This is a genomic window from Lentzea sp. NEAU-D7, from assembly GCF_026242055.1.
In the GTDB taxonomy this organism is placed as follows: domain Bacteria; phylum Actinomycetota; class Actinomycetes; order Mycobacteriales; family Pseudonocardiaceae; genus Lentzea.
In genome coordinates this window covers 1-55,941 of the sequence record NZ_JAPJDL010000014.1, presented here as the reverse complement: position 1 = coordinate 55,941, position 55,941 = coordinate 1, and the positions used below count along the sequence as shown (strand labels likewise).

The window sequence follows — 55,941 nt, the reverse complement described above, 5'->3', positions numbered from 1 at the left end:
CGTGACGCACGCGGACTTCGGCGGCCGCGCGCGCAACGGCTGGGACACCGTCGACAACGACGCGGTGGCGCAGGACGACAACGGCCACGGCACGCACGTCGCAGGCATCGCGGCGGGCACGACCCACGGCATCGCGAAGCAGGCGACGGTGTGGGGCGTGCGCGTGCTGAACGGTTCGGGGTCGGGCACGATCTCCGGCGTCATCGCGGGCGTCGACTGGGTGACGCGCAACGCCGTGAAACCCGCGGTGGCGAACATGTCGTTGGGCGGCAGCGCTTCCGCGGCGCTCGACACCGCGGTGAAGAAGTCCATCGACTCCGGGATCTCGTACACGGTCGCGGCGGGCGGCAGCAACACCGACCCCGGGAACTCGTCGCCGCAACGGGTCTCGGCCGCGATCTGCGTGGGCGCGCTGACGCAGAACGACACCAAGTCCTCGTCGTCGAACTACGGCCCCCTGGTGGACATCTGGGCGCCGGGGGTGAGCATTCCCTCTGCCTGGAACACCTCCGACACGGCGACCAACACGCTGAGCGGTTCCTCCATGGCCGCACCGCACGCGGCCGGTGTCGCGGCCCGGTTCCTGGAACGCAACCGCGCCGCCACACCCGCGCAGGTCGAGCGCGCGCTGGTTACCACGGGCACTCCGGGGACACCACCCGTCACTCGTATCCTCCACTGGCCGCCATCCCTGTGAAAGGTGAATTGTCCGGCAATACAAGCGCGTCTTAATCCGTAAGACACCCTTGGCAGGAACCGGATCTCTCCATAACGTCGAAAGCGCTTCGTTCCCCTGCAAAGAACGGAATGCACATCATGACGCGAAAGATCCGGTTCCTGGCCGGTGCCGGCGCGGCGACTCTCGCCATGTCGGTTCTGATGGTTCCCAACGCCTCCGCCGCCGAGGGCGAGGTGCTGTCGCTCAACGCTCCGGAGAAGATCGCCGGCAGCTTCATCGTGAAGCTGAAGGAAGGCAAGGCGAACGGGCACGCCCTCGCTTCCCGCTTCGGCGGCACCGTCGAGCGCGAGTACAAGACCTTCGGCGGCTTCAACGTGAAGCTGACCGAGAAGCAGGCCAAGCGCCTGGCCGCCGACCCGTCGGTGGACTTCGTGGAGGCCGACCAGGTCGTCCGCACGCAGGCGACGCAGACGAACCCGCCGTCGTGGGGTCTCGACCGCATCGACCAGCGCAACCTGCCGCTCAACAGCTCCTACAGCTACACCTCGACCGGTTCCGGCGTGACGGCCTACGTCATCGACACCGGTGTCCGCATCAGCCACTCGACGTTCGGCGGCCGCGCGACCAACGGCCGTGACTTCGTGGACAACGACGCCGTCGCGCAGGACGGCAACGGCCACGGCACGCACGTCGCCGGCACCATCGCGGGCGCGCAGTACGGCGTCGCGAAGGCCGCGAGGATCGTCGCCGTCCGCGTGCTCGACAACAACGGCTCCGGCACCCTCGCGGGCGTCGCGGCCGGCATCGACTGGGTGGGCGCCAACGCCGTCAAGCCGGCCGTCGCCAACCTGTCGCTGGGCGGCGGCGCCAACGCCACGCTCGACACGGCCGTCCGCAACGCCGTCGCCAAGGGCGTCACGTTCGCCGTGGCCGCGGGCAACTCCAACGCCAACGCGTCCGGCTTCTCGCCGGCCCGCGTGACCGAGGCGATCACGGTCGGCTCCACCGACCGCACCGACGCCCGCTCGTCGTTCTCGAACTACGGCTCGGTGCTCGACATCTTCGCCCCCGGCCGCGACATCACGTCGTCCTGGCACACCTCCGACAGCGCCACCAGCACCATCTCGGGCACGTCGATGGCCACCCCGCACGTCGCGGGTGCCGCCGCCCGCTACCTCTCGACGAACTCGTCGGCCACGCCGGCCCAGGTCGCCTCGTACCTGATCGGGCAGTCGACGCCGTCGAAGGTGACGAACCCGGGAACCGGTTCGCCGAACCGCCTGCTGTACCTCGCGCCGACCGCGTGAGCTAGCTCCTCCTGAGAAGGCCGCGACCCTCCCGGTCGCGGCCTTTTCCTATTGTTGGATCCATGGTGGAGGGTCTGAAGGGCATCGACTGGTACCGGTTGCGCGGTCACGACGGGTACGCCGACGACCTCCCCAGGTTGCTGCGGCAGGCGCGGACCTCCGTCGAACCGCACGAGGAACTGGTGCGGCACCTGAGCGGCGACCCCTCCGAGGTCAGCGAGGCGACCGCGGCGGCGTGGCCGTTCCTGCTGGACCTGGTCGCCCACGACAACACCCCCAGCCGCGAATGGCTCCTCGAGAACCTCTGCGGCGCGATCGCCGTCGCCGGGGGCAGCGGGGCGGACGGTGTCCACCCGAGCTGGCCACCGGCGTGGGAGGCCTCGAAACCCGCCATGCTCGCCCTGCTCGACCACGGTTCCGCGGCGGTGCGGCGGGGCGTGCTGTTCCTGCTCGGCAAAGGCCGCGGGGACAGCGCGCCGGTGCTGCCCGCCCTGGCGCGGCGGTGGGACGAGGAGACTGATCCGGCCACGCGGCTGTGCCTCGTGCTCGTCGCGACGGAGTTCGCCGGGCGGGGTGACGAGGCCGCGGTCTCGTGGCTGCGGGAGCTGGACGTGCCGGACGGCGAACCGCAGGCGCTGCTGCTGGTGTCCGCGGCGACCAGGCCGGACGCCGACGTGATCCTGCGCGGGCTGACCGGCGACCTGGAGCTGTTCCTCGCCACCGGGTCGTTCGAGATGGGCTACGACGAGGTGCTGGAGCACGTGCTCTGGCTGGTGGGGCCCAAGGACTTCGAGGGCATGGACCTCGTGCTGGCGCTGGTGGACGTGCTGCCGTGGCGGACCGAGGCGCTCGACTACCTGCGCCGGCTCTTCGAACGCGACACCACCGACGTCGGTCTCGTCGTGCCGTTCGTGCCGGTGTGGGCGGCCGACCCGGACGTCCGGCTGCGGGCCTTCGCCGTCTGGCTGGTCGGTGTCGCGCGGGCCCGGCAGTACGTCGGCCTCGTCGAAGCGGCGGTGCACGACCACGCCGTGACCTCGATCGGCGAGCGGGTCTCGACGCTCGCCGCCTCGGTGCTGCTGGAGCTGCGATGAGACCTGTGCTGCACGGGTTGGACGACGTCGCGTGGCACGAGATCGACCACGCCTACGGTCCCGCGCTGGACACCCCGGGCCATGTCAGGGCGTTGCTGTCCGAGGATCCCGAGGTGGTCGCGCAGGCCGTCACGGACCTGGACCGGACCGTGCGCGAGGAAGGCGGCTTCGTGTGTCCCGCGGCCACCGCGGTGCTGCCGTTCCTCGTCGAGGTGATGCCGTCGCTCGCGCCGGAACAGCGGGCGCGGTTGCGGGACATGATCGAACTGATCGCGGACGACGGCGAGAACGCCGAGCAGGTCGACCCCGGCTGGCGCGCCGCGTGGGCGAAGGCGCGGCCCGCCATCCGCCCTGCCTGAAAATCCGTCGGTGGCTCCGGCTAGCCTTGACGGCAAAGCTGACTTCGTCTACAAGGAGCCACCACCGTGTTGCGCACGCACGAGGCCGGGTCACTCCGGGCCGAGCACGCCGGGCAGTCCGTCACCCTCACCGGGTGGGTCGCCCGCCGGCGGGATCACGGCGGTGTCATCTTCATCGACCTCCGCGACGCCAGCGGTGTCGCCCAGGTCGTGTTCCGCGAGGGCGAGATGGCCGAGCGCGCGCACCGGCTGCGCAGCGAGTACGTCATCAAGGTCACCGGCGAGGTGAGCAAGCGCCCCGAGGGCAGCGAGAACCCCGAGCTGGCCACCGGCGCCATCGAGGTCTACGTGAGCGACCTCGAGGTCCTCAACGAGGCCGCGCCGCTGCCGTTCCAGGTCGAGAGCGACGTGGAGCCCGGCGAGGAGGCCCGTCTCAAGCACCGCTACCTGGACCTGCGCCGCTCCGGTCCCGCGCAGGCGATCCGGCTGCGCAGCGAGGTCAGCCGCATCGCCCGCGAGGTGCTGCACGGCGAGAAGTTCGTCGAGATCGAGACGCCGACCCTGACCCGCTCCACCCCCGAGGGCGCGCGCGACTTCCTGGTGCCGGCGCGGCTGCGTCCCGGCAGCTGGTACGCGCTGCCGCAGTCGCCGCAGCTGTTCAAGCAGCTGCTCATGGTCGGTGGCCTGGAGCGCTACTACCAGATCGCGCGCTGCTACCGCGACGAGGACTTCCGCGCCGACCGCCAGCCGGAGTTCACCCAGCTCGACATCGAGATGAGCTTCGTCGAGCAGGACGACGTCATCGGCCTGACCGAGAAGCTGCTCGCCGCGATCTGGAAGGAGACCAAGGGCGTCGACATCCCGGTGCCGTTCCGCCGCATCTCCTACGCCGACGCGATGGCGAAGTACGGCTCCGACAAGCCGGACCTGCGCTTCGAGCTCGAGCTCACCGACCTGACCGAGTACTTCAAGGACACGACGTTCCGCGTGTTCCAGGCGCCGTACGTCGGTGCCGTCGTCATGCCCGGTGGCGCCTCGCAGCCGCGCCGCACGCTCGACGCGTGGCAGGAGTTCGCCAAGCAGCGCGGCCACAAGGGTCTCGCGTACGTGCTGGTCCAGGAGGACGGCACGCTGGGCGGCCCGGTCGCGAAGAACCTCACCGACACCGAGCGCGAGGGTCTCGCGAAGGCCGTCGGCGCCAACGCGGGCGACTGCATCTTCTTCGGCGCGGGCGACCCGCGTGACGCGCGTGCCCTGCTGGGCGCGGCCCGCGTCGAGATCGCGCACCGCGTCGGCCTGATCGACGAGAACGCCTGGGCGTTCGGCTGGGTCGTCGACTTCCCGATGTTCGAGTCGGTCGACAAGCTCGAGGCCGGTGACGTCGCGGTCGGCGGCAGCAACTGGACGGCTCTGCACCACGCGTTCACCTCGCCGACCCCGGAGTGGATCGACAACTTCGAGTCCGACCCGGGCAACGCGCTGGCCTACGCCTACGACGTGATCCTCAACGGCAACGAGCTCGGCGGTGGCTCGATCCGCATCCACCGCGCGGACGTGCAGCAGCGCGCGTTCAACGTCATGGGCATCGGTGCCGAGGAGGCGCAGGAGAAGTTCGGCTTCCTGCTCGACGCGTTCAAGTTCGGCGCCCCGCCCCACGGCGGCATCGCGCTCGGCTGGGACCGCCTCTGCATGCTGCTCGCGGGTGCCGACTCGATCCGCGAGGTCATCGCGTTCCCGAAGTCGGGCGGCGGCTACGACCCGCTGACGGCTGCTCCGGCGCCCATCACGGCGCTGCAGCGCAAGGAGGCCGGTGTGGACGCCAAGCCCCAGGACAAGGGCGCGGAGAAGGCGGCCGACAAGGCCGAGCCGAAGGCCTGACGATCTTTTCCCGCGGGGAGGCAACCTGGCGGTTGCCTCCCCGCGTCCCAGAACATGAGACCGGTTCGCCCGATCGAGCACCTACTTGATCGGTATTGAGGAGTGCGGGCCGATCCAGCCGCTTGATCGGTCCGCGGTGGGCAACGGAAGGTGTTTCCACACGTCCACACCTCGGAGGGGTGTCCGGGAACTGCGTGAGCCGTTACCAACGAGTGGTGGTGGTCGCAGCCTGGCCCGATTAGCGTCGGTCCGGCTCACGGACATGGGGAGTAGGGTCGGAGGGGATGAGCGTGGAGATCACCGCGGGCCCTCCTGACACGACTTCACCTGAGATCGCGGACGCTGTCGTGGCGGCTGAGCGGGTACTGACCAAGCGACTGGGCGCACAGGTGCGCCTCGCTGACCCCGAGGCTCTCGGGGGTACCGGTCGTTCCGTCGTCATTCGCGTGAGAGTCGCCTCCTCGCCGTTCTCGATGCCCCGCACGCTGGTCGTGAAGCGCTATCCCGCCGGTGCCGGCGACCGGGACCCGTGGGCGCACGAGGCCGTCAGCCACCAGCTGCTCACGGCGCTGCCGGCCGAGGAGCGCGCCACACCGGAGCTCTTCGCCCACGACGCGGCGTCGCGTCTCGTCGTGCTGGAAGACCTGGGCCGCGCGCCGAGGCTGTCCGAGAAGCTGCAAGCCACCGACGCGCGCGCCGCCGAACGCGGCCTGCTGTCGTGGGCGCACGCCATGGGCCGCCTGCACGCCACGACGGCGGGCAGGGACGCCGACTTCGACGCGTTGATGCGCCGCGCCGGAGCGCAGTGCTGCCAGGACCCGATCGCGGTCGACGTGCACGCGGCGATCGCGGGCTTACCGGCGCTGCTGGAGTCCACTGTGGGCGTGGGCACGTCCACGCAGGCCATCGAGTACGCCGCCGGCGCCGCACGGGCGTTCAGCACCTCGCGGCGGCGCGCGTTCAGCCCGTCGACGTCGTGCCCGGACAACCACCTGGTCACCTCGCGCGGTGTCCGGTTCGTCGACTTCGAGGGCGGCTGCGTCCGCGACATCGTGTTCGACGCCGCCGCGCTGCGCGTGCCGTTCCCGTCCTGCTGGTGCGGGTGGGGCCTGCCGCCGGGGATGTCCGAGGCCATGGTCGCCGCCTGGCGCGCGGAGGTCGGGTCGGTGTGGCCCGAGATGGACGACGACGCGGTGCTCTTACCGCGGCTGCTGGAGGCCCAGCTGCTGTGGGTGTGGCTCGCGACGTGGCGGGCGCTTTCGAAGCCCATGCCCATCGTTGTCAACGCTCCGCCGCGCAGCGTCGTGCTGACGGGCCGGTGGGTCCGGTTGCGGTCCGACGCGCTGCTGCTGGGCGAGAAGACCGTCGCGTCGCACGCCGACGCGGTGATCGGCGCACTGGCCGACCGCTACGGCCCTGAGGTGCTCGAACTCCCGCTTTACCCTGCATTTCGCTGAACCGTTCCCGCGCGGTCATTCGCGGATCACCGGGCCCGCTGATGCTGTTCCGCGTGCTGGTGTTACTCGGTGACTCGACAGCGGTCGGGATCGGCGACCTCGTGCCCGGCGGCTGGCGCGGCTTCGGCCCGATCCTCTCCTCCGCCTGCGCGGACAACGGCTATCGCAACTACGCCGTCTCCGGCGCGCGGCTGGCGGACGTCAGGCGCACCCAGCTGCCCCAGGCGTTGCGGGACAGGCCCAGTGCCGCCGTGGTCATCGCCGGTGTCAACGACACGCTGAGGTCGGACTTCTCCGTGCGGCGGATGCACGAGGACCTCGACCACATCTGCCGCGAGCTGACCGCGGCCGGCGTCTCCGTCGTCACCGTGCGGTTCCACGACCAGGGCCGCGTGTTCAAGCTGCCCGGCAAGCTCCGGCGGGTCCTGAAGGACCGCATCGACGAGTACAACCGCGTGGTCGACGTGGTGGTGGCGCGGCACGGCGTGCGGTGCGTCGACCTGCACACCATGCCCGGCGCCTACGAGCTGGAGACGTGGGCGGTCGACCGCCTGCACCCGTCCGAACTGGGGCACCGGATGCTGGCGCGGGCGTTCGCGGCCGAGCTGCGCGCGCTGGGGCACCAGGTCGGCGAGGTCAGCCTGGAGTGCTCCGGCGGGCGCGAGCTGACGGTGTGGCACCACGTGGCGTGGCTGGCGCTCAAAGGGGTCCCGTGGCTGTTCCGGCGCGGTGCCGACCTGGTTCCGCTGCTGTGGAACGACGACACGCCGATCGAGGCGTGGCCGGTGCCGGGCGAGGTGGTCCCCGCCGACACCGGCCGCCTCTGACGGTCAGCCCAGGTCGTAGAGCGTCTGGCCACCGGCCGTGATGGGCTCGAAGTTGGCCGCGACCCACTCGCCGATGTCGCTGCCGCCACCGCCGGGACCGCCGCCCCGGCCGCCCTCGACGTAGTAGCGCACCTTGCCGGCCGCGACGAGCGCCTTGAACTCGTCGAGCGTGGGCGCGGGGTCGCCGCCGTTCCAGCCGCCGATCGCGATCACCGGCCGTCCGGACGCGAGCTGGAGCGACGCCGCGCTCTGGGCGCCGGTCGTCGCGGCCGCCCACTCGGTGCCGGTGGCCTTGAGCAGCTGCACGACCTCCGTGGACGACGTGCCCTGCCGCATGCCACCGCCCTGCTGGGAACGCGGGCCCGACAACGGGATCGAGCCGCTGTGCGTGACCGACGCGGTCGCCACGGCGTAACCGGAGGTGCCGAGCAGCGCCGCCACGACCAGGACGCCCACCAGCCCGCGCCGGTCCAGGCCGAACACCAGCGCCACCACGGCGAGCGCGGTGACGGCCAGCAGGACCCAGCGCAGCCACGGCGTCCAGTCCGGCGTGCGGTCGAGCAGGATGAAGCCCCACACCCCGGTCGCCGCGACCATCGCCGTCAGCGCCATCCGCGCCGGGAAGTGCCCGCGGCCGCGCCACAGCTCGCTTCCCGCGATACCGGTGACCGCCGCGATCGCCGGGGCGAGCGCCACCGTGTAGTAGGGGTGCGTGATGCCGCTCATGAAGCTGAACACCACGCCGCTCACGAGCACCCAGCCACCCCACACCACCAGCGCCGCACGGGTGCGGTCGGTGCGCGGCGCGCGGCGCAGGAACCACAGCCCGGCGCCGAGTCCGATCAGCGCGGCGGGCAGCAGCCAGGAGATCTCCGGGCCCATGCTGGCGCCGAACAACCGTCCGATGCCCGTGTCACCGCCGAAGCCGATGTTGCCGTTGCCGCCCATCCCACCGCCGCCGGGCCCTCCGCCGGAGTTGCCGAAGATGCGGCCGAGACCGTTGTAGCCGATCGCGAGTTCCCACAGCGAGTCGTTGGTGGAGCCGCCGATGTACGGGCGGCTGTCCGCGGGCCACAGCTCCACCAGAGCGATGAACCACCCGGCCGACACGACGACCGCGACACCGGCGCCGAGCAGGTGCAGCAGCCGCTTGAGCGGTGAGACCGGTGCCGCGACCAGGTAGGCCAGCGCCAGCGCGGGCAGCACCAGGAACGCCTGCAGCATCTTGGTGAGGAACGCGAACCCGATCGCCGAGCCCGCGAGCGCCAGCCACAGCGGGCTCGCCTTCTCCAGCGCCCGCACCGTGCAGTACGCGGCCGCGACCATCAGCAGCACCAGCAGCGCGTCCGGCAGGTTGAACCGGAACATGAGCGTGGCGACCGGGGTGAGCGCGAAGGCCGCTCCGGCGAACAGTGCCGCCGCAGGGCCGGACGTGCGCTTCACCGTCGCGTACAGCAGTCCGACCGCCGCGACGCCTTCGAGCGCCTGCGGGGCGAGCACGGTCCAGCTGGAGAAGCCGAAGACCTTGGCGAACAGGCCGCTCACCCACAGGAACGCGGGCGGCTTGTCGACCGTGATCGTGTTGCCCGGGTCGAGCGACCCGAACAGCAGCGCCTTCCAGCTCTGCGACGCCGCCTGCGTCGCCGCGGCGTAGAACTCGTTGCCGTAGCCGGAAGCGGTGAGGTTCCACAGGTACAGCACGGCCGTCGCCGCGAGCAGACCGAGGAAGGCGACGCGGTGCGACCTCTTCGCATCCCGGCGCTGTTCTGGCTTCGGTGCTGCGACGGGCGCGGGGGTGAGCGTGGCGGTCATGCCTCGACCCTTTCCGGTGCGGTGACCGGCAGGGCCGGCGATGAACGGCGCAACCGCGCGATGCCGCGCAGGTCGGCCAGGGCGGTGGCGAGGATGTCGACGCTGGAGTGCGGGTCGTCGACCCAGTCGACGGGGACCTCGTGGACGCGCAGGCCCGCGCGTTCGGCGAGCACGAGCAGTTCGGTGTCGAAGAACCAGCCGGTGTCCTCGACGTGGGGGAGCAGCCGGTGCGCGGCGCGGGCGTGGATCGCCTTGAACCCGCACTGCGCGTCGGTGACGTGCGTGCCGAGGCTGACGTGCAGCAACGCGTTGTAGCAGCGGGAGATCACCTCCCGCTTGACGCCGCGCACGACGCGGGCGCCGTGCGCGAGCCTGCTGCCGATGGCGAGGTCGGAGTGCCCGGACAGCAGCGGCGCGACGAGCGGTGCCAGCGCGCGCAGGTCGGTCGAGAGGTCGACGTCCATGTACGCCAGCACTTCCGCGTCCGACACCGACCAGACCTCCTTGAGCGCGCCGCCGCGGCCCTTGGACGGCAGGCGGACGCCGCGCACCCCGGCGTGCTCGCCCATCAGCTCCTCCGCGATCTCCCACGTGCGGTCGGTGCTCGCGTTGTCCGCGATGGTGACGCGGAAGTCGTGCGGGAACAGCTTCGGCAGGTCGGTGAGCAGCCGGTCGACGCACCTCGGAAGGTCGCGTTCCTCGTTGTGGACCGGGATCACCACGTCGACAGTGGTCATGAAGCGTCCAGTTCGTAGAGGGTGGCACCGGCGACGGTGGTCGCGGTGTAGTTCTCGGCGACCCACGCGGCGATGTCGTGGGCGGCGTCGCTGCCGGTCTCGCCCCGCATCATCCGGCCGGCCTCGACGTAGTAGTGGATCTGTCCACTTCGGACCATCTCCTGGAACTCCGCCAGGGTCGGCGCGGGATCGGTGCCGTTGAAGCCGCCGAGCGCCATGACCGGCTGCCCGCTCGCGAGCTGGAGCCCGGCCGCGTTGTTGGAGCCGATGGTCGCGGCGGCCCACCGGTAGGTGCCCGCGTCGTCCCGCAGGAGTGTCACGACCTCGGCATCCGGCGCCGTGGCGTCGAGCAGCCCGCCCGTGCCGCCCATCCGGCCGTTCGTCGGGCCCGCGACGGGCAGCGCGCCGGTGTGAGGCGTGGTGGCGGTGGCGAAGGAGTACGTGGTGGGGCCGAGCAACGCGGCGATGAGCGCGACGGGGATGGCCCAGCGCATCGACAGCACGAGGCCGACCGCCGCGATCAGTCCCGTCATCAGGACCAGCACCGCGACGGGCGTGGAGAACTCGTTGACCAGCGCGTAGCACTGCAGCGCGCTCAGCGCGACGGAGCCCGAGAGCACCGCTGCCGCAACGGGTTCGCCGCGGCGTTCCCACAGTTCGGTGGCCGCGATGCCGACGACGGCGGCGATCGCGGGTGCCAGTGCCACGGTGTAGTAGGAGTGGATGATCCCGTTCATGAAGCTGAACACCCCGGCGGTGACGACGAGCCAGCCGCCCCACAGAGCGAGAGCGGTGCGGGCGCGGCCCCTCGTCAGCCACAGCCCGGCGACCAGCAGCACCACGGCGGCCGGCAGGAGCCACGCGATCTGACTGCCCATCTCCGCGCCCAGCAGGCGGCTCCACCCCGCGGAACCCCAGCCGCGCCCGCCGCCCACGCTGCCGACCTCGTCACCGGTGAGGCGCCCGAAACCGTTGTAGCCCAGCGTCAGTTCGAGGACGCTGTTCGTCTGCGAGCCGCCGATGTAGGGCCGGTCCGGGGTGAGCTCGACGGCGGCGATCCACCAGCCGCCCGCGACAATCATCGCTCCCAGCGCGCCGGACAGGTGCAGGACCTTCCTTCCCGCCGGCGCCGGTGCGGCGATCAGGTACACCAGCGCGAACGCGGGCAGCACCAGGAACGCCTGCATCATCTTGGTGAGGAAGCCGAACCCGATCGCCACGCCGGCGAGCGCGAGCCAGAACGGACTGGCGTTCTCCACGGCGCGGGTCACGCAGTAGGCGCCCGCGATGAGCAGCAGCACCAGCAAGGCGTCCGGGTTGTTGAAGCGGAACATCAGCACCGCGACCGGGGTCAGCGCGAGCACGGCGCCGGAGATCAGCGCGGCGGCGGGGGAGAACCAGCGGCGCACCGTCGCGTGCAGCAGCCAGACGCTGCCCACGCCCATCAGCGCCTGCGGCACCAGGATGCTCCACGCGTTGACGCCGAACAGCCGCGCGGACAGGCCCATCACCCACAGCGAGGCGGGCGTCTTGTCGACGGTGATCGCGTTCGAGGCGTCCGACGAGCCGAAGAACCACGCCTTCCAGCTCGTCGCACCGGCCTGCGCGGCGGCGGAGTAGTAGGCGTTGGCCCAGCCCGAGTCCCCGAGCCGCCACAGGTACAGCGCGCCGGTCGCGATCAGCAGGACCGCCAGCGCCAGGCGTTCTCGTCTCATGGGGACGAGGGTCGCGGCCTAGCCTGGGTCGGTCGTGTGCTCCCGCTGTGAACGAGCTGTGTCCGGAGACGTTTTCAGGGAGACCGTGAACGTCGTGTGGCCCGGCTTGCTCGCGACCGACACCTCGCCGTCGTGCGCGCCGACCACCGCGGCCACGATCGACAGCCCCAGGCCGGTGCTGCCCGCCGCCCGCGAGCGCGAGGAGTCGCCGCGCGCGAACCGTTCGAAGACCTCCAGGCCCTCGGGGACGCCCGGACCGTCGTCGGTGACGCTCAGGTCGACGCGTCCGTCGTGGACGGACAGCCCGGTCGTGACGGTGGTGCCCGGCGGGGTGTGCGCGCGGGCGTTGGACAGCAGGTTGCCGAGCACCTGGTGCAGCCGTTGCACGTCACCGGGAACCGTGACCGGCTGCTGCGGCAGCGCCAGCTTCCAGCTGTGGTCCGGGCCCGCGATGCGGGCGTCACCGACGACGTCGAGCACCAGCCGCGACAGGTCGACGTCCTTGCTCTCCAACGGGCGGCCCGCGTCGAGCCTGGCGAGCAGCAGGAGGTCCTCGACCAGCGACGTCATCCGCAGCGCCTCGGACTCGACCCGGCTCATCGCGTGCGTGACCTCGGGCGGCAGGTCCGCGCCGGTCCTGCGGGTCAGCTCGGCGTAGCCCCTGATCGCGGCCAGCGGCGTGCGCAGCTCGTGGGAGGCGTCGGCGACGAACTGCCGGACCCTGGTCTCGCTGTCGTGCCGGGCTTTCAGGGCCTGGTCGACGTGGCCGAGCATCGTGTTCAGCGCGAGGCCGACCTTGCCGACCTCGGTGGCCGGATCGGTGTCCTCCTCCGGCACGCGTTCGGCCAGCGCGACCTCGCCCTCGTGCAGCGGGAGCTCGGAGACGCGCGTGGCGGTCTCGGCGACCCGGTCGAGCGGCACCAGCGCGCGCCGCACGACCACCCTGCCCGCCAGCGCGACCGCCGCCGCTCCCGCGAGGATGAGCCCGGCGAGGATCCAGACCATCTGCCACACGATGTCCGTGACGGGCTGCAGCGACAGGCCCTTGATGTCCCTGCGGTCGGTGACGACGCGGAACTCGCCCGCCTCGCCCAGGTCCACGGTGTGCGGGGTCGACGGCGCGGCCGCGAGCACCCTGATCTCGTCGTCGGTGAGCAGGCGCGGCGCCTGCCAGCCGGGCAGTTCGATCGTGCCGCGGATGCTGCCGTCGGGGAAGATCCGCGCGTTGATGCCGGGGGGACCGTAGGACGAACCGGGCGGTGCGGGCCGCAGCGTCGTGACCTCGCGGTCGAGGTTGCTCATCAGGAACGAGTGCAGCGCGAGCACCGAGATCCCGCCGATCACCAGGGACAGCGCGGTGAGCAGGACGATCTGGCCCGAGACGAGCTTCGCCCGCAGCGTCCTAGGACGCAGGTTTGAGGACATAGCCGGCGCCTCGCATCGTGTGGATCATCGGGGTGCGCCCGGCGTCGATCTTCTTGCGCAGGTACGAGATGTAGAGCTCGACGATGTTGGCCTGGCCGCCGAAGTCGTAGCTCCACACCCGGTCCAGGATCTGGGCCTTGCTCAGCACGCGCTTCGGGTTGCGCATCAGGTAGCGCAGCAGCTCGAACTCCGTCGCGGTCAGGTCGATCGAGGTGCCGGCGCGTTCGACCTCGCGGGTCTCCTCGTTCAGCGACAGGTCGCCGACGACCAGCCGCGTGCCCGCGTCCGCGTCGGTCACGCCGGTGCGCCGCAGCAGTGCGCGCAGCCGCAGCACGACCTCCTCCAGCGAGAACGGCTTGGTGACGTAGTCGTCGCCGCCTGCGGTGAGCCCGGCGATGCGGTCCTCCACCGCGTCCTTCGCCGTCAGGAACAGCACCGGCAGGATCGGCGCCTCCGCGCGCATCCGGCGCAGCACCTCGAAGCCGTCGAAGTCGGGCAGCATCACGTCGAGCACCACCACGTCCGGGCGGAATTCGCGCGCGGTCCGCACCGCCGTCGTGCCGTCGAGCGCCGTGCGCACGTCCCACTTCTCCATGCGCAGCGCCATCGACATCAGCTCGGCCAGAGTGGACTCGTCGTCGACGACGAGCACCCGGACGGGCTGTCCGTCCGGCCTGCGGAGTTCGGTCTTCACGGCGCGCATGGCTCCCATCGTGAACGCCGATCCTGTGTACCAGCTGTGAGCGATGCGCACAGCTCAGGCCTACTGCGCTCACAGGTTCGGCACAGCCGGCACCGGCACCGTGGCTCCCATGACCGAACAACAGTCCCCGGAGTGGGGCGCACCCCAGCCGGCCGAACCCGCCGGGCCCTCCGCCGGGCGCCCGGCGTGGACCGCGAAGAAGACGGTGGCGGCCGTGGCCATCGCCGTCGCGATCGCCGGTGCCGGTGGCGTCGCGATCTACGCCGCCAGCGGCACGAACCAGCAGACCGGCGCCGGGGGCATGGGACCCGGCGGCATGGCCGGCGGACCGCCGGACGGCATGCGCGGCGGCTTCAGCCTCGGGACCGGCACCACGACGCACGGCGAGTTCCAGACCGGTGAGGTCACCGCGATCAGCGACTCGTCCGTCGAGGTGAAGTCCACCGACGGCTACACGAAGACGTACGTGATCGACGCCGACACCGTGGCCGAAGGTGTCGAGAAGGGGGACACCGTGACGGTGATCGCCACCACAGCGGACGGCAAGTCCGTCGCCGCCAGCGTCGTCGAGCCTGGTCAGCGCGGCCAGCGGAACGGGCAGGCCCCTCCCACGAGGTGATTTGGGGTCAAGTGTGAGCGGTTATGGTCGGGTGATCAGCCCGACCACAACCGGAGGTGAGCGGCGTGCGCACGTTCACACTGACTGTGATGGGGTCGACGGACCTGCACGGCAACCTGTTCAACTGGGACTACTACCTCAACCGCGAGTTCGACGACTTCGCGCACAACGACGTCGGGCTCGCGAAGATCTCGACCCTGGTGAACGACGTGCGTGCGGCCGTGGGGCGGCATCGCACGTTGCTGCTCGACGCCGGCGACACCATCCAGGGCACGCCGCTCGCGTACTACTACGCGAAGGTCGAGCCGATCACGCGCGGCGCGCACACGCACCCGATGGCCGCCGCGATGAACGCCATCGGCTACACCGCCGCCGCGCTGGGCAACCACGAGTTCAACTACGGGCTGCCCGTGCTGCGGACCTTCGAGCGCCAGCTGGAGTTCCCGCTGCTCGCGGCCAACGCGCTGGACGTGGCCACCGGCCTGCCCGCGTTCCAGCCGTACGTGGTGAAGACGCTGTGGCGGACGGGCGGCCCGCCGTTGCGGGTCGGCATCCTCGGGCTGACGAACCCCGGCATCGCCGTGTGGGACCGCGCCCACGTCGACGGGGTGCTGACGTTCCCGGGGCTGGTCGAGCAGGCGTTGCACTGGGTGCCGGAGATCCGGCGCAAGTCCGACCTCGTGATCGTGGTGGCGCACTCCGGGGCCGACCTGTCGTCGTCGCTGGGCGACCAGGTGCCGTTCCCGGAGAACTGCTCCGAACTGCTGGCCGAGACCGTGCCGGGCATCGACGCGATCCTCGTCGGCCACGCGCACGTGGAGATCCCCTCGCGGTTCGTGACGAACAAGGTGACCGGGCGGCCGGTGCTGCTCACCGAGCCGTTGTTCTCGGGCAAGCGGCTGTCGGTGATGGAGTTCGACCTGCGCCACGAGGAGCACTGGGAACTGGTGGCGTCGCGGTCGTCCGTGCTGTCGTCGGCCTCGGTCGAGGAGGACCCGCGGATCGTGCGGCTGCTGCGGCACGACCACGAGCGTGTCGTGTCGTACGTCAACGCGAGGGTCGGGACCTGCGCCTCGGCGATGTCGGCCGCGCGGTCGCGGTTCGAGGACACGCCCGCGCTGCGGTTCATCAACCACGTGCAGGCGCTGGAGGTCGCGAAGTCCACCTCGCTGCCCGTGCTGTCGCTGTGCGCGCCCTACAACCGGGCGGCGGCGATCCCGGCGGGAGAGGTGTCCATCCGCGACGTCGCCGGGCTCTACATCTTCGACAACACGCTGGTGGGCGTGCGGATGACCGGCGGACAGGTGCGCGACCTGCTGGAGGAGTCGGCGCGGTACTTCCGGCAGGTCTCCTCGCCCGGACCGTTCTCCGCCGCCGAGATCTCGAACGACGTGCCCGACTACAACTTCGACATCGCCTACGGGCTGGCCGCGCCGCTGACCTACGACATCGACATCGCGCGGCCGGCCGGCTCGCGGATCCTGGGACTGGCCTACGGCGGGGAGCCGGTCACGGACTCGTGCGAGTTCGCGGTCGCCGTGAACAACTACCGGCAGGCGGGCGGCGGCGACTTCCCGCACATCGCCTCGGCGCCCGTGCTGCACAACCAGCAGCAGGAGATCAGGCAGCTGCTGATCGACTGGGTCAAGGCGGCGGGCGTGCTGGACCCCGCCTCGTTCGCCGGCGCGGACTGGCGGCTGGTAGCCGGCGGCGAGCCCGTCGTGGTGTCCACGAACGAGTGAATTAGCGCGCGATGTCCTGGGGGTTCCGCCCGAGGCGGTGGCACCCGAATGGCCGGATGGGATAGTCCAAGCGCGTGCAGTTGCCGCAACGCGTTGTCGTCGGTGCAGTGGTCGTGCCGGCCGTGCTCGCCTCGGTGGGGCTCGCGGCGCACCCCGCCCCCGCCGTGCCGCCGGGTCAGCTGGTCATCGCGGTGCGGGCGTCGGAGATCGTGCTGGCGGGCACCGCCGTCTCCGCGGGGGAACGGCAGGCGGTCGTGGACGCCGTGCGCGCGCAGACCGGTGCCCACCGGATCACCGACATGATCACCCCCGGTGCGGGCGCGCACGTGCCCGTCTCTGCGGCCGCGGCCGCGTCGCTGCTCGCGGCGGTGCTCGACCACGACGTCGCGGACTTCACCGGTGTCGTGCGCGTCGGACACCTGACCGCGTCGGCACGCGTCGCGGACCCGGAGCGCGCGGGCTCTCTGAGCGACGCCCTGCGCTCGGCCGCCCCCGGACTGCGCGTCGACGAGGACTTCACGACTACGGGCTAGGAGCTGTTGGGTGTTCGGGTTCTTCTTCCAGATGTTCCTGCTGTGCGCGGGAGCGTTCCTCGCCGGCGTCCTGCTGACCTGGCTGACCATGCGCTCGCGCGAGTCCGCGGCCACCGAGGCCCAGCCCCTGTCGATCATGGAGGAGCCCGCCGCCACCGCGCCCGCGATCAAGGCGAACTCGCGCACGATGATGTTCCACACGCCCGAGTCGCCGTACTACAAGCGGATGAAGGGCGACGCGTTCTTCCACTCGCCGGAGGACGCCCGCCGGGCCGGCTACACGATGTGGACGCCGCGCCCGCGCGTGCCCGCGGGCGCCGCTCCGAGCGCCTAGTTCGCGCGCAGCCAGGCGTCGAGTTCGAGGTAGCCGGCGTCGGTCAGGCCGTGGCGCGGGTCGATCTCGAGCAGCAGCGCCTGGTGGTGGTGTCCGGCGACCCGGGCGCGGTCCTTGTCGCTGATCTCGTCGTCCACCCAGGCGAACGGCCTTGTGCCCGTCAGGGCGACCAGGCCGCGGGTCTTCCAGTGCAGGCCCCGGCGCGCGTCGGCGTCCTCGGTCTCCGGGTCGTCCGGCCAGGTGGCGACCGGCAGCGACGGCAGGCCGAGCAGGGGTGCGATGTGCGTGTTGGCCTCGTCCATCCAGGTCGTGGCCCAGACGAGTTCACACGGCAGGGCGGCGAGCCGCGGGCCGTGCATCGGGTCGAGCCTGGCCAGGCCCGGTGTGCCGGGCACGCCGTCGCCGAAGGGGAGCAGCGGGCCGTCGACGTCGAGGAAGAGGACCGGGAGCGTCACGGGGTGACCGCCCGGTGGTCGCGCCACACCGTGCGCAGGGCCTCCAGTTCGAAGCGCGGGAACGGCCGGCGCCACTCGCGCTCGTAGTCCGCCTCGCCCTGCCGCGCCACCGCGTCGAAACACCGGACGGTGACGCGGGCGAGCGTGCCGAGCCGCTGGCGGGTGGACCAGATCTCCACGCCCGGCCGCCGGTCGTCGGGATGTTCGGTGAGCCGGATGTCGGCGAAGTTCCCTTCACGGGTGAACCGCCAGCGGTGGACGGCGGGTTCCGCTTCGAACACGACGACGGCCTCGACGTCGCCGAGCAGCAGGTGCGCCACGGCGCCCAGGAAGTGCTCGGGGGCCGGGCTGACGTACGAGGCGAGGATCCTCGCCTCGGCCTCGCGGTCGGCCACCCGCACGTCGGCCCATCCCGCGCGGACGGTCCAGGTCATCGACAGGTCGGCCACGGCGGGCACGCTACGGCGCACCTCGTAGGCTTGGCCACGTGATTGCCGACGTGATCAAGCCCGGCCTCGAAGTGCTCTTCTGCGGCATCAACCCCGGCCTGGTGTCGGAGGCGACCGGGCACCACTTCGCACGGCCGGGAAACCGGTTCTGGCCCGCACTTCATTTGTCCGGTTTCACTCCGTCCCAGTTCGCGCCCGCCGAGCAGGAGAAGCTGCTCGAACTGGGGCTCGGCATCACGAACGTCGTCGCGCGGCCCAGCGCCAGGGCCGACGAATTAACAATTGACGAAATGCGGCAAGGTGCGATCGAGCTCTCGGAAAAGGTCGAGCGGTATTCACCGAAGGTTCTCGCGATACTCGGTGTGACCGTGTACCGGACGGCCTTCGGTCGCAAGAAGGCGCAGGTGGGAGCGCAGCAGGACACCGTGGGCGGTGCGCGGCTGTGGATCCTGCCCAATCCGAGCGGGCTGAACGCGCACTGGCAGTTACCGGCGTTGGCGCAGGAGTTCGGACGACTCAAAGCCAGCCTGTAGAAACAGAACAAAACTTCACATTCATGCCCACTGAAAGTGCGCTGGACGGAGTGGGTCCTGGTCTGGTTGCATCCAGATCTGCGTCCGTTCGAGTGCATTCACCCAGAAGTGGAACCCCGGAAAGCCAGGCTGCGTCAAAATTTGGCAATGCCGTGCAGAACTCGGTGAATCTTCAACACTGGTGGGGGCACAGTGGAGGTCAGGATTCTCGGGCCGGTCGAGCCGACGGTGCCGCCCAAGCCCGCGCAGATCCTAGCTGTCTTGGCCGTCGAGTGCGGGAAGATCGTGCCCGTCGAACGGCTCATCGACCTCATCTGGGGCGAGGAGCCGCCGCCGCAGGCGCGCAAGTCGCTGCAGGTGCACATCTCTAGCCTGCGCCGCGCCGGGCTGCCGGTCGAGCACCGCGCGGCCGGGTACGTGCTCAGCGCCGAGCCCGAGAGCGTCGACCTGCACGCGTTCCGCAAGCTCGTGAGCAGAGCGGCCGACGAGGCCGACCTCAAGGTGAAGGCGGACGTCCTCGGCCAGGCGCTGCAGCTCTGGCGCGGCACGCCCGTGGTGTTCGCGCAGATGCTCGACGTGCAACGGCTCGCGGCCGCCGAGGCGTGGGTCGACGCCGAACTGGCGCTCGGCCGGCACGCCGGGCTCATCGACCGGCTCGGGGCGTTCGTCGCCGAGTACCCGCTGGCCGAACGGCTGCGCGGGCAGCTCATGACCGCGCTCGCCCGCACCGGGCGCCGGGCCGACGCCATGCGGGTGTTCCGCGAGACGCGCAAGGTGCTCGTCGACGAGCTCGGGGTCGAGCCCGGCGAGCAGCTGCAACAGCTCTACCGCGACGTCCTGGAGGGCTCGCGCGACAGCCGCCGCAACTACCTGCCGCGCGACGCGGGCGACTTCACCGGGCGCGACGTCGAGCTCGGCAGGCTGCTCGACAGCGACGGTGGCGTGTGGTGGATCGAAGGGCCGGCGGGCGTCGGCAAGTCGGCTCTCGCGGTGCACGCGGCGCACCGGCTGGCCGACCGGTACCCGGACGGGCAGCTGTTCGTGGACCTGCACTCGCCGTCCGGCGCGCTGGACGCGCTGCTGCGCGCGATGGACGTGCCGAGCGAACGGATCCCGGAGTCCGCCGAGGAACGGGCGGCGCTGTGGCGCGCGAGGGTCAGCGGGCGGCGGGTGGTGATCGTGCTGGACGGCGTCACGAGCGTCTCGCAGGTCAGGCCGCTGCTGCCGGGCAGTCCCGGCTGCCTGACCCTGATCACCAGCCGCAGCAGGCTGTGCGGGCTCGAAGGCGTGCGCCGCGTCCCGCTGGACGTGCTGAGCAGCGACGAGGCCGTCACGCTGCTGCAGCGCATCCTCGGCGACGACCGGGTCTCCGCGGAGCCCGACCAGGCGCAGGAGGTCGCGCGGCTGTGCGGATACCTGCCGCTCGCGGTGCGGATCACCGGCGCGCGGCTGGCCGGGCGCGCGCACTGGCCGGTGTCGAAGCTCGTCAGGAGGCTGTCCGACGAACGGTCCCGGCTCGACGAGCTCGTCGCGGACGACCTCGCGGTGCGGGCCGGGCTGGAGCTCACCTACCGGGCGCTCGACGAGAACGCCCGCCGCGCGTACCGGATCTTCGGGTTCCTCGGGCTGCCCGAGGTGCCGAGCTTCCTGTGGGTGCACCTGCTGGACGAGGACGTGCTCGACCAGCTCGTCGACGCGCGGCTGCTCGACGTCATCGGCAGCGCGCGGTACCGGATGCACGAGCTGGTGCGGCTGCACGCCCGCGAGCTCGCCGAGGCCGAGGACGGGCAGCGGGAACGCGAGGACGTGGTCAGGAGGGCGGTGGTCGCCGCGCTGTCCACCGTGGACGGGCTGACCGAGCAGCTCTTCCTCGCCGTGCCGCGCATGCAGGACTCGCTGGGCGTCGTCTCGTCCGCGGCGCGGCCGACCGACAAGGACGCCTGGTTCGGGCGCGAGGAGCCGTTGCTGACCAAGCTCGTGGAACGAGCCGCCGAACTGGGGCTCGCGGAGATCGCCTCGCAGCTGGCCGAGGTGCTGGTGTTCGCCTGGTTCGGGCTCAGGAACCGTTACGACGCCTGGGAACGAACACACACAGCGGCGCTGGAGGCCGTGTGGAGAACCGGGGACGTGCGGCTGGAGGCGGTGCTGCGGTGCAGCCTCGGGCAGATGCACTACAAGCGCGACAACCTGGAGCAGGCGCGGTCGTGGTTCGACACCGCGCAGACGTTGTTCGTGGACCTGGGCGACAAGCGCGGCGAGGCCGTCGCGATGAACGGCATCGGCATGGTGTGCCGCGACCTGGGCCAGTACCCGTGCGCGCTGGAGGCACTCGACCGCGCCCGTGAGCTGCTGGAGTCCCAGGACCTCGAGGGCGAGGCGCACGCGCTGTACGGAATCGGCTCCATCAAACGGGAACTCGGCGACGACGAGGGCGCGTTCGGCACGCTGCGGCTCTCCGAGACGGTCTACCGCCGGGCGCGCAGCCGGCGGGGTGAGGCACTGGCCGCCCGCGGGATCGGGCTCGTGCACCGCGCGCGCGGTGAGCTCGACCTCGCCGAGGAGCACATCCGGCGCGCCCACGAGATGGTCGCGGGCACCGGTGACGAGCTGCTCGCCTGCTACACCGCGCAGGCGTGGGCAAAGGTGCTGCTGCGCAAGGGTTTCCTAGATCCGGCCGCGGAACTGATCCAGCGGGCGCTGGACGGCTGCCGCGACGTCGGCGACCGGTTCGGCGAGGCGCTCGTCCGCCGCACGCTGGGGGAGTGGCGGCTCGCGGCGGGTGACCACGCCGGTGCGAGGACAGCGCTGACCGACCTGCTGCCGGTGTGGAACGACCTGAGCCTGCCGCTGTGGCGGGCCAGGACGCTGCGGGACCTGGGAGCGGTCCACGCCCGTCTGGGGGACGTCGAAGGCGCGGACCGCTCCTGGCGCGAGGCCGCCGGCGTGTTCACACGACTGGGCACCAGGGAGAGGGAAGAGGTGCACCAGTGGCCGGCTCAATGGGCCCCGCCCGCACTCAGCCGGTGATCTTCTTGTACTTCCACGGGGCGTAGCCACCGCTCTTCAGCGAAGAGATGGTGACGGTCTCGTGGTCCATGTCCGTCGCGGTGCTGCCCTCCTCGTAGATCCACGCCGACGTCTTCGCCGAGTTGGCCCACTTCTCGAACAGCTTCACGTGACCGTTGCGCAGGATCATGTCGCCCGGCTTCAGGTTCGCCCAGGAGATCTTGGTGGCGACCTCGTCCAAAGTGGACGTGTTGCGGCTCGTCGTGAGCTTCCACGTCATGGACACGAAGCCGGAGCAGTCCGTGCGGTACTTCTTGCCCTTGTTGATGTCCCAGGCGTAGGCGGACTGGCTGTACGGGACCTTGCGGTCCCACCAGTCCTTGGCGCGCTTGATGACCTCGGTGCGGCTGATCGAACCGCCGTACCCGGCCGCCGCCTCGACCTGCGAGAGGGTGGTCTCCTGCTCGGCAGGACCCTCCGGTGCGGCCTGGGCGACGCCGCTCAGGCCACCCAGCAGGCCCAGCGAGATCGCGGTCGCCGCGACTGCGTGGCGAATGCGCATGGTGTAGCTCCGATCGACTTGCTGTTGGTGATGACCGGAACTGTCCACGGTGGCGCCAAAGATCGGCCTAAGGCTGGTTTAGGCCTTCCTTTACCGCTCCTTCCTAGCGTCACGGCCGAAATCTTGCCGAGTCAGTTCGCGGTCAGACGGGTGGATCGTGGTGCCGCCCCCACGTCCTCGTACTGGTTGTACGGGGGCGTGGGGGCGGTGCCGCGAGCCGCCCTGCTGAGCGTGAACTGGCCGCCGAGATTTCGGCCGTGACGCTAGTTCGCCGCACCTCGGGCATAAGGAGAGAGAGCACATGTTCGTTCGCACGATCGCAGCCGTGGTCGCGATGTTCGCCGCTCTGATCATGGGCGCGTCCGTCGCGTCGGCGGCCCCGGCGAAGTACACCCACACGCAGGCGACCGCGCAGCTGCGCGCGGCCGGCATCACCTGGACGTCGAGCGGCGGCTGCAGCGACCGCAACCGCCCGAACTGCACGTCCTTCGAGCAGATCAACCAGACGACCATCGCGGGCGCCAAGACGTTCAAGAGCGCGTCGGGCTGTGCGCTGACCATCACCGGCGGCACGGAGACCGGCCACGCGTCGGGCACGTACTCGCACTGGAACGGCTACAAGGTGGACTACCGGCTGTCCAGCTGCGTCACCAACTACATCAAGGGCAGCTTCTCGTCCATCGGCGGCAACAAGTGGAAGTCGAACGCGGGCAACATCTACTACCTCGAGTCGAACCACTGGGACGTCACGTACCACAACTGCGGCTGCTGACGTTGTTGCTGATCTGAGGTGAGGCCGGTAGTAGTGGACGGGTGATCACACTCGGCGCCGTCTACCGGCCCCAGCTCCCTCCCGAGAACCTGCGTTCCGTCGTCCTCGCGGCCGAGGAGTCCGGTGTGGACTCGTTGTGGCTGTGGGAGGACTGCTTCCTGGAGAGCGGGATCGCCTGTGCCTCGGCGGCCCTTGCCTGGACCTCGCGGCTCAAGGTCGGCGTCGGCCTGCTGCCGGTGCCGCTGCGCAACGTCGCACTGACGGCGATGGAGGCGGCGACGCTCGACCGGTTGTTCCCCGGCCGCGTCATGATCGGCGTCGGGCACGGCGTGCAGGACTGGATGGGCCAGGTCGGCGCGCGGGTGTCGTCGCCGCTGACGTTGCTGCGCGAGTACACCGGCGCGCTGAAGGCGCTGCTGGCCGGCGAGCGCGTCACGGTCGAAGGCCGGTACGTGAAGCTGACCGGCGTCGCGCTGGACTGGCCGCCGCCCGCGCCGATGCCCGTCTACGTGGGTGGCCACGGCGCGAAGACCCTGGCCCTGGCCGGTGAGGTCGGCGACGGCACCATCCTCGACGCGTCGGCCGACGTCGACCACGTCCGGGCCATCAGCGCCACCCGCGAGCACCCCGTGATCGTCTACGTGGAGACGGACTCGCGGGACCGCGCGTTCGTCACGGACCTCGTCACCTCGGTCGCCGCCGCCGGCGCCACCAGCGTGATCCTGCAGCAGTCCGCCACGAGCGAGGACCCGGAAGGGTTCGTCCGTTTCGTGGGATCACTCGATGGAGTGAGTGCCTGGCGTCGTGGTTAACGGCGGATTCCTCCTTGCGATGGAACGGTCATGGGCCTTTCGTCGCAGATCGGGGAGGTAAGCATGCTCGGGCGCAAAGACCGCCGGATCGCTGAGCTGGAGCGGGCCGTGGAGGGCCTGCAGGAACTCCTCGCCCGAATCGGTGACGCCCGATCAGCGCAGACCGACGCGCTGGAAGAGGTCGACCGAGCCGGTGCCGAACTCGTAGCGCTGCGGCACCGGATCAACAGGGCACGCGCCGAACTGCAGCCGTTGAAGGAAGAACTGACCCTGCAACGGGCAGGGGTGTTCCGCACCGACGCCGTCGCGGACCACCAGGCGCAGCTCGACCTCGTCCACGACGAGATGAAGACCCTGATCAAGACCGGTGCGGCGATCGAGGGTGGCGGGCAGGTCACTCTCAACGGATCGGACGCGACCGGACGCAGGCTCGTCGAGGACTGGTCGGCGCTGATGCTGCGCTCGTACAACTGCGAGGCCGAGAACTGCCTGCGCATGCTGCGAGCCGGCGGCCTGGACGCGGCGAGGAGGCGGCTCGATCGCGCGGCGTCGGCGATCGAACGCCTCAGCGGGACGTTCGCGCTCCGCGTCTCGCCGCGTTACCAGGCCCTGCGCACGTACGAGCTCGAACTCACCGCCGACCACCTGCAGCGCAGGGCGGAGAGCCGCCGCACCCGCCGGATTGCTTCCTGATCCACGGGGTACTCCCCGGCATGGCCGAGGTCACGCTGAACATCGAAGCACCCGCCGCACACGTCTGGGACGTGCTCGCCGACGGCTGGTCGTACGGGGGCTGGGTGGTGGGCGCGTCCCACATCCGCGACGTCGACACCGGCTGGCCCAAGCCCGGCACGCGCATCCACCACAGCGTGGGCCCGTGGCCGTTGGTCATCGACGACGTGACCGAGGTGGTCCGGTGCGAGGCCCCCACGCTGCTGGAGCTGGACGCCCGGCTCTGGCCCGCGGGCGCGGCGCGGATCACCTTCGTGCTGCGGGCGCGGTCCGAGTCGCTGACGGAGGTGCACATGACCGAGAGGGTGGTGCGCGGGCCGTCGACGATCCTGCCGAACGTCGTGCAGGACCTGCTGCTGACGCCCCGCAACAAGGAGACGCTGCACCGCCTCGGCGATCTGGCCAAGGGCCGTTCCTGATTCACCACCCTTTCACTAGGTAACTAGTGAAAGGGTGGTACGGTCGCTCCCATGAGTCAGAGGGAGCATCCGCCTGTCCTGGCGGAGAGCCTGGGGAAGAAGTACTCGCGGGGCTGGGCGTTGCGCGACTGCTCGCTGGAGATCCCGGCGGGCCGGATCGTCGCGCTCGTCGGGCCGAACGGGGCCGGCAAGAGCACGCTGATGGGCATGATCACCGGGTTGCTGCGGCCGACGACGGGCCGGATCTCGGTGTTCGGCGACGTGCCGAGCGGGCGGGGGATGCACCGGTCGGTGGCGTTCCTGACGCAGGCCAAGCCGCTGTACCCGCAGTTCACGGTCACCGAGACGCTCAAGTACGGCCGGAACTCCAATCCGGGGTGGGACCAGGCGTACGCCGAGGAGCTCGTCGAGAAGGCGCAGGTGCCGTTCGCGGCCAAGGTCGGGACGCTCTCGGGTGGTCAGCGGACGCGGGTCGCGCTCGCGCTGGCGCTGGGCAAGCGGCCGCGGTTGCTGATGCTCGACGAGCCGCTCGCCGACCTCGACCCGCTGGCGCGCGAGTCGGTGCTGCGCACGCTCGTCGAGGAGTGCCGGGCGCAGGGCATCACGGTGCTGCTGTCGTCGCACGTGCTCGCGGAGCTGGAGGACGTGTGCAACCACCTCGTGCTGCTCGCCGACCACCGCCTGCGGCTGGCCGGTGACGTCGGCGCGCTGCTGCGAGCGCAGCCGGAGCACCGGACGCTCAGTCAGCTCGCGCTCGCCCACATGCGGACGGAGGTCGCGGCATGACGTGGGTCGTGTGGCGCCAGCAGCGGCCCGTGTTCATCACGCTGGTCGCCGGTCTGGTCGTGAGCGTCGCCGCCGTCCTGCTGTGGCGGGCGGCAACGGTCGCGGACGTCCAGGCGGGCAACCTCGCGGACTGCGTCCTGAGAGGTCTCGACGCCTGCCGGGGCAAGGCCGCCGACGAGTTCCAGGACGCCTGGTTCGACAAGCTGCACATCGCTCAGGGCACCGTGCTCGCCGCGCCCGCGGTGATCGGTGTCTTCGTCGGCGCGCCGTTGTTCGCGCGGGAGTTCGAGCAGGGCACGCACACGCTGGCGTTCACGCAGTCGGTCAGCCGGACGCGCTGGATGGTGACCAAGTTCCTCGTCGCGGGCCTGCCCGCGCTGGCCGTGGTGCTCGTCTACCAGCTCGTCGTGCACAGCTGGCTGGACGTGGCCGGTGAGCTCGGGCCGCTCGCCACGGGGAAGTTCTACTTCACGACCTTCGAGTCGCAGGGCGTGTCGCCGATCGCCTACACGCTCTTCGCCTACACGCTCGGCATGGTCGCGGGCGCGGTGTTCAAGCGGACGCTCGTGGCGATGACCCTGACGCTGGCGGTGTTCATCGCGGCACGGGTCCTGATCAGCGGTCTGCGCGAGTCCATGATCACGCCGACCCGCGTGGTCACGGACGACCTCGACGGCCGCACCGTCCTCGACGGCCGTCCGCTCGTGCTGGAGTCGGGTTACCTGGACGCCGCGGGAGCGGTGGTCGCCGATCCGACGCCGAAGATGAACTGCGTCGGCAGGGGCGACGCGCAGGGGATCGTGGACTGGGAGACCTGCTACCGGGAGAACGGGCTCGCGCAGCGGTACTCGGACGTCATCCCCGCCGACCAGGCGACGGCGCTGCACCTGCTGGAAGGGGCGGTCTTCGCGGGGTTCGCGGTGCTGTTCGTGCTGGGCTCGGTGTGGGCCGTGCGCAGGCAGGTGTGACTTGAGTGGACGGGTGGACACCTATGCTGAGCGGCGTGATCGAGTTTCGCATCGATCGGCACTCCGGGGTGTCCACCTATCTCCAGATCGCCGCACAGGTCAAGCAGGCCATGCGGATGGGGCTGCTCGGACCCGGCGACAAGCTGCCGACGGCACGGGAGGTGGTGGAGGCCACCAGGGTCAACCCCAACACCGTGCTGAAGGCGTACCGCGAGCTCGAACACGAGGGGCTCGTGGAGGGCCGCCGGGGCATGGGCACGTTCGTCACGGCCTCGCTCGCCACCGACGCGACGAAGGCGGACGCGCCGCTGCGGCAGGACCTCGACCGGTGGATGGACCGCGCGGTCGACGAAGGGCTCTCGGCCGACGAGGTCGACGCGATCTACACCGACGTGCGAGGCACGCACTACTGATGTCCACTGTGGACGTGGGAGCACGATGAACGCCAGTCCGGTGCGGGCTGAGAACCTCGCGAAGCACTTCGGGCGCACGAAAGCGCTCGACGGCTGCTCGTTCGAGCTGCCGGAGGGCAGCGTGACCGCGCTGGTGGGGCCGAACGGCGCCGGCAAGAGCACGCTGCTGTCGTTGGTCGCCGGGCTCGCGAAGCCCACCCGCGGCGAGATCACCGTGCACGGCACGGCGGTGCGCGGCCGAATGCACCCCGACGTGTCGCTGCTGACCCAGAAAAGGCCGCTCTACGACCAGTTCACCGTGCGCGAGCTGATGCGGGCGGGCGCGGCGATGAACGACCGCTGGTCCGCCGAACGCGCGGACGAGGTGCTGGATCTCCTTGCGGGAGTGGACAAGGACGCGAAGGTGCGCACGTTGTCCGCCGGCGCGCGCACGCAGGTCGCGATCGCGCTGGCGCTCGGCCGGCTGCCGAAGGTGCTGCTGCTGGACGAACCGCTGTCCGACCTCGACCCGCTGGCGCGCGACGAGACGCTGCGGATCGTCATGACCGACGTCGCGGAGCGCGGCACGACGGTGCTGCTGTCGTCGCACCTGCTGACCGACCTCGGTGACGTCTGCGACCACCTCCTGCTGCTGGACGAGGGCCGCGTGCAGGTGGCGGGCGAGATCGAGGAGATCCTGGGTGATCACGGGGTCGTCGTCGGACCCGCCGGACTGGACCTGGACACCGACGGGACCGTGGTCGACTCCTCGCACACGTCCCGCCAGACGACGGCGCTGGTGCGCGGTGGCAGCGCACCCGAGGGATTCCAGTCCGAGCACCCCGACCTGGAAGCGCTGGTGATGGGGTACCTGCGGGCGTCACGCACCCGCAGGCTCGCCCGCCGGTAGACCAGGGGCCAGTCAGTAGATGGCTTTCTGGGCTCCCTGGACCAGCGCCCGGTACAGCCCGCCCGCCACACCCCAGCGCGCCATCGCCGCCCGTGCCGCGTTCGCGCCCGCCGCGCCGTGCACGCCGCCGCCGGGCCACGCCGACGAACCGGTGAGGTAGAGCCGGTCGAACGGGGTGTCCGCGCGGCCGAGACCGGGCACGGGCCGGAAGACCAGCTGCTGGTGGATCGCCGCCGTGCCGCCGTTGACCGACCCGATGTCGGCGGGGCCGAGCACCGAACGCCCGAGAATGCGCGAGCGGAAGCCGGGTGCGCGTTCCTCGATCATCAGCTCCAGGCGGTCGGCGCGGCGCTTCAACCGGTCCGGTGTCCAGTTCCCGCCCAGCGGCACGTGGGTGTAGGCCCAGGCGGCCTCGGTGCCGGCGGGGGAACGCGACGGGTCGGTCGTCGTCATCTGGCCCAGGATCATGAACGGGTTGCGCGGCACCTTGCCGCACGCCAGCTCGTGGGCCACGCCCGCCAGGCCGTTGAGGTCACCGCCGAGGTGGACCGTGCCCGCCTGCGCGGCTTCCGCGTTGCGCCAGGGGATCGGGCCCGACAGCGCCCAGTCGACCTTGATCGTGTCGCCGTCCCACTGGAACCTCTTCAGGTCCTCCGCGAGCTTCGACGGCAGCGCGTCGCCACCTATCAAGTCCAGGTAGAGCCGGGGCGCGGGCACGTCGGCCAGCACGGCACGGCGTGCGCGCACAACGGAACCATCCGCCAGACGCACGCCGACGGCGACACCGCGTGCGTGCAGGACTTGGGTGACGCGCGCGCCGGTCTCGATCCGGCCGCCGAACCTGCGGACCAGGGACGCGGCCAGCTCACCCGCCCCGCCGCGCGGCACGGGGTTGCCGACGTCCTGGGCGAGCATGGCGAGCAGCCAGCCGAAGCCCGCGCCACCGGCCTGGTCGGGGCCGAGGTCCGAGTGCATCGTGTTGCCCGCCAGCAACAACCGGGCGCCCTCACCGGCGAAGAGCTCCTCGCCGAGGCGCCGCACGGGCAGCGTCAGCAGCCGCGTCAGCCGTAACGCGTCACCGGCGCCGAGCGTCCTGAGCAACGACAGACCGCCGCGCACGGGCGGGAAGGGCCGCAGCAGGCTCTCCAGCACGGCGCCCCGCACCTGCTGCCAGCGGGCGTACTCGGCCTGCCAGGCCTCGGCATCCGAATGAGCGAAGGAGCCGACGGACTTCGCGGTGACGTCCACGTCACGAGAAAGGAGCGCGACACGGTCGTCCGGCAGCACATGGGCCAGCACGGCAGGTGCGTGTTGCCACTGCACGTCGAGGTTCAACGCGCCGATGACCGGCGAGCCGAGGCCGAGGGGGTAGAACGCGCTGTAGACGTCGTTGGTGAATCCCGGAGCGGTGATCTCGGCCGACGTCACGGCGCCGCCGGCCGTGTCGCGCTGCTCCAGCACGAGCACGTCCCAGCCGGCGTCCGCCAGCAGGGTGGCGGCGACCAGCCCGTTCGGGCCGGAGCCGATGACGACCGCGTCAACCTCGTTCACGCACGTCCTCCCATTGCAGCGATGACCTCACGCAGCACATCACGCGCGTCGTGTTCGGGCCACCATCCCAGATCTTCATGTGCTCGTGTGGTGCGCACGAGAGGCGCCTGGTCGGCCATCCGGACCCACTCGGGGGTCAGGGGCTGCAGCCCGATCCGCGCGGTGGCCCCCGCGAGCTTCTCGATCACCGGGTACGGCACCGGCAGCCGGGCCGCCCCCACCCGGCCCGCGATCATCGGCGCGGTCAGCACCGGTTCGGCGGCGAGGTTGAACGCTCCCAGCGCCTTGCGGCGGACGATCTCGGCGATCGCGCGCGCCACGTCGTCCGCGTGCACGAGCTGCAGGCGCAGGTCGTTCCACAGCGGGACCGGCAGGAACGGCAGCAGCCCCGGCGGGAGCAGCGGGCTGAGCAGCCAGCGGCGGATCTTCTCCGCCGCGGACGCCTGCCCGATGCCGCACGGCCGGATCACCGTGCACGGCAACGGATAGCGCTGGACCATCTCCTCCAGCCGCACCTTGTGGGCGCTGTAGGTGTTGCCGGCGATGCCCGTCAGCGGCCACGACTCGTCGACCCGCGTCCAGCGTTCCGCCGGGCCGTAGGCCGCGACCGAAGAGGCGAGAACCACGTGGCCGACGTCTTCCTTCACACACGCGGCGAGCACGTGCTCGGTGCCGTCGACGTTCGTTTCGCGGTTCGTCGGCTTGATCGCCCACGCCAGGTGCACCACGACGTCGGCACCCCGGAACGCGTCGCACAGCGACGAGAGTGTGCGCACGTCGACACCGGCGTCCTCGAAGTCCAGGTGGCGGCGCAGCGCGCTGCCGACGTTGCCGGACGCACCGGTGACGACGATTTTCACCCTGCCCGGATACCCGCGATGTGACCGATCACGCGTATCTCATTTCGTTCGGCACCGAAGAGCTAGCACACTCCGTAGTCGAGCGGTAGTCACATGAACCTAACGTGCCTGTGTTCCGTAGCACATAAGGGGCCATTATGTGAGGCTCCGCTCAATACTGAGCTACCGCTTAGTATGTCGATCTTCTGGACAAGGACCCTGCATGCCCCTCCGCCGTGTACTGCCCACCGCCGCCTTGGCGCTCGCCGTCCTGGTGGCCGGCTGCGGTGCCAAGACAGACGAGAAGGTCCAGGTCAAGACCGGTCCGGGCGTTACCGACGACACGATCTCGCTCGGCATCCTCACGGACATGACAGGGCCGTTCAAAGCCTCCGCGCTGACCCGCATGAAGGGCTACGAGCTGTACCTGAAGCAGGTCAACGACCGCGGCGGCATCTGCGGTCGCAGGATCGAGCTCAAGCAGAAGGACCACGCGTACGACGTGCAGAAGGCGCTCGACGCGTACTTCGACCTGGAGCCGCAGATCCTCGGCCTGCTGGAGCTCGCGGGCACGCCGATGACCGCGGCGATCGAGCCCGACATCATGCAGACCCGCACGCTGACCGCTCCCGCCTCGTGGGCCGCGTCGCTGCTCGGCAACCCGCACATGATGATCGTCGGCACCACGTACGACCTCGACGTCATCAACGGCCTCGACCACTACAAGCGCAAGGGCGTGATCAAGGACGGCGACACCGTCGGCCACGTCTACGTGCGGGGCAGCTACGGCGACAACGCCGTCGAGGGCAGCCGGTTCGTCGGCACGCAGTGGAACATGAAGATCGCCGAACAGCCCATCGGCGAGACCACCGCGGACCTCGCGCAGCAGATCGGCGCGCTGAAGGCCGCGGGCGCGAAGGCCGTCGTGCTCAGCACCACCCCCGCCCAGACCGCCGCCGCCGTCGGCGTGGCCGCCGCGCTGAAGTGGGAGGTGCCGTTCATGGTCAACGTGGTCGGCTTCGACACCGCGATCCTCGACTCGCCGGTCGGCGCCGCCGTCGAGAAGCAGGTGTCCGTGGTGACGTCGGTGGCCCCTTTCACCGGCACCCAGGCGGGCCCGCGCGAGGTCGCGGCCGCGTTCAACAAGTACTACCCGAACGACAAGCCCGCGATCTACGTCGACCACGGCTACACCGTCGCGAAGGTGTTCCTCTCCGTCGTGGAGAAGGCCTGCCAGGACGGCGACCTGACGCGCGACGGCGTGCTGAAGGCGTTCCACAACACCAACGGCCTGGACACCCAGGGCCTGACCAGCGCGCTGCACTACTCGCTCGTCGGGCGGCCGTCCGCGACGCAGTCGTACATCACCAAGGTCGACTCGAAGGCGCCCGGCGGTCTCACGACCGTCGAGGAGCTGTTCGAGTCCGAGCTCGTGAAGGCCAAGGGCACGCGCGCCAAGTAACGACTCCGACTCGGCGGCGCCACCGCGGTAACCGCCTGTCAGATCGACTCGATGTGGTTCTCACACAGGTGCCGCCGCCTGTGTGAGAACCACAGGAGTCGCCATGGCCGCATCCAGTGCGATCCAGGAAGTGCTCGTTGCCGCGGTGCCGGAGCCCTCGCCGGGGCTGCTGCGGCTGATCTACCTGTTCCTCGTGCAGAACCCGCTACCAGCGGTTGTGATCTTCGCAGGTCTCGTCATCGGCGTCTGGTTCCTCGTCGCGTGGGCCAAGGACTAGCACGCCCAGGAACGACCAAATGAGAAACGGCCCCTCCCGGGTTCGGGAGGGGCCGTTTCCGTCGTCCTACTTGCCGAACCCGGCCTTGCGGAGCGCGTCCGCCATCGACCCGCTCGCGGGCGGCGGCGCGGTGCGCTGCTGGCCGCCGCGCTGGGGCTGGCCGCCCCGCTGCGGGCGACCGCCGCGGTCACGGCCACCGCCGCCCTGCTGCTTCGGAGCGGGCTTGCCCGGCTCGTCGGTCAGCCGGAGCGTCAGGCCGATGCGCTTGCGGGCCTCGTCGACCTCCAGCACCTTCACCCGCACCACGTCACCGGACTTCACGACGTCGCGCGGGTCCTTCACGTAGGTGTTGGACAGGGCGGAGATGTGCACGAGGCCGTCCTGGTGCACGCCGATGTCCACGAACGCGCCGAACGCGGCCACGTTCGTCACGACGCCCTCCAGCACCATGCCGGGCTTGAGGTCGGCGATCTTCTCGACGCCGTCCGCGAAGGTCGCCGTCTTGAACGCCGGGCGCGGGTCGCGGCCGGGCTTCTCCAGCTCGCGGAGGATGTCCGTGACGGTCGGCAGACCGAACTGCTCGTCCACGAACTTCTCCGGCCGCAGCTTCGTCAGCACGGCCGTGTTGCCGATCAGCTCGGTGCCCGCCTCCTGCTGCATCCTCCGCACGACCGGGTACGCCTCCGGGTGCACCGAGGAGGCGTCCAGCGGCTCGTCGCCGCCGCGGATCTTGAGGAAGCCCGCGCACTGCTCGAACGCCTTCGGGCCGAGCCGCGCCACGTCCTTCAACGCCTTGCGGGACCGGAACGGGCCGTTGGCGTCGCGGTGCAGCACGATGTTCTCCGCGAGACCGGCGGTGATGCCGGAGACGCGGCTCAGCAGCGGCACGGAGGCCGTGTTCAGGTCGACGCCGACCGCGTTCACGCAGTCCTCGACCACCGCGTCCAGCGACCGCGACAGCTTCGACTCCGCGAGGTCGTGCTGGTACTGGCCCACGCCGATCGACTTCGGGTCGATCTTCACGAGCTCGGCCAGCGGGTCCTGCAGACGGCGGGCGATCGACACCGCGCCGCGGATCGACACGTCGAGGTCGGGCAGCTCGGACGACGCGTAGGCCGACGCCGAGTACACCGACGCGCCGGCCTCGGACACCACGATCTTGGTCAGGTTGAGCTCGGGGTGGCGCTTGATGAGGTCGGCGGCAAGCTTGTCCGTCTCGCGCGACGCCGTGCCGTTGCCGATCGCGATCAGGTCGACGTTGTGCTGCTTCGCCCACGCCGCGAGCTTCGCGATCGACTCGTCCCAGCGGTTCGCGGGGACGTGCGGCTGGATGACGCCGTGCGCGACGACCTTGCCGGTGGCGTCGACGACCGCGACCTTCACACCCGTGCGGTAGCCGGGGTCGAGGCCCATCGTGGCGCGCGTGCCGGCCGGGGCGGCCAGCAGCAGGTCGCGCAGGTTCGACGCGAACACCTTCACGGCCTCGTCCTCGGCGAACGACCGCAGCCGGCCGCGCAGGTCGATGCCCAGGTGCACGAGGATCCGGGTCCGCCACGCCCAGCGCACGGTGTCGGTGAGCCACTTGTCGCCCGGCCGGCCCTGGTCGTCGATGCCGAAACGGGCGGCGATGCGCACCTCGAACGACGAGGGGCCCTCCTCACGCGGCTCCTCCGGCTCCAGGCCGAGGTCGAGGACCTCCTCCTTCTCGCCGCGGAACAGCGCCAGGATGCGGTGCGACGGCAGCTTCGCGAAGGGCTCGTCGAAGTCGAAGTAGTCGGAGAACTTGGCGCCCTCGGTCTCCTTGCCCTCGCGGACCTTGGAGACCACGCGGCCGCGCGTCCACATCTGCTCGCGCAGGTCGCCGATCAGGTCGCTGTCCTCGCCGAACCGCTCGACCAGGATCGCCCGCGCGCCCTGCAGGGCGGCCGCGGCGTCCGCGACCTCCTTCGCGGGGTCGACGAACTTCGCGGCCTCCTCCTGCGGGTTCAGCCCGGGATCACCCAGAAGTGCGTCGGCCAGCGGTTCGAGCCCGGCCTCCTTCGCGATCTGGGCCTTCGTGCGGCGCTTCTGCTTGTAGGGCAGGTAGAGGTCCTCGAGCCGCGCCTTGGAGTCGGCGGCGAGGATCTGCGCCTCGAGGGTGTCGGTGAGCTTGCCCTGCTCGCGGATGGAGTTGAGGACGGCAGCCCGGCGCTCTTCCAGTTCGCGCAGGTAGCCGAGGCGTTCCTCGAGCGTGCGCAGCTGGGCGTCGTCGAGACCGCCGGTCGCCTCCTTGCGGTAGCGGGCGACGAACGGGACGGTCGCGCCACCGTCGAGCAGTTCGACAGCAGAGCCGACCTGGCCCGCGGCCACTCCGAGCTCGTCAGCGATCTTCTGGTGGATGAGCGTTGTCACAGCGCGCCATTCTGCCCGTTGTCCGATCCGACGTGGCACGGTGTCCTTCATGACCATCGCCGAGGTCGTCCCATCACTGCTGTCGGGCCTGGGAGTGCCGGGTGCCGACAACACGCTCGGCCTGCCGCGGGCCCGGCGTGTCGTCCTGCTGCTCGTCGACGGTCTGGGCCACGAGCTGCTGCGCGCGCACGCCGCGCACGCGCCGTTCCTGTCGTCGATGGCCGGCCGGGAGATCTCCGCGGGCTTCCCGTCGTCGACCGCGACCAGCCTCGCCTCGATCGGCACCGGGCTGCTCTCGGGTGAGCACGGCATCGTCGGCTACACGTTCGCGGTCGGGGACGAGGTGCTGAACTCGCTGACCTGGTCGCGCGCCGACGACCGTCACCACGACCTGCGCAAGACGCTCGTGCCCGAGGTCGTGCAGCCCCATCCGACGCTGTTCGAACGCGCGGCGGCGGCCGGTGTCGCGGTCAGCGTGGTCGCCCCGCTGTTCCACCGCGGCAGCGGCCTCACCAGGGCGGTGCTGCGCGGCTCGTGGTTCCGCGGCGCGGCGGGGTTCGGCGACCTCGCCCTCGGTGCTCTCGCGGCCGTGCGGGAGGACCGTTCGTTCTGCTACGCCTACCACGCGGACCTCGACACGATCGGGCACATGTACGGGCCGGGTTCCGAGGAGTGGTTGCTGCAGCTGGAGTTCATCGACTCGCTGGTGTCGCGGATCGCCGCGCGCATGCCGCCGGACTCGGTGCTCGCCGTCACGGCGGACCACGGCATGATCACCGCGGGAGAGCGGATCGACTTCGACACCGAACCCCTGCTGTGGCAGGGGGTCCGGGTGATCGCCGGAGAACCCCGGGTGCGTTACCTGCACACCGCGAGCGACGAGGTCCTGGACGTGTGGCGCGAGTACCTCGGCGACCGTGCCGACGTGCTGACGCGCGAGGACGCGGTGGACGCCGGGTGGTTCGGCCCGATCAGCCCGCTGGCGGCGGACCGCATCGGAGACGTCGTGGTGGCGATGAAGGGCTCCGCGGTGGTCGTGCGCAGTCAGGCGGAGCCCATGTGGACCGGCATGAACGGGTTCCACGGATCGCGGACCCACGCGGAGCTGGCGATCTCGATTCTGGTTCACTCAGTAACTTCAGTGTAGATTGAAATCAGCCCTTTCCGTTGTCTCGCTTTAGGATCACCGGACGTGACGATCGAACTGCCAGGACCAGTCGGGTTCGTGCTCGGAGGCGGGGGAAGCCTCGGCGCCGCGCAGGTCGGCATGCTGCGCGCCCTGCGCGAGCACGGGATCCGGCCCGACCTCGTCGTCGGCACCTCGGTCGGCTCGGTCAACGGCTCGCTGCTCGCGCTGGACCCGGACAGGGCGGCCGAGCGGCTGGGCGTGCTGTGGGAGGGCATGACGCGGCAGCGGGTGTTCCCCGGCGGGCCGATCGCGCAGCTGAGGTCGTTGCGCACCAACAAGACCTACCTCTTCCCGAACACCGGCCTCGCGCACGTGCTGTCCGAGGGGCTCGGCGGCTGTTCGTCCTTTCAGGACCTGGCGCTGCCGTTCGGCGCGGTGTCGGTGAACGGCGTGACCGGTGAGGCCGTGAACATCACCGAGGGCGAGCTGGTCCCCGCGATCCTCGCCAGCGCGGCGATCCCGGGCGTCTACCCGCCGGTGCGCATCGGCGACCAGGTGCTCTACGACGGCGGCGTCCTGGCGAACGTGCCGATCCGGCAGGCCCTGGCGATGGGCGCGAAGTCGTTGGTGGTGCTGGACTGCGCGTTCCCCGGCCACCTGCCGACCGTGCCGGAGACGCTCGCCGAGACCCTGCTGTTCTGGGCGACCCTGGGCATGCGCAACCAGGCCGTGCTGGAGGTGGAGCTCGCCTCGCAGAGCGCGCCCGTGCTCTACCTGCCGGGCCCGCCCGTGCAGGCGGTGACACCGCTCGACTTCTCGCACACCGCGGAACTGGTCGAGGCCTCCTACCAGGCCTCGACCGCGTTCCTCACGACGCTGGAGTTCGCCGGTGTGGGGCTCTACGGGCACCCGTCACACGGGTAGCGCGAACTGGTTGGCCGGGCGTGGCAGGCCGTAGTGCTCGCGCAGGGTCGTGCCGGTGTACTCGGTGCGGAACAGGCCGCGTCGCCGCAGGATCGGCAGCACCTCGTCCGCGAACCGCTCCAGGCCGGACGGCAGGACGGCGGGCATGATGTTGAACCCGTCCGCGGCGCCCGCCCGGTGCCACTCCTCGATCGTGTCGGCGACCTGGAGCGCGGTGCCGGCGAACGTCTTGTGCCCGCGCCCGCCACCGAGCCTGCCGATGAGCTGGCGGACGGTCAGCCGTTCACGCCGGCCCAGTTCCACGATCAGCGTGTACCGCGACTTCGCACCCTCGATCGCGGCCTCCTCCGGCAGGTCGGCGGGCAGTTCCTCGTCCAGTTCCAGGTGGTCGACCTTGAGCAGGGCCGCGAGCTGCCTGGCCGCGTGCTCCGGCACGATCAGCCGTTCCAGCTCCGCGTCGAGCGCGTGCGCCTCCTCCTCCGTCGACCCGATCACCGGGACCAGGCCGGGCAGGATCTTGACCTCGTCCGGGTCGCGGCCGAACTCGATCGCCCGGCGCTTCACGTCCTGGTAGAAGGCGACCGCGTCGGCCAGCGTCTGCTGCGCGGTGAACACGGCCTCGGCGTGCCGGGCGGCGAAGTCCCTGCCGTCCTCGGAGCTGCCCGCCTGGACCAGCAGCGGGTGGCCCTGGGGTGACCGCGGCAGGTTCAGCGGGCCGCGGACGCGGAAGTGCGGGCCGACGTGGTCGATGGTGTGCACGCGGTCGTCCCTGGCGTGCACACCGCTGTCCTTGTCGGCGACGATCGCGTCGTCGTCCCAGGAGTCCCAGAGCTTCTTCGAGACCTCCACGAACTCCGCGGCCCGGTCGTAGCGGGTGAGGTGGGCGGGCTGGGCGTCGAGCCCGAAGTTGCGGGCGGCGTCGTCCCCTGCGGTCGTGACGATGTTCCAGCCGGCGCGGCCACCGCTGACGTGGTCGAGCGAGCTGAACCGGCGGGCCAGGTTGAACGGTTCGTTGTAGGTGGTGGACGCCGTGGCGATCAGGCCGATCCTCGTGGTGGCGGCGGCGATCGCCGCGAGCAGGATCGTCGGCTCGATCTTGCCGGACGGGCGGCGGCTCGGGTTTCCCCACAGCACGGGGGAGTCGGCGAGGAACACCGAGTCGAACCGCGCCTCCTCGGCGGTGCGCGCGATCCGCTGGTGATAGGCGATGTCGATGTGCGCCAGCGGATCCGACTCGGGCAGCCGCCAGGACGCCTCGTGGTGGCCGGTGTCGTGCAGGAAGAGGTTGAGGTGCAGCGTCATGCGGCGACTCCGATGCCGAGTGCGGACAACAGGTGCGTGCGGTCGGCGTCGTGCGCCGGGAGGTCGAGGCCGATGCGGCCCTCCTGCAGGACGAGCACCCGGTCGGCGAGCTCGATGGCCTCGTCGACGTCGTGCGTGACCAGGAGGACCGCGGGCCGGTGCTTGGCGCACAGCTCGCGCAGCAGGTCGTGCATCTTGATGCGGGTCAACGCGTCCAGCGCGCCGAACGGCTCGTCGGCCAGCAGCAGCCGGGGTTCGCGGACGAGGCAGCGGGCGAGCGCCACCCGTTGCTGCTCGCCGCCGGACAGCTCCGCGGGCCACGCGCGTTCGCGGCCCTTGAGCCCGACCTCCTCCAGTGCCGCCCTGCCCCTGCCCGGTCTCACGCCGAGCTCGACGTTGTCCAGCACCCGCAGCCACGGCAGCAGCCGCGAGTCCTGGAACGCGACGGCGACCTCCCTCGGCACCTCCAGGTCTCCGGTGCCGGTCACGTCGTGGTCGAGTCCGGCGATGGCCTTGAGCAGCGTCGACTTGCCGGAACCGCTGCGGCCCAGCAGTGCCGTGAACTCGCCGGGGGCGATCGTGAGGTCGAGGTCGTCGAGGATCCTGCGTTCCTGGAACTGCCTCGTCAGGCCCTTCACCCGGACAGCGTGCGTCGCCATGCCAGCGCCCTCCGTTCGACGATCCGCAGCAGCGCGTCGGACACGAACCCGAACAGGCCGTAGACCACGAGGCCGACCACGATCACGTCGGTCTGGCCGTAGTTCTGCGCCTGGAACATCAGGTAACCGATGCCGCTGGTCGCGTTGATCTGCTCCAGCACCACCAGCGACAGCCACGACGCGGTGACGGCGAGCCGCAGCCCGAGGAAGAAGCCGGGCAGCGCACCGGGGAACACGACCCTGCGCACGTACTGGGCGCGGGTGAGGCCGACGGCTTCCGCCAGCTCGACGTACCGGCTGTCGATGCCGGTCAGCGCGGCGTACGTCTGCAGGTACATGATCGTCGCGATGGTCACGGCGATCACCACGATCTTGAACTCCTCGCCGATGCCGAGCCAGAGGATCAGCAGCGGGATCAGGCCGAGCGACGGGATCGCGCGCTTGACCTGGACAGTGCCGTCGATCAGCGCCTCGCCGACGCGGCTGAGCCCAGAGGCGAGGGCGAGCAGCGTGCCCGCGGTGGCGCCGAAGAAGAAGCCGAGCGCTGCTCGCTGGAGCGAGGTGAGGATGCTCTCGGGCAGCTTCCCGTTCGCGGTCAGCTCGATTCCTGTGTGGACGATCGTCCACGGTGCGCTGAGGATGCGCGGGTCGAGCACGCCGGTCGCGGACGCGATGCTCCACGCGGCGATGACCAGTGCCGGTCCGAGGAGTCGTCCGTAGGGGATCGGCCGGCCGAGTCCCAGTCGCCTGCGGCGGGCGGGGGTGGTGGCCGGGAGGAGGGCGGCGGGGCGTTCGAGCAGCTGGGTCATGTCCGGCTCCGGTACTTGGCGTCGACGGCCTCGGCGGCGACCTTCTCGAACCGGCGGTCGAAGAGCTGCGTCACGTCGAACTCCTCGACGAACCCGCCTTCCGCCAGCAGGTCCGCGGTCTCCTGCTCCCACCTGATCGCGCGGTCCCAGTTCGCCGGGAAGGTCAGGGGTGGTTGCGACCGGACGATCCGGTCGCCGTCGGCCTTGGAGACGTTCTGGTCCTTCACGTAGTAGGCGTCGACCCACTTGTCCGGGTTCTCGTAGCTCCACACGGTTCCCCGCGCCCAGAACGGGATGAACGCCTTGATCGCCGCGAGCTTCGCCGGGTCGTTGAGGACCTCGACCGGCGCCCACAGGACCGTGAGCAGGTCGACGGACCTCATCTCGATCGCCCGTGCGTCCGGGTACTGGCCGAGGTACTTGGTCAGCTGCGGTTCGGCGAGCACGGCGACGTCGACCTGACCCGCCTGCACGGCGGTCAGGAACTGGTTGCTGGTCAACGGGACCAGCTCGACGTCGGTGGGCCTGAGTCCGAGCTCTTTCAGGGTGCGCAGGACGACCACGCCCTGCGCCTGGCCCTGGCTGAACGCGATCTTCCTGCCCCTGAAGTCGTCGAGGGAGGTGATGGGGGAGCCGGGCTTGGTGACGTAGGTGTAGAGGGGCTTGTCGCGTTCGCCGACGGCGACGATCTTCGTGGCGAGCCGGGTCGCCTGCGCCTGGATCGGCGGTATGCCCGCGTTGGCGGCGAGGTCGACGGACTTCGCGCGGAACGCCTGGATCACGTCCGGGCCGGCCTGGATGTTGGGCCAGTCGGTGACCTGGAACGGGAGCTTGCCCAGCTCGCCCGATGCCTCGAGCTGCTTGAGCGTGGTGCGGATGGAGATCGTGAGCCTGGTGTCCGGTGGCGGGGCCGTCGTGGGCAGGTCGCCGAGGACCTGCTGCGTGGTGGAGCTGCCCGCGGAGCACCCGGCGGCACCGAGAGCCGCGAGGCCGAGCAACAGGGAACGCCTGGTCAGCATCAGTCCACCACCACAGCGTGGTCGGCGGTGAACGGACGGCCCGCGAGCAGCGTGGACTCGCGCCCGTCCGGCCCGACCGGGGTGTCGCCGACGAGCGTGACGCGGTGCAGGGTGCGCTGGACGTCGAGGTGCTCCAGGTCGCGCGGCGCGAGGTGGGCGGTGGCGCGGTTGTCCCAGAACGCGACGCTGCCGGGCTCCCAGCGGAACCGCACGGTGTACTCGGGCCTGGTGAGCTCGGCGTAGAGCAGGTCGAGGATCGCCTTGCTCTCGGCCGGGGACACCCCGGTGACGTGGCTGGTGAAGCCGGGGTTGACGAACAGGCCCTTCTCGCCGGTGACGGGGTGCACGCGGACGACGGGGTGCTCGGCGACGAGCAGGTTGTCGTTGACGCGCTTGGCGTACGCGCCGTCCTCGGCCTTCGCCGAGCCGCCGTAGCGGTGTTCGGCCCTGAGTCCGTCCACAAAGGACTTCACCGGCCCGGAGAGTCCGTTGTACGCCGCGACGAGGTTGGTCCACGTCGTGTCGCCGCCGATCTCGGGCACCACCTCGGCGCGCAGGATCGAGGCGGCCGGCGGGTTCACCGCGGCGGTCACGTCGGTGTGCCAGCCGGAGAAGTAGCTGTACTGGCGCTTGCGGGTCTGCTGCCGGAAGTCCTCGCCGTAGCGCTCCTCGTACCGGCGCGGGTCGATCGTGAAGATCTCCGGGAAGCCGGTGGGCGGCGCGTCGTCGTGGGGGTGGGCGTAGGTGAGCTCACCGAACTGGCGGCCGAACGCGATCTGGCTCGCGTGGTCCAGCCGCTGGTCCCGGAAGAAAACCACCTTGTGGGTGTGGAGTGCCTTCTGGAGCGTGTCGAGCTCGGCCGCGCGGAGCGGGCGGGAAATGTCGATGTCCGAGATTTCCGCGCCGATGTGACCGGCGATCGGCTTGACGGTGAGCGTCTTTTCCTGAACTGAGGTCATGCATCAAGACTGCAGTTCAGCGTCTTGTCATGTCTATTTTCTTCTCGGGAAAAATAAGTCTTGCCGCCGTAGATCTCGCTGAGCACGACACTTCCCGCGGCGATGCTGAGAACGTCTTCGCCGAAACTCGTCTGAATCACGTCCGGCGCGCGCTCCCCGATTTCCGACGTCAATTCCTCCCAGCATCCGGGAATGAGGATCGCGCCCGCCTCCACCACCACGAGCACGTCCGGGTTGATCACGTCGAGCAGCAGTCGCGCGGCCTGCCCGACGAGCCGCGACCGCCGCCGGAACAGCTCGACCGCCCGCGGGTCACCTCGCCGGCCGGCCTCGATCAGCGGGTCCAGCAACGGTTCCGCGATGATTCCGAGCCGCGCGGCCCGTTCCGCGAGCGTCCGGTTCGACGTCGCCGCCTCCAGGCAACCGCGGCGGCCGCAGGGACACGGGGTGTCGTCGTCGCGCAGCCGGAGGTGCGCGATCCCGCCCGCCGCGCCACCCGGCCCGCTGTGCACGGCGCCGCCGGTGACGATGGCCGCGTCGACCACGTTGCCCACGAACAGGTGCACCAGGCTGGTGCGGGCTCTGGGGTCGGCCCCGAAGAGCTGCTCGGCCCGCGCGAGTGCCCTCGAGTGCGACTCGACCTGAACTGCGGTGTCGAGCGCGGTGGTCAGGAACTCCTCGGCACGCACGTCCTTCCAGCCGAGCTGGCTGTGCTCGACGATCGTGCCGCCGTCCACGCGTCCGCCGGTGGCGACCCCGACACCGATCGGCACCCGGTCGTGCCGGCGCAGGAACGCGGGCACCCGCTCGGCGATCCGGCGCAACGCCGCCGCCGGGCCGGGCCTGTGGTGCGGCTCGCGTTCCTCGGCCAGCACCCGCCCGCGCAGGTCCACGAGCGCCAGGGTCGTGTGCCCGTAGGCGATGTGGACGCCGCACACCACGTGCCGGTCCACGTCGATGTCCACCGGTACGTGCGGCCGTCCGATCGTCACCCGCGGAACGCGTGTCTCGACCTCGCGCACCAGCCCGCGTCCGGCCAGTTCGGCGTACTGCTTGGTGACGGTCGCGGCGCTCAGCCCGGTGAGGCGCGCGAGGGTGCTGCGCGCGACGGGCCCGTGCTCCAGCACGGACCTGAGCACGGTGGCGGCGGTGCGGCTCATGCGGTCCCTCCCCTTCTCGCAGGGGGTTCGTCTGCTCTCCGGTCAGGCGAAGGCGGGCACCGCACAGATCGCGCTCGCCTGCCGACGGAGGTCGACGTGGCGGCGCGTGCTGAGCACGGATGCCTGGGACATGTCACCGATGCTGGCACCCGCGTCGTCGTCGGCCAAGGACGCCCACGTGGTGAGACGCGAGCTAACGTCGGCTCATTGGGGCGATCTCCGCCCCTTCCGGCGCGGCTGCGGGTCGAGGAGGTGTGGCTCGGCCGGTTCTAACAGCTCAGCACGCGCTCGACGTTGTGCTCGGCGATCTCCCGCATCGCGTCCCGGTGCGGGAAGTCGCCGTCCAGCAGCCGAAGCGGACCCTCCACAAGGGACAGGTGCTGCGCCAGCCGGTACAACGACATCCGCGCGGGGTCGAGACCGGGCGCCGGACGGTGGTGCGGGCCGAAGCGCAGCTCCAGGAACGCGTGCTCCCACTCGACGTCGAAGAACATCGCGCCCTCGATGTCGATCAGCACCGGCCGCCCGTCCGCCACGAGCACGTGGTCGGGGCCCAGCTCGCCGTGGACCAGCCCGTACTCCGCGCGCGGCTCGACCACGGCGTGCCGTTGCCGCAGCTCGGCTTCCAGGCGGTCGCGCTCGGCGGCGATGCGCGGCACCCGCTCGCAGCACGCGTCGAGGTGTCCGAGGGCCCGCTGCAGCACCACGTCCGGTACCGGAGGCGCGTCCACCGGTTGCAGCGCGCCTGGGCGGCCGTAGCGCGGGCTGGTGCGCTGGTGCACGGCGGCCAGGTCGTCCCAGAGCCGTTCCAGTGCCTCGGTGTCGTGGTCGAGCACCTTTTCGAGGAACTCCGCCCCGAGGTCCTCGACCACGACGACGTCGCTGTGGACCAGCACCAGCCTCGGCACGCACGCGCCGGCCTCGGACAGCGCCGTGTGCGCCGTGAGGAACAGGTCGCGCCCGCTCGCGTTGCCGAACAACGGATCGTGCTCGTGCGCGGGCCAGTAGTCCTCGCTCGTGCGCCACACGTAGGCGACGCCCGTCGTGCCGTCGTCGAGCGTCAGGCGGTAGACGCCCTTCTTGCTGCCGCCGTGCAGGCGGACCACGTCGCGCAGTTCACGGCCGTACGCCGCCTGCGCGACGTGCGCGAGGTCGGCCACCCCCAGATGTGCCACGCTTCGTGACGTTAATGGTGGCCGCGTGAAACTGGTGCCAACACTTCCGGGGCGAGCGGACACGAACAGGCATGACAACCGAAGACCCTGACGACCGCGCGCTGTGGTCGCAGGCGGCTGGGGGCAGTGCGCACGCCTTCGGGGTGCTGTTCGACCGGCACGCGAAGGCGGTCTACAACCACTGCTTCCGGCTGACCGCGTCCTGGGCGGAGGCCGAGGACCACCTGCAGGCGACGTTCCTGCTGGCCTGGCGCAAACGCGACGACGTGCGGCTGGAGCGCGAGTCGGCGCTGCCGTGGCTGCTCACCGTGGCCACGAACGTGGTGCGCAACGAGCAGCGCTCGTTCCTGCGCCGCCTGAAGAACCTGCGCCGTGTCGGCGAGGAGCGCCCGGTGCCCGACCACGCGGACCTGGTGGCGGAGCGGCTCGACGACCAGCGGCGGATGAAAGCGCTGCTGGACGTCGTGGCGAAGCTGCCGCGCAACGAACGCGAAGCGCTCGTCCTGTGCGTGTGGTCGGACGTGTCCTACGCGGACGCCGCTGCCGTTCTCGGCATCACCGAGGGCAGCGTGCGTGCGCGGGTCAGCAAGGCCAGGGCCAAGGTCCAGCAGCACCACCGCGAGCTCGTGCACACCGGGGAGGACCGATGACCAGCATGCTTCCGCCCACGCGCGACCTGCCGCCCGGCCGCCGCACGCAGATCCGCGCCGAGCTCGAACGCGCGGCCACCGGCCGCCGGCGCAGGCTCCTCTTCCCGGTCCTCGCGGGGGCGGCCGCGGTGGCCACCGTGGCCGCCAGCGTCCTGACGCTGCAGCCCGCCCCGCCTCCGCCGTCGCCCGCGGTGCACGTCACCAGCCCGCAGGTGACGACGACACCGCCCTCGACCGGCTTCGAGGTGCCGCGGGAGACCGTCGAGGCGATCGAGGCGGGCTGCATGAAGTCCACGGGCATGCCGGGCAAGGCGAAGCTGCACCAGTTGCTGGAGGGGGAGACGAGGTGGGCGCTGCTCTACACCGAGGACGAGATGCTGCCCTGCGCTCTCGGTGAGGCGGGCCGGGACTACAGCGCGGGCTTCGGAAAGCGTGCGGTTCAGCTGCTGCCAGGGCACTTCTCCGTCGACATCGTCAGCTCGACCGCTGGAGGTGACCACCTCGGCCCCGAGCGCGCGGGGATGCCGGGCCACCGCACGGTCGCCGGCCGGATCGACTCCGCGGTCGCCCGCGTGACGGTCACCGCCGACGGTCGCACCACCGACGCCAAGATCGCCAACGGCACGTACGCCCTGCGGACCCACTACCCGCGGTCCTGGACCGTTCCCGCGAACGAGCCCGACCCCGTCGTGCGCGCCTACGACGCCGCAGGCACCCTGCTCGGCACCAGCTCCGACCTGCTGACGGCGTGCTTCTTCGACCCGGCCAGTCGTGAGATCGTCTACGGCGACCCGCGCAAGCGCGACCAGTGCCAGGTCGCGTCGCCGTGGAAATGAGGCCCTGAACGTCACTACCGACCGGTCATCCCCAGCGACATACTGGTTGGTATGACGACTGTGGCGAACTTCGGCGGCACCAGCCACCACGCGGACCTCGACGGGCCCGTGCACTGGGTCGACTTCGGCGGACCGGCGGACGGTCCGCGGATCGTGCTCGTGCACGGGCTCGGCGGCTCGCACCTCAACTGGGTGCTGCTCGCACCGCTGCTCGCTCGCAAGGCGCGCGTCACGGCCGTCGACCTCGCCGGGCACGGCCTGACGAACCCCGAGGGGCGGCAGACCACGGTCCAGGCCAACACGAGGCTCCTGGGCCGGTTCCTGCGCGAGGTCGTGGGGGAGCCGGCGGTCCTGGCCGGCAACTCGATGGGCGGGCTGATCTCGCTCTTCCAGACCGCCCACGACCCCGAGCTCGTCAGGGGCCTGGTGCTGGTCGACCCGGCGCTGCCGATGGTGTTCGGGACCCGGCCGGACCCGACGATGCTCAGCACGTTCTTCCTGTACGCCGTGCCGGGTCTGGGCGAGCGGTACCTGGCCAGGTCGAGGGCGGTTCCCGCCCGCAGGCAGGTCGAACGCCTGCTGGAGCTGGTCTGCGCGGACCCGTCCGGCATCCCCGAGGAGCTCAAGCAGGCCAGCGAGCACCTGATCGGCGAACGCGCCAAGGTCGAGGGCCTGGACAAGGCGTTCCTCGCGGCCGCGCGCAGCGTCGTGTTCACGACGTCGAAGCGCGGCGCCTGCTACGCGGCGATGTCCAAGGTCCGGGTGCCGGTGTTCCTGATGAGCGGCGACCGCGACCGCCTGGTCAACGTCGCCGCCGCCCGGTACGTGGCGCGCAGGTTCCCGCACTGGCGCTACGACGAGTACGCGAACGTCGGTCACGTGCCCCAGATGGAGATCCCCGAGGTCGTGTCCGAACGGGTCCTCGACTGGATGGACGCCAACCGCCTGAGCACGTCCGCGAGCTGACCCAGGGTGAGCCGCTCCCGCAGCACGGGGGCGGCTCCGGTCAGCACGAAGTGGTCGTCCCGCTGCTCGACGCCCGTCAGTTCGATGCCGCGCGGCAGCTCCGGCACCGCGAACACGCGTGCCGGCAGCCACTTGTGCAGCCGCACGTGCAGCTCGGAGCCGACCAGCCGGACGGTCAGCGGCAACCAGCTGAACGGCTGCAGCTCCGGGACGTCCGCGAAGTCCACCTCGACGCGGAACTCGACCGGCGAGGCCACCAGGACCGCGGGCGGGTTCACGTGCACATCCCGGCAGACGACGGTCGCGCGGCGAGCACGCCAGCGCGACCACCGCACGTCCTCCAGTTCGACGCGGACGTCGTCGACCTGGCCGAGAGCCAGTCCCAGGGCGCCCAGCCGCGCGTCGAGTCCCACCACGGTCAGGCTCAGGTCGTGCGCGCCCGCCCGCACCGTCAGATCGTGTCTCAGGCCGTCGTCCCCGGCTTCACGCCGTTCGTCGCGGCCTTGGAGGGCGCGCGCACGGCACGGGGCTGGGGAGCCGCCTTCCTGGCCGCCGGCTTCGGGGCGGGCTTGGGAGCCGGCTTGGCGGTGGGCGCGGCGTCGACGACCTTCTGAGCCGTCTTTTTCTGGGCCGTCTCCTTCTGGGCAGCCTCGGTCTTCTCCGCCGCCTCGGCGGCCAGCGCCACCATCTCGTCGAAGCCCGCGCGGATGCCGTCCGCGAGCAGCTGGACGTCCGGCACACCGTCGAAGTCGGCGTTGATGCCGAAGGTGAACCTGTCGAGGTAGGAGAAGATGCCGACGGTGATCCGGATCGTCGAGGCGATCGGCACGTACGGGAACATCTCGACCAGCGGGCGGCCGAGCATGTAGAGCGGGATGCGCGGGCCGGGCACGTTGGTGGTGACGGTCTGCAGGATCTGCTGCGGGAACCGCATCGCGGTCCGCGAGCCCAGCGCCATCAGCGTCGGCGCGGCGAAGTTCGACAGGTTCGTGATGACGTCGGCGCCGGCGGCCTGGCGCGAGCTCTTCAAGTCGTCCATCTGCGCGCGGATCGACGCGAGGCGCTTCACCGGGTCCGCCTCGCCCACGGGCAGGTTCACGAGCACGGCGCTGACGCGGTTGTTCAGCTCGTTGTGCTGATCGGCCTTGCGCATCGACACGGGAACCATGGTCCGCACGACCATGCCCTCGGTCAGTTCGCCGCGCTTCTCCAGCAGATCCCGGAAACCACGCGTGATCGCCGTCAGGATGACGTCGTTGACGGTGCCACCCGCCGCGATGCGGATCTGCTTGATCTCAGCCAGGTTCGCGCGCGCCCACACCCAGCGGCGGTGCGGTCCGATAGGACCGTTCAGCGACGTCGCCGCGCGCGTGACCAGACGCCGTGCCGTACCGGGAAGAGAACCGAGCACGGACTTGCCGAAGTCGACGATCTCGCTGAAGGAGCGCACGTTCCGCGCGACGGCGGGCAACGCGGACAGGTGCTGCACCGGCGTCACGATGGCGTCACGCACGCCGTCGACCACCAGGTCGAGCGTGGAGGGCTGCGGCTGCGGCTTCCACTCCTGCGGCTCCGGCAGCACGGTCTCCTGCCGGAAGTCGAGGATGAGCTGCAGCATGTCCGAACCGGACACTCCGTCGATCATGCAGTGGTGGACCTTGGAGATGATCGCCCAGCGGCCACCTTCGAGACCCTCGACCAGCCAGGCCTCCCACAGCGGCTTGGAGTCGTCGAGCTTCTGCGCGAAGATCCGGCCCGCGAGGTTGCGCAGCTGGTCCTCCCCGCCCGGAGACGGCACGGCGGTGTGGCGGACGTGGTAGAGGATGTTGAAGTGGTCGTCGTCGACCCAGACCGGACGCCCGACGTGGAACGGCAGCGCCTTCACCTTCTGCCGGTAGCGCGGCACCTGGTCCATGCGCGCCAGGAAGAGGCGGATCACGTCTCCGTAGGACGGGACCGGTCCGTCGAAAACCAGGACGGAACCGACGTGCATCGGCACGTTCTCGTCCTCGATGAAGTAGAAGCCAGCGTCCAAAGAGCTCATCCGATCCACTCGAAAAAGAGTAGAGGACCGGGGCGTCTCAATCGACGTCCATGCAGGTGAGAGCCACTGCACAGCTGTGAAGTTGCCAACGTGTTACCTGCGGGTGGCGAATCGAGACTCGAAAGTACTGGCCAAAAGATCGTTCACGAAACATCATGGACTCACTGGGCGACGCCGCCCGGGGCGCCGGCTCGGGGTTGTCGACGTGTGGGGAGGCCGCCATGTCTGCCGTACCTTCGGACGAAGTCTTCGAAGTGCCCGCCGCTCCGCCCCTCCACCTCGTCAGAGGCTCCGCGCCCGGCCTGTTCTGGTACCTCACCGAGCCCACCCGCTGCGCGATCGACGTCAGCGAGTTCGTGGCCACGCGGTCGATGTTGCGCGGTGCTCCGTCGGGTGACGGTCATCCGGTGCTCGTCTTCCCCGGCCTGGGTGCCGCCGACTCGTCCACGGTGATGCTGCGCCGCTTCCTGTCCGGCCTGGGCTACGAGGTGAACCCGTGGGGCCTGGGCCGCAACATCGGGCCCACCCGCAAGGCCGTGGACGGCATGCACGCCTTGGTGAAGAAGGTCTCCGACGCCTACGGCGGACCGGTCTCCATCGTCGGCTGGTCGCTGGGCGGGATCTTCGCGCGCGAGATGGCGCGCGACCACCCGCACCGCGTCCGCCAGGTGATCACCATGGGGTCGCCGTACAACATGAGCGATCCCGTGCAGTCACGGGCGATGCCCGCTTTCGCGCTGTTCTCCCGGCTGCACATCCCGAAGGACGAGTTCCCGCCGCTCGAGTCGTCGCGGCCGCCGATCCCGGTGCCCGCCACGTCGATCTACTCGAAGACGGACGGCATCGTCTCGTGGGAGTCGTGCGTCGAGGAACCGGGGCCGCGCAGGGAGAACGTCCAGGTGTCGTCCTCACACCTGGGTTACGGCTTCAACTCCAGCGTCCTGTGGGTCGTCGCGGACCGGCTGGCGCAGGCGGAGGGTACGTGGGCGCCTTTCGCCGCGCCTCCGGGAATGGCCCGGCTCTACCCGCGCGCGGCCTAGAGTTTCAGCACGGCCGTTCGTCCGAGTAGACGACCAGCGTCTGGTCGGGCTGCTCGGCGAGGTGGAACGCCGTGTACGCGTAGTCGAGCGGCCCGGACCTGGGGTGCCGCAAGCGTTTCCGGCCGCCGTGGCGGGGCTGCACGTCGTAGTGGGGCCACCAGGAGCGCACCTCCTGGCTGGCCTCGTGCAGGTCGTCGAACAGCCGGGTGAACCGCTCGTCGGCGGGGTGCTGGCCGGCGAGCGCGCGCAGCCGGGCGAGCAGGCCGCGCGCCTCCGTCTCCCAGTCGATCAGGACGTGCCGCGACTGCGGGACGGTGAACACCCAGCGCGCGAAGCTCGGGTTCTCCTTGCTCAGACCGGGAAAGAGCTCGGCCGCCGCCTCGTTGTGGCTGAGCACGTCGTAGGTGGCGCCGATGACGAACGCCGGGTGCGGGTCCAGGAACCCCGGTACGGCGGCCACTTCCGCGGCGAGCGGCTCCGCCTCCAGGGTGTGCGGCCGGATGTGGCCCGCGAGCCGGAACAGGTGGTCCTTTTCGGACGGACCGAGCCCGAGGGCGGTGGCGAGCGCGCCGAGCACCTGGTCGGAAGCCCGCACGTCGCGACCCTGCTCGAGGTACGTGTACCAGGTGGCGCTGATGCCCGCGAGCACCGCCAGTTCCTCCCGGCGCAAGCCGGGAGTCCGGCGCCGTCCCGTCCGCGGCAGGCCCGCCTCGGCCGGCGTGAGCCGTTCCCGCCGGCTGCGCAGGAACGCACCCAGCTCGCGCCGCTGATCGTCCGTTCTCCGCACGCTGGCACCTCCAGTACCAGAATAAAGGGACTCTGGATACCAGGCTGAAGCGATCGCAGGCTGGGATCATGGCAATTGCGGACAAGGTCGTGGCGATCACCGGCGCCAGCAGTGGGATCGGAGAGGCGACCGCGCTCCTCCTCGCGGAACGGGGAGCGCGCCTCGTGCTCGGGGCACGCCGGTCGGAGCGCCTCGCGGACCTGGTGGACAGGATCGAGAAGGCAGGCGGCACGGCCGTGCACACGCGCACCGACGTCACCCGCCGCGAAGACCTGCATTCGTTGGTGGCACTGGCCCGCGAGCGGTTCGGGCGGCTCGACGTGCTCGTCGGCAACGCGGGAGCCGGCCCGATCTCACCGCTGGACGACCTGCGCGTCGACGAGTGGGACGAGATGGTGGACGTCAACATCAAGGGCGTGCTGCACGGCATCGCGGCGGCGCTGCCGGTGTTCCGCGAGCAACAGGCGGGGCACTTCGTCACCACCTCCTCCACCGCGGCGTTCCGGGTCGTGCCGTCCATGGCGGTCTACGCGGGCACCAAGGTGGCGGTCCGGGCGATCTGCGAGGGCCTGCGCCAGGAGGCGGGCGCCTTTTTGCGCGTGACCACGGTGTTCCCCGGTTTCGTGCACACCGATTTCGCGGAGGCGTCCACCAACACCGAGGTGCGGGAGAGCATCGCGGGCATGCGCGACGAGATCGCGATCCCGCCGGACGCGATCGCCCGTGCCGTCGCGTTCGCGATCGAGCAGCCGGCCGAGGTCGACGTGAACGAGATCGCCGTGCGGCCGACCGCCCAGAACTAGGGCCTGTGTCGAACCAGACTTCGACACAGGCCCCTGTTGCTCTTCCGCCGCCGGTCGGTCAGCGGAAGGCGTTGCGCGTGTAGGTCAGGCTGAAGCTGCCCTTGTCGGAGAAGTACCTGTCGATCACCAGGGCGGGGTCGGTGGCGAGGTAGCCGCGGTAGACGGCGCCGTCGTTCTGGTCGTCCCAGCCCCACGGCGCGTTGGCGGCGTTGTCCTTGCCGTTGTCGCCGCGGAAGGTGCCGAACGACGAGTAGGTCTCCGCGTTGTCGCGGCGCGCCCACATGCCGCCGGCCTCCAGGGTGTTCACGAGCCGGTAGCCGACGCTGCGGTCGTTGCCGCCCGACGGCACCTCGCCGGTGGCGGCGGGCTGGTAGACCACGCCGTCGCCGCCGGGGAAGTCGGTGCCGGTCCAGCGGTACAGGCCGTGGCCCTTGGCCTCCTGGAACGTGGCGGGGCGACCGCCGACCAGCAGCAGCGTGCCGTCGATGGTCTCGGAACCGTTCCGGTAGGGCGACCCGGTGGGCACGTAGGAGTAGAAGTCGCTGTGCGCCACCGTGACGGCGGCTTCGAGCCTGCCGTACTGCGAGCCGTCCTTGCGGACCGCGAACAGGACGCCCTCCAGGTCGTTCTCGTGGGTCCTGGTGCTGAACGGGTCGGGCTGGTCGTCCCAGTCGCGCGGGTGGAAGAAGCCGTAGACGACGAACCAGTGCGTGGACGTCTCGACCACGGAGTAGTAGGCGGCGCCGGTGAGCTTCGCGAGCTGGGGCTGGTTCTCCCAGTTGTTCAGCGTGTTCCAGTCGCCGTCGAAGTCCACTGTGGACAGGTAGTCGGCGTCGTGGTCGGACGAGTCGGTGTCCTGGTGGTGGACCGGCGCCCAGTGGAACGCCAGGTCGTGGTCCGAGACGGCGGCGTTCGCCGGTGTGGTGAGGGCCGTGGTGAAGAGAGCGGCGGCCAGCAGGGAGGCGCGGATCGTTTTCACGACGCCGGAGGCTAGCTGTAGATGGTGACCGTCAGGCGGGGGTTCGAGCGAAGATCTGTCGACTCGTGGGCGACGCGCGCGAGTGGCATCGAGCCGGCCGCCGCGGTCAGCGTCGTCTCGATCTCGTTGCGCTCGTCCTCGGTCAGGTACGCCCAGAACGAGCTGTGCCAGATCACCGTGTAGGTGCCGCGGTCGTCGGGCGGCACGAGGTTCTCCCGCAGCCACCGCCCGGCGGGGGCGCGCGCGACCTTCACGCCGACCTGGGCGGCGAGCTCGATGGCGTCGTCGAGGTCCCACCGCAGCGCGTCGTGCTCGGGCGGGATGAACGACTGCAGGATCATCGCGTGCTTGGGGTCGGCGGGGTCGCGCGGCTGCAGGTCGCAGCCGGCCCTGCCGACGATCTCGAGGTTCGGCGGCCGGGGGCCGGTGGCGGCCAGGCGCACCGGCGAGTCCTTGTCGCCCCACTCCCAGCCGAGGCCGAACCAGCGGTAGTGGTCGAGGATCAGGTTGAGTCCCGCGCAGGCGCCGAGCTCGAGCAGCCGGACCTTCGGCGCGCCGATCATGGTGAGGCCGCGCAGCAGGTACGCGGCCGTCTTCGGCTGGTGCTGCTGCACCGTCCGGTCGAGCGCCGCGAGGATCTCGCCCGCGTTCTCCACGATCGCGCTCCGTGCGGCGAGCCACGCCAGCAGCGCCGTCGAGTCCGACTCCCCGGCCATCGCGGCCGCGTGCGCGCTGGCGAACCGCTGGCTGAGCTCCGGGGCCTTGCCCGACAGCATCAGCAACCGCACGCCCGCGAGCGCCTGGATGCCGAACAGCGGGCTGTGCACGGCGCTGTGCGAGCACAGCAGGTCCGCCACCGGCCCGCCCCGGTCGAGCTCGCTCGCGAGCTCGGAGAGGATGCGCGACGACACCGGCGCACTGGTGCGCAACCGCACCGCGAGCGTGCGCAGCGTGGACGCACCGATGGCAGCCGCTGTCACGTTTCCTCCCCCTCTTCGGCACCGGACTTTACAAGGAGGTGAACGCCTCGCTACCCATCTGAGACCGCGCCCACCGCCGGGGGCGGTGGGTATCGTGCGGCGGGTGAGCGAGTTCCTGGAGCTGTCCGCGGCCGGTCCGGTCGCCACGTTGACGATCAACCGCCCGGCCAAGCGCAACGCGATGTCCTACGACATGTGGTCGGCGCTTCCAGGCCTCCTGGCCGAGGTTTCCGCAGATGAGAACGTGCGGGTGCTCGTGATCCGGGGAGGGGAGCACTTCTCCGCCGGGGCCGACATCGCCGAGTTCTCGACGCTGCGGCGGGGTGCCGAGGGCGCCGCTCACTACGGCGAAGCGGTGCACAACGGCGAACGCGCCATCGCCCAGCTGGACAAACCGACGATCGCCGCGATCTCCGGGTTCTGCGTCGGCGGCGGCTGTGAGATCGCCCTCGCCTGCGACATCCGGGTGGCGGCCGCGGACGCCCGCTTCGGCATCACCCCGGCGAAGCTCGGCATCGTCTACAACTTCACCTCCACCAAGGCGCTGGTGGACGCGGTCGGCCCGGCCTGGGCGAAGCAGATCCTGTTCTCGGCCGACCTGCTCGACGCGGCGACGGCCCTGCGGATCGGCCTCGTGAACGAGGTCGTCGAGTCCCTGGACGCCCGCGTGAAGGAGCTCTCCGAACAGATCGCGGGCCGCGCGCAGGTGTCCGTCCGGGGCGCCAAGAAGATCATCAACTCGATCACGGACGGCGGCCACGAGGACGACTTCGTGCGCGCGCTGTACGCGGAGGCCGCCTCCAGCGCCGACTACGCCGAAGGCGTGACGGCGTTCCTGGAGAAGCGGCCTCCGCGGTTCTAGAACACCTCGGCGGCGATCGTGGTGTCCGGGCCGTGGCCCGTGTGCACCACGGTGTCGCCGGGCAGCGTCAGCAGCTTCTCCCGGATCGACGCCTCGATCGTCGGCCGGTCCGAGAACGACCGGCCCGTCGCGCCCGGCCCGCCCTGGAACAGCGTGTCGCCGGTGAACACCGCGCCCAGCGACGGCACGTAGAAGCACACGGCGCCGGGGGAGTGCCCCGGCGTGTGCAGCACGTGGATCTCCTCGCCGGCGACGGTGAGCACCTGGCCGTCCTCCAGCGCCTGGTGCGGGATCACGCCGGTGTGCGTCAGGTTCCACACGACGTGGTCGGCCTGGTGCAACGCCATCGGCGCGCCCGTCGCGTGCGCCAGGTCCGGTGCGACGCGGACGTGGTCGTCGTGGGCGTGCGTCAGGAGGATCGCCACGACTCGACGGCCGTCCACGGCCTTGAGGATCGCGTCGACGTCGTGCGGTGCGTCGATGACGACGCACTCCGACGAGTCGCCGATGACCCAGACGTTGTTGTCGACGTCGAAGGTCTCGCCGTCCAGCGAGAACGTGCCGGAGGTGACGGTGTGGTCCACGCGCAACGGCATCAGAACACCACCACCGATCGCAGCACCTCGCCGTGGTGCATCTTCTCGAACGCGCCCTCGACGCCGTCCAGCGGGATCTCCTCGGTGACGAACGCGTCCAGGTCGAAGCGGCCCTGCTGGTACAGGTCCACGAGCATCGGGAAGTCGCGCGTCGGCAGGCAGTCGCCGTACCACGAGGACTTGAGGGAGCCGCCGCGCGAGAAGAAGTCGATCAGCGGCATCTCCAGCTTCATGTCCGGCGTCGGAACACCCACCAGGACAACGGTTCCAGCGAGGTCGCGGGCGTAGAACGCCTGCTTCCACGTCTCCGGGCGGCCGACCGCGTCGATCACGACGTCCGCGCCGAACGAGTCCGTCAGGTCCTGGATGGCCGTGACGACGTCGTCGACCTCGCGGGCGTTGACGGTGTGCGTGGCGCCGAACCCCTTGGCCCACTCCAGCTTCCGCGCGTCGGTGTCGACGGCGATGATCTTCGCGGCACCGGCGATGCGGGCGCCCGCGATGGCGCCGTCACCGACACCGCCGCAGCCGATCACGGCCACCGAGTCGCCGCGCGTGACGCCACCGGTGTTGATGGCCGCGCCGACGCCCGCCATCACGCCGCAGCCGAGCAGACCGACCGCCGCGGCACGGGCGGACGGGTCGACCTTGGTGCACTGTCCCGAGTGGACGAGGGTCTTCTCCGCGAACGCGCCGATGCCGAGCGCGGGCGAGAGCTTCGTGCCGTCGGTCAGTGTCATCGGCTGCGAGGCGTTGAACGTCGAGAAGCAGTACCAGGGCTTGCCCCGGCGGCAGGCGCGGCACGTGCCGCAGACCGCCCGCCAGTTCAGCACGACGAAGTCGCCGGGCTCCAGGTCCACCACGCCCTCGCCGACCGACTCCACGACCCCCGCGGCCTCGTGGCCCAGCAGGAACGGGAAGTCGTCGTTGATGCCGCCCTCGCGGTAGTGCAGGTCGGTGTGGCAGACGCCGCACGCCTGGACCTTCACCACTGCCTCGCCGGGGCCGGGATCGGGCACCAGCACCGAGGTCAGCTCGACGGGTTGTCCCTTGCCCCGGGCGACGATGCCCTTGACCTCTTGCGCCACTGCGACTCCGTCCTCAGTTGATCAGTGTCGTGCCTTCGAACTCGCCGAGTTCTTCCCGGTAGAACTCAATCCCTACACCGTTGGGGTCGCGGATGTACAGGCTGTCCTCGACGCCGCGGTCGGGGCCCAGGTACTCGATCCCCGCCTCGTCCAGCTTGGACTTGATCTCGTCGAACCGCTCGGGGGAGGTCGAGAGCGCGAGGTGCTGAACGGCGCCGATCGTCTCGGAGAACGCCGGGTGGTCGTGACCGGGGAAGTCGAAGAACCCCAGCAGGTTCTTGGAGCCGAGGTCGAAGAAGAAGTGGCTGGAGCCGTTGTAGTCGCGGTTCTCCACGAGCTCCACCAGCGGGAAGCCGAGGAACTCCTGGTAGAACCGGATGGTCTCCTCGACGTCCTTGCAGATCAACGCGATGTGGTGAACTCCGCGCGTCGGCGACCCGCCCCGCTCGGCGAGTGGCTTCACGTACCGCTCGCGCAGCTCGTCGCGCTTGGCGCGGATGGCGGCGAGCTCTTCACCCTCTGGCTGTGGCATGGGGGCAAGGGTAGTTGAGGGTTCAAAGATTCGCAGGCCTGGCCGGCGACACCCTCGAACTCCGTCGCGTGCTCGAACCCGGACGAGCCGGCCCGCCCCCCGGGG

57 protein-coding genes and 1 pseudogene (1 of these 58 only partly in view) are annotated in these 55,941 nt (G+C 70.7%); 31 read left to right on the top strand and 27 right to left on the bottom strand.

All coding sequences use genetic code 11. From position 1 onward, the window contains the following. The 7 genes from ORI60_RS26270 to ORI60_RS26240 form a co-directional block, all read left to right on the top strand. On the top strand, positions 1-697 hold the 3' portion of the coding sequence (locus ORI60_RS26270; RefSeq protein WP_323055942.1) for a S8 family peptidase. Its footprint begins 377 nt before the window's first position; 697 of the gene's 1,074 nt are visible here — the last part of the coding sequence; the start codon falls outside the window, past its left edge; it ends in the stop codon at positions 695-697. Between the two features lie 119 nt (positions 698-816). Next, positions 817-1,986, top strand: a complete 1,170-nt coding sequence (locus ORI60_RS26265; RefSeq protein ID WP_416234490.1) for a S8 family peptidase — start codon at positions 817-819, stop codon at positions 1,984-1,986. Between the two features lie 62 nt (positions 1,987-2,048). Further along, positions 2,049-3,080, top strand: a complete 1,032-nt coding sequence (locus tag ORI60_RS26260; protein WP_266040634.1) for a hypothetical protein — start codon at positions 2,049-2,051, stop codon at positions 3,078-3,080. Further along, complete coding sequence (locus ORI60_RS26255) at positions 3,077-3,439, top strand: hypothetical protein (protein ID WP_266040633.1); 363 nt, start codon at positions 3,077-3,079, stop codon at positions 3,437-3,439. Before ORI60_RS26260 ends, ORI60_RS26255 begins: the two co-directional genes overlap by 4 nt. A 66-nt stretch (positions 3,440-3,505) precedes the next feature. Further along, positions 3,506-5,317: an aspartate--tRNA ligase gene (gene aspS / locus ORI60_RS26250; RefSeq protein WP_266040631.1), complete on the top strand. Its 1,812-nt coding sequence runs from the start codon at positions 3,506-3,508 to the stop codon at positions 5,315-5,317. Between the two features lie 446 nt (positions 5,318-5,763). Beyond that, on the top strand, positions 5,764-6,774 hold the full coding sequence (locus tag ORI60_RS26245; protein WP_323055941.1) for a hypothetical protein: 1,011 nt from the start codon (positions 5,764-5,766) through the stop codon (positions 6,772-6,774). A 53-nt stretch (positions 6,775-6,827) separates the two neighbouring features. Next, on the top strand, positions 6,828-7,601 hold the full coding sequence (locus ORI60_RS26240; protein WP_266040629.1) for an SGNH/GDSL hydrolase family protein: 774 nt from the start codon (positions 6,828-6,830) through the stop codon (positions 7,599-7,601). A 3-nt stretch (positions 7,602-7,604) separates the two neighbouring features. On the opposite strand, the gene ORI60_RS26235 is transcribed toward ORI60_RS26240, so the two are convergent. From ORI60_RS26235 to ORI60_RS26215, 5 genes are read right to left on the bottom strand one after another with little or no spacing between them, the layout of a single operon-like run. Further along, on the bottom strand, positions 7,605-9,413 hold the full coding sequence (locus ORI60_RS26235) for an ArnT family glycosyltransferase (protein WP_266040627.1): 1,809 nt from the start codon (positions 9,411-9,413) through the stop codon (positions 7,605-7,607). Then, the gene (locus tag ORI60_RS26230) at positions 9,410-10,150 is read right to left on the bottom strand and encodes a dolichyl-phosphate beta-glucosyltransferase (RefSeq protein ID WP_416234489.1); all 741 of its coding nucleotides are present in this window, start codon (positions 10,148-10,150) and stop codon (positions 9,410-9,412) included. Before ORI60_RS26230 ends, ORI60_RS26235 begins: the two co-directional genes overlap by 4 nt. Next, complete coding sequence (locus ORI60_RS26225; RefSeq protein ID WP_266040626.1) at positions 10,147-11,865, bottom strand: ArnT family glycosyltransferase; 1,719 nt, start codon at positions 11,863-11,865, stop codon at positions 10,147-10,149. Before ORI60_RS26225 ends, ORI60_RS26230 begins: the two co-directional genes overlap by 4 nt. 18 nt (positions 11,866-11,883) lie before the next feature. Beyond that, positions 11,884-13,290, bottom strand: a complete 1,407-nt coding sequence (locus tag ORI60_RS26220) for a sensor histidine kinase (protein ID WP_266040625.1) — start codon at positions 13,288-13,290, stop codon at positions 11,884-11,886. After that, the gene (locus ORI60_RS26215; RefSeq protein WP_266040624.1) at positions 13,268-13,993 is read right to left on the bottom strand and encodes a response regulator transcription factor; all 726 of its coding nucleotides are present in this window, start codon (positions 13,991-13,993) and stop codon (positions 13,268-13,270) included. The genes ORI60_RS26220 and ORI60_RS26215 overlap by 23 nt, the downstream gene beginning before the upstream one ends. A 109-nt stretch (positions 13,994-14,102) precedes the next feature. Here ORI60_RS26215 and ORI60_RS26210 point away from each other — a divergent pair, with 109 nt between their 5' ends. From ORI60_RS26210 to ORI60_RS26195, 4 genes are all read left to right on the top strand, one after another. Further along, positions 14,103-14,612: a hypothetical protein gene (locus ORI60_RS26210; protein WP_266040622.1), complete on the top strand. Its 510-nt coding sequence runs from the start codon at positions 14,103-14,105 to the stop codon at positions 14,610-14,612. Positions 14,613-14,677: 65 nt separating this feature from the next. Continuing rightward, on the top strand, positions 14,678-16,354 hold the full coding sequence (locus ORI60_RS26205; protein WP_266040620.1) for a bifunctional metallophosphatase/5'-nucleotidase: 1,677 nt from the start codon (positions 14,678-14,680) through the stop codon (positions 16,352-16,354). Positions 16,355-16,428: 74 nt separating this feature from the next. Further along, the gene (locus ORI60_RS26200; RefSeq protein WP_266040618.1) at positions 16,429-16,887 is read left to right on the top strand and encodes a hypothetical protein; all 459 of its coding nucleotides are present in this window, start codon (positions 16,429-16,431) and stop codon (positions 16,885-16,887) included. A gap of 10 nt (positions 16,888-16,897) precedes the next feature. Next, positions 16,898-17,221, top strand: a complete 324-nt coding sequence (locus tag ORI60_RS26195) for a hypothetical protein (RefSeq protein WP_266040616.1) — start codon at positions 16,898-16,900, stop codon at positions 17,219-17,221. Here ORI60_RS26195 and ORI60_RS26190 read toward each other — a convergent pair. Continuing rightward, positions 17,218-17,676: an HAD domain-containing protein gene (locus tag ORI60_RS26190; RefSeq protein ID WP_266040614.1), complete on the bottom strand. Its 459-nt coding sequence runs from the start codon at positions 17,674-17,676 to the stop codon at positions 17,218-17,220. The genes ORI60_RS26195 and ORI60_RS26190 overlap by 4 nt on opposite strands. After that, complete coding sequence (locus ORI60_RS26185) at positions 17,673-18,125, bottom strand: hypothetical protein (protein WP_266040613.1); 453 nt, start codon at positions 18,123-18,125, stop codon at positions 17,673-17,675. Before ORI60_RS26185 ends, ORI60_RS26190 begins: the two co-directional genes overlap by 4 nt. A gap of 38 nt (positions 18,126-18,163) precedes the next feature. On the opposite strand from ORI60_RS26185, the gene mug reads away from it, so the two are divergent. Beyond that, complete coding sequence (mug, locus tag ORI60_RS26180; protein WP_266040612.1) at positions 18,164-18,658, top strand: G/U mismatch-specific DNA glycosylase; 495 nt, start codon at positions 18,164-18,166, stop codon at positions 18,656-18,658. Positions 18,659-18,850: 192 nt separating this feature from the next. Continuing rightward, on the top strand, positions 18,851-21,685 hold the full coding sequence (locus ORI60_RS26175; RefSeq protein ID WP_266040611.1) for an AfsR/SARP family transcriptional regulator: 2,835 nt from the start codon (positions 18,851-18,853) through the stop codon (positions 21,683-21,685). Here the strand turns inward: ORI60_RS26175 and ORI60_RS26170 are convergent. Next, positions 21,675-22,226, bottom strand: a complete 552-nt coding sequence (locus ORI60_RS26170) for a hypothetical protein (RefSeq protein WP_266040610.1) — start codon at positions 22,224-22,226, stop codon at positions 21,675-21,677. The two genes, ORI60_RS26175 and ORI60_RS26170, sit on opposite strands and share 11 nt — an antisense overlap. 301 nt (positions 22,227-22,527) lie before the next feature. Here ORI60_RS26170 and ORI60_RS26165 point away from each other — a divergent pair, with 301 nt between their 5' ends. The 8 genes and pseudogenes from ORI60_RS26165 to ORI60_RS26130 all read left to right on the top strand — a co-directional run bounded on the left by ORI60_RS26165 (position 22,528) and on the right by ORI60_RS26130 (position 28,017). Continuing rightward, positions 22,528-22,998 (top strand): hypothetical protein, encoded by a 471-nt coding sequence (locus tag ORI60_RS26165; protein ID WP_266040609.1) that lies wholly within the window; start codon positions 22,528-22,530, stop codon positions 22,996-22,998. 41 nt (positions 22,999-23,039) lie between these two features. After that, positions 23,040-23,810 carry an LLM class flavin-dependent oxidoreductase gene (locus ORI60_RS26160; RefSeq protein ID WP_266040607.1) on the top strand — a complete coding sequence of 257 codons (771 nt, stop codon included), beginning with the start codon at positions 23,040-23,042 and terminating at the stop codon, positions 23,808-23,810. Positions 23,811-23,873: 63 nt separating this feature from the next. Beyond that, positions 23,874-24,503, top strand: coding sequence for a DUF4041 domain-containing protein (locus ORI60_RS26155; RefSeq protein WP_266040605.1), 630 nt, complete (start codon positions 23,874-23,876; stop codon positions 24,501-24,503). Between the two features lie 20 nt (positions 24,504-24,523). After that, positions 24,524-24,961 (top strand): SRPBCC family protein, encoded by a 438-nt coding sequence (locus ORI60_RS26150; RefSeq protein ID WP_266040604.1) that lies wholly within the window; start codon positions 24,524-24,526, stop codon positions 24,959-24,961. Between the two features lie 51 nt (positions 24,962-25,012). Next, positions 25,013-25,519, top strand: a pseudogene (locus ORI60_RS26145) (ATP-binding cassette domain-containing protein); the annotation flags it as partial. Between the two features lie 224 nt (positions 25,520-25,743). Beyond that, on the top strand, positions 25,744-26,715 hold the full coding sequence (locus ORI60_RS26140) for an ABC transporter permease (RefSeq protein WP_266040601.1): 972 nt from the start codon (positions 25,744-25,746) through the stop codon (positions 26,713-26,715). Between the two features lie 35 nt (positions 26,716-26,750). Beyond that, complete coding sequence (locus ORI60_RS26135; RefSeq protein ID WP_266040599.1) at positions 26,751-27,128, top strand: GntR family transcriptional regulator; 378 nt, start codon at positions 26,751-26,753, stop codon at positions 27,126-27,128. A 25-nt stretch (positions 27,129-27,153) separates the two neighbouring features. After that, entirely contained in the window at positions 27,154-28,017 is an 864-nt protein-coding gene (locus ORI60_RS26130) for an ABC transporter ATP-binding protein (protein WP_266040597.1), read from the top strand. A gap of 12 nt (positions 28,018-28,029) precedes the next feature. Here the strand turns inward: ORI60_RS26130 and ORI60_RS26125 are convergent, their stop codons facing one another. Both ORI60_RS26125 and ORI60_RS26120 read right to left on the bottom strand, forming a co-directional pair. Continuing rightward, positions 28,030-29,568 (bottom strand): phytoene desaturase family protein, encoded by a 1,539-nt coding sequence (locus ORI60_RS26125; RefSeq protein WP_266040596.1) that lies wholly within the window; start codon positions 29,566-29,568, stop codon positions 28,030-28,032. Further along, positions 29,565-30,428: an NAD-dependent epimerase/dehydratase family protein gene (locus tag ORI60_RS26120; protein WP_266040595.1), complete on the bottom strand. Its 864-nt coding sequence runs from the start codon at positions 30,426-30,428 to the stop codon at positions 29,565-29,567. The genes ORI60_RS26125 and ORI60_RS26120 overlap by 4 nt, the downstream gene beginning before the upstream one ends. A gap of 202 nt (positions 30,429-30,630) precedes the next feature. Between ORI60_RS26120 and ORI60_RS26115 the strand changes: the two genes are divergently transcribed. Further along, positions 30,631-31,869, top strand: a complete 1,239-nt coding sequence (locus ORI60_RS26115) for an ABC transporter substrate-binding protein (protein WP_266040594.1) — start codon at positions 30,631-30,633, stop codon at positions 31,867-31,869. Between the two features lie 103 nt (positions 31,870-31,972). Then, on the top strand, positions 31,973-32,146 hold the full coding sequence (locus ORI60_RS26110; protein ID WP_266040593.1) for a hypothetical protein: 174 nt from the start codon (positions 31,973-31,975) through the stop codon (positions 32,144-32,146). A gap of 66 nt (positions 32,147-32,212) precedes the next feature. On the opposite strand, the gene ORI60_RS26105 is transcribed toward ORI60_RS26110, so the two are convergent. Then, a complete protein-coding gene (locus ORI60_RS26105; RefSeq protein WP_266040591.1) occupies positions 32,213-34,537 on the bottom strand; it encodes a Tex family protein in 2,325 nt (774 codons plus the stop codon). 49 nt (positions 34,538-34,586) lie between these two features. Here ORI60_RS26105 and ORI60_RS26100 point away from each other — a divergent pair, with 49 nt between their 5' ends. Next, positions 34,587-35,684, top strand: coding sequence for an alkaline phosphatase family protein (locus tag ORI60_RS26100; RefSeq protein WP_266040589.1), 1,098 nt, complete (start codon positions 34,587-34,589; stop codon positions 35,682-35,684). 45 nt (positions 35,685-35,729) lie between these two features. Beyond that, entirely contained in the window at positions 35,730-36,590 is an 861-nt protein-coding gene (locus tag ORI60_RS26095) for a patatin-like phospholipase family protein (RefSeq protein WP_266040587.1), read from the top strand. On the opposite strand, the gene ORI60_RS26090 is transcribed toward ORI60_RS26095, so the two are convergent. The 8 genes from ORI60_RS26090 to ORI60_RS26060 all read right to left on the bottom strand — a co-directional run bounded on the left by ORI60_RS26090 (position 36,579) and on the right by ORI60_RS26060 (position 43,673). Then, a complete protein-coding gene (locus ORI60_RS26090; protein ID WP_266040585.1) occupies positions 36,579-37,892 on the bottom strand; it encodes an LLM class flavin-dependent oxidoreductase in 1,314 nt (437 codons plus the stop codon). The two genes, ORI60_RS26095 and ORI60_RS26090, sit on opposite strands and share 12 nt — an antisense overlap. Then, a complete protein-coding gene (locus ORI60_RS26085; protein WP_266040583.1) occupies positions 37,889-38,551 on the bottom strand; it encodes an ABC transporter ATP-binding protein in 663 nt (220 codons plus the stop codon). The genes ORI60_RS26090 and ORI60_RS26085 overlap by 4 nt, the downstream gene beginning before the upstream one ends. Continuing rightward, on the bottom strand, positions 38,527-39,360 hold the full coding sequence (locus ORI60_RS26080; protein WP_266040580.1) for an ABC transporter permease: 834 nt from the start codon (positions 39,358-39,360) through the stop codon (positions 38,527-38,529). Before ORI60_RS26080 ends, ORI60_RS26085 begins: the two co-directional genes overlap by 25 nt. After that, a complete protein-coding gene (locus ORI60_RS26075; RefSeq protein ID WP_266040578.1) occupies positions 39,357-40,379 on the bottom strand; it encodes an ABC transporter substrate-binding protein in 1,023 nt (340 codons plus the stop codon). Before ORI60_RS26075 ends, ORI60_RS26080 begins: the two co-directional genes overlap by 4 nt. After that, positions 40,379-41,338, bottom strand: coding sequence for a TauD/TfdA dioxygenase family protein (locus ORI60_RS26070; protein WP_266040577.1), 960 nt, complete (start codon positions 41,336-41,338; stop codon positions 40,379-40,381). Before ORI60_RS26070 ends, ORI60_RS26075 begins: the two co-directional genes overlap by 1 nt. Next, on the bottom strand, positions 41,335-42,498 hold the full coding sequence (locus ORI60_RS26065) for an ROK family transcriptional regulator (protein WP_266040575.1): 1,164 nt from the start codon (positions 42,496-42,498) through the stop codon (positions 41,335-41,337). Before ORI60_RS26065 ends, ORI60_RS26070 begins: the two co-directional genes overlap by 4 nt. A gap of 42 nt (positions 42,499-42,540) precedes the next feature. Then, positions 42,541-42,630 (bottom strand): putative leader peptide, encoded by a 90-nt coding sequence (locus tag ORI60_RS44635; RefSeq protein ID WP_322789012.1) that lies wholly within the window; start codon positions 42,628-42,630, stop codon positions 42,541-42,543. Between the two features lie 137 nt (positions 42,631-42,767). Continuing rightward, entirely contained in the window at positions 42,768-43,673 is a 906-nt protein-coding gene (locus tag ORI60_RS26060) for a phosphotransferase (protein ID WP_266040574.1), read from the bottom strand. A gap of 71 nt (positions 43,674-43,744) precedes the next feature. On the opposite strand from ORI60_RS26060, the gene ORI60_RS26055 reads away from it, so the two are divergent. The 3 genes from ORI60_RS26055 to ORI60_RS26045 are packed head-to-tail and all read left to right on the top strand — an operon-like array spanning position 43,745 to position 46,125. Further along, entirely contained in the window at positions 43,745-44,323 is a 579-nt protein-coding gene (locus tag ORI60_RS26055; RefSeq protein WP_266040573.1) for an RNA polymerase sigma factor, read from the top strand. Next, complete coding sequence (locus ORI60_RS26050) at positions 44,320-45,159, top strand: hypothetical protein (protein ID WP_266040571.1); 840 nt, start codon at positions 44,320-44,322, stop codon at positions 45,157-45,159. Before ORI60_RS26055 ends, ORI60_RS26050 begins: the two co-directional genes overlap by 4 nt. Before the next feature lie 51 nt (positions 45,160-45,210). Then, positions 45,211-46,125, top strand: coding sequence for an alpha/beta fold hydrolase (locus ORI60_RS26045; protein ID WP_266040570.1), 915 nt, complete (start codon positions 45,211-45,213; stop codon positions 46,123-46,125). Here the strand turns inward: ORI60_RS26045 and ORI60_RS26040 are convergent. Both ORI60_RS26040 and ORI60_RS26035 read right to left on the bottom strand, forming a co-directional pair. Then, positions 46,035-46,574 (bottom strand): hypothetical protein, encoded by a 540-nt coding sequence (locus ORI60_RS26040; protein WP_266040568.1) that lies wholly within the window; start codon positions 46,572-46,574, stop codon positions 46,035-46,037. The genes ORI60_RS26045 and ORI60_RS26040 overlap by 91 nt on opposite strands. A 14-nt stretch (positions 46,575-46,588) precedes the next feature. Then, positions 46,589-48,169, bottom strand: a complete 1,581-nt coding sequence (locus ORI60_RS26035) for a WS/DGAT/MGAT family O-acyltransferase (RefSeq protein ID WP_266040566.1) — start codon at positions 48,167-48,169, stop codon at positions 46,589-46,591. A gap of 221 nt (positions 48,170-48,390) precedes the next feature. On the opposite strand from ORI60_RS26035, the gene ORI60_RS26030 reads away from it, so the two are divergent. Next, on the top strand, positions 48,391-49,209 hold the full coding sequence (locus ORI60_RS26030) for an esterase/lipase family protein (protein WP_266040564.1): 819 nt from the start codon (positions 48,391-48,393) through the stop codon (positions 49,207-49,209). Positions 49,210-49,213: 4 nt separating this feature from the next. Here ORI60_RS26030 and ORI60_RS26025 read toward each other — a convergent pair whose 3' ends face one another. Continuing rightward, the gene (locus tag ORI60_RS26025) at positions 49,214-49,996 is read right to left on the bottom strand and encodes a helix-turn-helix transcriptional regulator (RefSeq protein ID WP_266040563.1); all 783 of its coding nucleotides are present in this window, start codon (positions 49,994-49,996) and stop codon (positions 49,214-49,216) included. Positions 49,997-50,064: 68 nt separating this feature from the next. Between ORI60_RS26025 and ORI60_RS26020 the strand changes: the two genes are divergently transcribed. Further along, positions 50,065-50,799 carry an SDR family oxidoreductase gene (locus ORI60_RS26020; protein ID WP_266040562.1) on the top strand — a complete coding sequence of 245 codons (735 nt, stop codon included), beginning with the start codon at positions 50,065-50,067 and terminating at the stop codon, positions 50,797-50,799. Between the two features lie 58 nt (positions 50,800-50,857). Here the strand turns inward: ORI60_RS26020 and ORI60_RS26015 are convergent, their stop codons facing one another. Continuing rightward, positions 50,858-51,778, bottom strand: coding sequence for a hypothetical protein (locus tag ORI60_RS26015; RefSeq protein WP_266040560.1), 921 nt, complete (start codon positions 51,776-51,778; stop codon positions 50,858-50,860). Between the two features lie 11 nt (positions 51,779-51,789). Then, entirely contained in the window at positions 51,790-52,758 is a 969-nt protein-coding gene (locus ORI60_RS26010) for a DUF2332 family protein (protein WP_266040559.1), read from the bottom strand. A 103-nt stretch (positions 52,759-52,861) separates the two neighbouring features. Between ORI60_RS26010 and ORI60_RS26005 the strand changes: the two genes are divergently transcribed. Further along, positions 52,862-53,620, top strand: coding sequence for an enoyl-CoA hydratase/isomerase family protein (locus tag ORI60_RS26005; RefSeq protein ID WP_266040557.1), 759 nt, complete (start codon positions 52,862-52,864; stop codon positions 53,618-53,620). On the opposite strand, the gene ORI60_RS26000 is transcribed toward ORI60_RS26005, so the two are convergent. From ORI60_RS26000 to ORI60_RS25990, 3 genes are read right to left on the bottom strand one after another with little or no spacing between them, the layout of a single operon-like run. After that, positions 53,617-54,216: an MBL fold metallo-hydrolase gene (locus ORI60_RS26000; RefSeq protein ID WP_266040555.1), complete on the bottom strand. Its 600-nt coding sequence runs from the start codon at positions 54,214-54,216 to the stop codon at positions 53,617-53,619. The genes ORI60_RS26005 and ORI60_RS26000 overlap by 4 nt on opposite strands. Next, entirely contained in the window at positions 54,216-55,304 is a 1,089-nt protein-coding gene (locus ORI60_RS25995) for an S-(hydroxymethyl)mycothiol dehydrogenase (protein ID WP_266040553.1), read from the bottom strand. The genes ORI60_RS26000 and ORI60_RS25995 overlap by 1 nt, the downstream gene beginning before the upstream one ends. A 13-nt stretch (positions 55,305-55,317) precedes the next feature. Next, the gene (locus ORI60_RS25990; protein WP_253323863.1) at positions 55,318-55,836 is read right to left on the bottom strand and encodes a VOC family protein; all 519 of its coding nucleotides are present in this window, start codon (positions 55,834-55,836) and stop codon (positions 55,318-55,320) included. Positions 55,837-55,941: the final 105 nt, after the last annotated feature.

Coding starts and splice junctions, on each gene's coding strand:
- ORI60_RS26265 (WP_416234490.1), top strand. CDS start 817: ATGACGCGAAAGATCCGGTTCCTGGCCGGTGCCGGCGCGGCGACTCTC.
- ORI60_RS26260 (WP_266040634.1), top strand. CDS start 2,049: ATGGTGGAGGGTCTGAAGGGCATCGACTGGTACCGGTTGCGCGGTCAC.
- ORI60_RS26255 (WP_266040633.1), top strand. CDS start 3,077: ATGAGACCTGTGCTGCACGGGTTGGACGACGTCGCGTGGCACGAGATC.
- ORI60_RS26235 (WP_266040627.1), bottom strand. CDS start 9,413: ATGACCGCCACGCTCACCCCCGCGCCCGTCGCAGCACCGAAGCCAGAA.
- ORI60_RS26230 (WP_416234489.1), bottom strand. CDS start 10,150: ATGACCACTGTCGACGTGGTGATCCCGGTCCACAACGAGGAACGCGAC.
- ORI60_RS26225 (WP_266040626.1), bottom strand. CDS start 11,865: ATGAGACGAGAACGCCTGGCGCTGGCGGTCCTGCTGATCGCGACCGGC.
- ORI60_RS26220 (WP_266040625.1), bottom strand. CDS start 13,290: ATGTCCTCAAACCTGCGTCCTAGGACGCTGCGGGCGAAGCTCGTCTCG.
- ORI60_RS26215 (WP_266040624.1), bottom strand. CDS start 13,993: ATGCGCGCCGTGAAGACCGAACTCCGCAGGCCGGACGGACAGCCCGTC.
- ORI60_RS26210 (WP_266040622.1), top strand. CDS start 14,103: ATGACCGAACAACAGTCCCCGGAGTGGGGCGCACCCCAGCCGGCCGAA.
- ORI60_RS26170 (WP_266040610.1), bottom strand. CDS start 22,226: ATGCGCATTCGCCACGCAGTCGCGGCGACCGCGATCTCGCTGGGCCTG.
- ORI60_RS26165 (WP_266040609.1), top strand. CDS start 22,528: ATGTTCGTTCGCACGATCGCAGCCGTGGTCGCGATGTTCGCCGCTCTG.
- ORI60_RS26155 (WP_266040605.1), top strand. CDS start 23,874: ATGCTCGGGCGCAAAGACCGCCGGATCGCTGAGCTGGAGCGGGCCGTG.
- ORI60_RS26150 (WP_266040604.1), top strand. CDS start 24,524: ATGGCCGAGGTCACGCTGAACATCGAAGCACCCGCCGCACACGTCTGG.
- ORI60_RS26140 (WP_266040601.1), top strand. CDS start 25,744: ATGACGTGGGTCGTGTGGCGCCAGCAGCGGCCCGTGTTCATCACGCTG.
- ORI60_RS26130 (WP_266040597.1), top strand. CDS start 27,154: ATGAACGCCAGTCCGGTGCGGGCTGAGAACCTCGCGAAGCACTTCGGG.
- ORI60_RS26115 (WP_266040594.1), top strand. CDS start 30,631: ATGCCCCTCCGCCGTGTACTGCCCACCGCCGCCTTGGCGCTCGCCGTC.
- ORI60_RS26110 (WP_266040593.1), top strand. CDS start 31,973: ATGGCCGCATCCAGTGCGATCCAGGAAGTGCTCGTTGCCGCGGTGCCG.
- ORI60_RS26100 (WP_266040589.1), top strand. CDS start 34,587: ATGACCATCGCCGAGGTCGTCCCATCACTGCTGTCGGGCCTGGGAGTG.
- ORI60_RS26090 (WP_266040585.1), bottom strand. CDS start 37,892: ATGACGCTGCACCTCAACCTCTTCCTGCACGACACCGGCCACCACGAG.
- ORI60_RS26085 (WP_266040583.1), bottom strand. CDS start 38,551: ATGGCGACGCACGCTGTCCGGGTGAAGGGCCTGACGAGGCAGTTCCAG.
- ORI60_RS26080 (WP_266040580.1), bottom strand. CDS start 39,360: ATGACCCAGCTGCTCGAACGCCCCGCCGCCCTCCTCCCGGCCACCACC.
- ORI60_RS26075 (WP_266040578.1), bottom strand. CDS start 40,379: ATGCTGACCAGGCGTTCCCTGTTGCTCGGCCTCGCGGCTCTCGGTGCC.
- ORI60_RS26070 (WP_266040577.1), bottom strand. CDS start 41,338: ATGACCTCAGTTCAGGAAAAGACGCTCACCGTCAAGCCGATCGCCGGT.
- ORI60_RS26065 (WP_266040575.1), bottom strand. CDS start 42,498: ATGAGCCGCACCGCCGCCACCGTGCTCAGGTCCGTGCTGGAGCACGGG.
- ORI60_RS44635 (WP_322789012.1), bottom strand. CDS start 42,630: ATGTCCCAGGCATCCGTGCTCAGCACGCGCCGCCACGTCGACCTCCGT.
- ORI60_RS26055 (WP_266040573.1), top strand. CDS start 43,745: ATGACAACCGAAGACCCTGACGACCGCGCGCTGTGGTCGCAGGCGGCT.
- ORI60_RS26050 (WP_266040571.1), top strand. CDS start 44,320: ATGACCAGCATGCTTCCGCCCACGCGCGACCTGCCGCCCGGCCGCCGC.
- ORI60_RS26045 (WP_266040570.1), top strand. CDS start 45,211: ATGACGACTGTGGCGAACTTCGGCGGCACCAGCCACCACGCGGACCTC.
- ORI60_RS26035 (WP_266040566.1), bottom strand. CDS start 48,169: ATGAGCTCTTTGGACGCTGGCTTCTACTTCATCGAGGACGAGAACGTG.
- ORI60_RS26030 (WP_266040564.1), top strand. CDS start 48,391: ATGTCTGCCGTACCTTCGGACGAAGTCTTCGAAGTGCCCGCCGCTCCG.
- ORI60_RS26020 (WP_266040562.1), top strand. CDS start 50,065: ATGGCAATTGCGGACAAGGTCGTGGCGATCACCGGCGCCAGCAGTGGG.
- ORI60_RS26000 (WP_266040555.1), bottom strand. CDS start 54,216: ATGCCGTTGCGCGTGGACCACACCGTCACCTCCGGCACGTTCTCGCTG.
- ORI60_RS25990 (WP_253323863.1), bottom strand. CDS start 55,836: ATGCCACAGCCAGAGGGTGAAGAGCTCGCCGCCATCCGCGCCAAGCGC.